The organism is Harryflintia acetispora, from assembly GCA_004340125.1.
Taxonomy (GTDB): Bacteria; Bacillota; Clostridia; order Oscillospirales; family Ruminococcaceae; genus Harryflintia; species Harryflintia acetispora.
On the sequence record SLUK01000003.1, the window covers coordinates 167387 to 224680 of the forward strand.

The 57294-nt window shown below is 60.5% G+C and carries 54 protein-coding genes (2 of these 54 only partly in view); 31 read left to right on the top strand and 23 right to left on the bottom strand.

Going from position 1 to position 57294, the window contains the following annotated elements:
- Together EDD78_RS05460 and EDD78_RS05465 are read right to left on the bottom strand one after the other, a co-directional pair.
- Positions 1-1196, bottom strand: partial view of a putative DNA modification/repair radical SAM protein gene (locus tag EDD78_RS05460; RefSeq protein WP_079698989.1) — the 5' portion only. It extends 121 nt beyond the left edge of the window; 1196 of the gene's 1317 nt are visible here — the first part of the coding sequence; its start codon is at positions 1194-1196; the stop codon falls past the left edge of the window.
- A gap of 95 nt (positions 1197-1291) precedes the next feature.
- Positions 1292-2527, bottom strand: coding sequence for an HD-GYP domain-containing protein (locus tag EDD78_RS05465; RefSeq protein WP_132084236.1), 1236 nt, complete (start codon positions 2525-2527; stop codon positions 1292-1294).
- 225 nt (positions 2528-2752) lie between these two features.
- Here EDD78_RS05465 and EDD78_RS05470 point away from each other — a divergent pair, with 225 nt between their 5' ends.
- From EDD78_RS05470 to EDD78_RS05510, 9 genes are all read left to right on the top strand, one after another.
- A complete protein-coding gene (locus EDD78_RS05470; RefSeq protein ID WP_132084237.1) occupies positions 2753-3502 on the top strand; it encodes a nucleoside phosphorylase in 750 nt (249 codons plus the stop codon).
- A 1-nt stretch (position 3503) separates the two neighbouring features.
- Complete coding sequence (locus tag EDD78_RS05475; protein WP_079698992.1) at positions 3504-4112, top strand: ECF transporter S component; 609 nt, start codon at positions 3504-3506, stop codon at positions 4110-4112.
- Between the two features lie 171 nt (positions 4113-4283).
- Entirely contained in the window at positions 4284-5060 is a 777-nt protein-coding gene (locus EDD78_RS05480) for an energy-coupling factor transporter transmembrane component T family protein (protein WP_132084238.1), read from the top strand.
- Positions 5048-5908 carry an energy-coupling factor ABC transporter ATP-binding protein gene (locus EDD78_RS05485; RefSeq protein WP_132084239.1) on the top strand — a complete coding sequence of 287 codons (861 nt, stop codon included), beginning with the start codon at positions 5048-5050 and terminating at the stop codon, positions 5906-5908. Before EDD78_RS05480 ends, EDD78_RS05485 begins: the two co-directional genes overlap by 13 nt.
- On the top strand, positions 5901-6713 hold the full coding sequence (locus EDD78_RS05490) for an energy-coupling factor ABC transporter ATP-binding protein (RefSeq protein WP_132084240.1): 813 nt from the start codon (positions 5901-5903) through the stop codon (positions 6711-6713). The genes EDD78_RS05485 and EDD78_RS05490 overlap by 8 nt, the downstream gene beginning before the upstream one ends.
- A 219-nt stretch (positions 6714-6932) precedes the next feature.
- Positions 6933-8213: a DUF6273 domain-containing protein gene (locus EDD78_RS05495; RefSeq protein WP_132084241.1), complete on the top strand. Its 1281-nt coding sequence runs from the start codon at positions 6933-6935 to the stop codon at positions 8211-8213.
- A 124-nt stretch (positions 8214-8337) separates the two neighbouring features.
- Positions 8338-9402: an ABC transporter substrate-binding protein gene (locus EDD78_RS05500; RefSeq protein WP_132084242.1), complete on the top strand. Its 1065-nt coding sequence runs from the start codon at positions 8338-8340 to the stop codon at positions 9400-9402.
- Entirely contained in the window at positions 9377-10144 is a 768-nt protein-coding gene (locus tag EDD78_RS05505) for an ABC transporter permease (RefSeq protein ID WP_341455986.1), read from the top strand. The genes EDD78_RS05500 and EDD78_RS05505 overlap by 26 nt, the downstream gene beginning before the upstream one ends.
- A 4-nt stretch (positions 10145-10148) precedes the next feature.
- A complete protein-coding gene (locus EDD78_RS05510; RefSeq protein ID WP_132084243.1) occupies positions 10149-10730 on the top strand; it encodes an ATP-binding cassette domain-containing protein in 582 nt (193 codons plus the stop codon).
- Between the two features lie 143 nt (positions 10731-10873).
- On the opposite strand, the gene EDD78_RS05515 is transcribed toward EDD78_RS05510, so the two are convergent.
- Positions 10874-11632 (bottom strand): GntR family transcriptional regulator, encoded by a 759-nt coding sequence (locus EDD78_RS05515; RefSeq protein WP_079698999.1) that lies wholly within the window; start codon positions 11630-11632, stop codon positions 10874-10876.
- A 238-nt stretch (positions 11633-11870) separates the two neighbouring features.
- On the opposite strand from EDD78_RS05515, the gene EDD78_RS05520 reads away from it, so the two are divergent.
- Positions 11871-12833: an SIS domain-containing protein gene (locus EDD78_RS05520; protein ID WP_079699000.1), complete on the top strand. Its 963-nt coding sequence runs from the start codon at positions 11871-11873 to the stop codon at positions 12831-12833.
- Positions 12834-12899: 66 nt separating this feature from the next.
- Here the strand turns inward: EDD78_RS05520 and EDD78_RS13940 are convergent, their stop codons facing one another.
- The 7 genes from EDD78_RS13940 to EDD78_RS05555 all read right to left on the bottom strand — a co-directional run bounded on the left by EDD78_RS13940 (position 12900) and on the right by EDD78_RS05555 (position 19861).
- On the bottom strand, positions 12900-13565 hold the full coding sequence (locus EDD78_RS13940) for a DUF6320 domain-containing protein (protein ID WP_079699001.1): 666 nt from the start codon (positions 13563-13565) through the stop codon (positions 12900-12902).
- Positions 13566-13576: 11 nt separating this feature from the next.
- Positions 13577-14848, bottom strand: a complete 1272-nt coding sequence (locus EDD78_RS05530; RefSeq protein ID WP_132084244.1) for a hypothetical protein — start codon at positions 14846-14848, stop codon at positions 13577-13579.
- On the bottom strand, positions 14845-15783 hold the full coding sequence (locus tag EDD78_RS05535) for an alpha/beta hydrolase (RefSeq protein ID WP_079699003.1): 939 nt from the start codon (positions 15781-15783) through the stop codon (positions 14845-14847). Before EDD78_RS05535 ends, EDD78_RS05530 begins: the two co-directional genes overlap by 4 nt.
- A 182-nt stretch (positions 15784-15965) precedes the next feature.
- On the bottom strand, positions 15966-16481 hold the full coding sequence (locus EDD78_RS05540; protein WP_132084245.1) for a GNAT family N-acetyltransferase: 516 nt from the start codon (positions 16479-16481) through the stop codon (positions 15966-15968).
- 50 nt (positions 16482-16531) lie between these two features.
- Positions 16532-17503, bottom strand: coding sequence for a PHP domain-containing protein (locus tag EDD78_RS05545; protein WP_132084246.1), 972 nt, complete (start codon positions 17501-17503; stop codon positions 16532-16534).
- Between the two features lie 30 nt (positions 17504-17533).
- Positions 17534-18688: an aldo/keto reductase gene (locus tag EDD78_RS05550; protein WP_132084247.1), complete on the bottom strand. Its 1155-nt coding sequence runs from the start codon at positions 18686-18688 to the stop codon at positions 17534-17536.
- Between the two features lie 84 nt (positions 18689-18772).
- Positions 18773-19861 carry a putative NPN-dependent ornithine cyclodeaminase gene (locus tag EDD78_RS05555; protein ID WP_079699007.1) on the bottom strand — a complete coding sequence of 363 codons (1089 nt, stop codon included), beginning with the start codon at positions 19859-19861 and terminating at the stop codon, positions 18773-18775.
- 364 nt (positions 19862-20225) lie between these two features.
- Here EDD78_RS05555 and EDD78_RS05560 point away from each other — a divergent pair, with 364 nt between their 5' ends.
- Entirely contained in the window at positions 20226-21152 is a 927-nt protein-coding gene (locus EDD78_RS05560; RefSeq protein WP_132084248.1) for a hypothetical protein, read from the top strand.
- Between the two features lie 76 nt (positions 21153-21228).
- Here the strand turns inward: EDD78_RS05560 and EDD78_RS13945 are convergent, their stop codons facing one another.
- Positions 21229-21402 (bottom strand): hypothetical protein, encoded by a 174-nt coding sequence (locus EDD78_RS13945; protein WP_159448957.1) that lies wholly within the window; start codon positions 21400-21402, stop codon positions 21229-21231.
- Positions 21403-21621: 219 nt separating this feature from the next.
- On the opposite strand from EDD78_RS13945, the gene EDD78_RS05565 reads away from it, so the two are divergent.
- Complete coding sequence (locus EDD78_RS05565; protein WP_132084249.1) at positions 21622-22941, top strand: transglutaminase-like domain-containing protein; 1320 nt, start codon at positions 21622-21624, stop codon at positions 22939-22941.
- Positions 22942-23027: 86 nt separating this feature from the next.
- On the opposite strand, the gene EDD78_RS05570 is transcribed toward EDD78_RS05565, so the two are convergent.
- On the bottom strand, positions 23028-24263 hold the full coding sequence (locus EDD78_RS05570; protein WP_132084250.1) for a S1C family serine protease: 1236 nt from the start codon (positions 24261-24263) through the stop codon (positions 23028-23030).
- 282 nt (positions 24264-24545) lie between these two features.
- Between EDD78_RS05570 and EDD78_RS05575 the strand changes: the two genes are divergently transcribed.
- Both EDD78_RS05575 and EDD78_RS05580 read left to right on the top strand, forming a co-directional pair.
- Entirely contained in the window at positions 24546-25406 is an 861-nt protein-coding gene (locus EDD78_RS05575) for a transglutaminase domain-containing protein (protein ID WP_286170750.1), read from the top strand.
- Between the two features lie 81 nt (positions 25407-25487).
- A complete protein-coding gene (locus EDD78_RS05580) occupies positions 25488-25925 on the top strand; it encodes a bactofilin family protein (protein WP_079699012.1) in 438 nt (145 codons plus the stop codon).
- Between the two features lie 61 nt (positions 25926-25986).
- Here EDD78_RS05580 and EDD78_RS05585 read toward each other — a convergent pair whose 3' ends face one another.
- The 7 genes from EDD78_RS05585 to EDD78_RS05615 form a co-directional block, all read right to left on the bottom strand.
- Entirely contained in the window at positions 25987-26421 is a 435-nt protein-coding gene (locus EDD78_RS05585) for an RrF2 family transcriptional regulator (protein ID WP_132084252.1), read from the bottom strand.
- Positions 26418-26735, bottom strand: a complete 318-nt coding sequence (locus tag EDD78_RS05590) for a hypothetical protein (RefSeq protein ID WP_132084253.1) — start codon at positions 26733-26735, stop codon at positions 26418-26420. Before EDD78_RS05590 ends, EDD78_RS05585 begins: the two co-directional genes overlap by 4 nt.
- Positions 26736-27020: 285 nt before the next feature.
- A complete protein-coding gene (locus EDD78_RS05595) occupies positions 27021-29294 on the bottom strand; it encodes a sensor histidine kinase (protein ID WP_132084254.1) in 2274 nt (757 codons plus the stop codon).
- Complete coding sequence (locus EDD78_RS05600) at positions 29257-29967, bottom strand: response regulator transcription factor (protein WP_079699016.1); 711 nt, start codon at positions 29965-29967, stop codon at positions 29257-29259. The genes EDD78_RS05595 and EDD78_RS05600 overlap by 38 nt, the downstream gene beginning before the upstream one ends.
- Before the next feature lie 175 nt (positions 29968-30142).
- Positions 30143-31606 (bottom strand): ATP-binding cassette domain-containing protein, encoded by a 1464-nt coding sequence (locus EDD78_RS05605; protein ID WP_079699017.1) that lies wholly within the window; start codon positions 31604-31606, stop codon positions 30143-30145.
- Positions 31596-32630: a sensor histidine kinase gene (locus EDD78_RS05610; protein ID WP_132084255.1), complete on the bottom strand. Its 1035-nt coding sequence runs from the start codon at positions 32628-32630 to the stop codon at positions 31596-31598. Before EDD78_RS05610 ends, EDD78_RS05605 begins: the two co-directional genes overlap by 11 nt.
- 13 nt (positions 32631-32643) lie before the next feature.
- The gene (locus EDD78_RS05615) at positions 32644-34218 is read right to left on the bottom strand and encodes a response regulator (RefSeq protein ID WP_165873119.1); all 1575 of its coding nucleotides are present in this window, start codon (positions 34216-34218) and stop codon (positions 32644-32646) included.
- Positions 34219-34447: 229 nt separating this feature from the next.
- Between EDD78_RS05615 and EDD78_RS05620 the strand changes: the two genes are divergently transcribed.
- The 4 genes from EDD78_RS05620 to EDD78_RS05635 are packed head-to-tail and all read left to right on the top strand — an operon-like array spanning position 34448 to position 39153.
- Positions 34448-35557 carry a sugar ABC transporter substrate-binding protein gene (locus EDD78_RS05620; protein ID WP_132084257.1) on the top strand — a complete coding sequence of 370 codons (1110 nt, stop codon included), beginning with the start codon at positions 34448-34450 and terminating at the stop codon, positions 35555-35557.
- 23 nt (positions 35558-35580) lie between these two features.
- Positions 35581-37086, top strand: a complete 1506-nt coding sequence (locus EDD78_RS05625) for a sugar ABC transporter ATP-binding protein (protein WP_132084258.1) — start codon at positions 35581-35583, stop codon at positions 37084-37086.
- A 3-nt stretch (positions 37087-37089) separates the two neighbouring features.
- Positions 37090-38250 (top strand): sugar ABC transporter permease, encoded by a 1161-nt coding sequence (locus tag EDD78_RS05630; RefSeq protein ID WP_132084259.1) that lies wholly within the window; start codon positions 37090-37092, stop codon positions 38248-38250.
- Positions 38251-38268: 18 nt separating this feature from the next.
- A complete protein-coding gene (locus EDD78_RS05635) occupies positions 38269-39153 on the top strand; it encodes a flavin reductase family protein (protein WP_132084260.1) in 885 nt (294 codons plus the stop codon).
- Between the two features lie 79 nt (positions 39154-39232).
- Here EDD78_RS05635 and mscL read toward each other — a convergent pair whose 3' ends face one another.
- On the bottom strand, positions 39233-39643 hold the full coding sequence (mscL, locus tag EDD78_RS05640) for a large conductance mechanosensitive channel protein MscL (protein ID WP_132084261.1): 411 nt from the start codon (positions 39641-39643) through the stop codon (positions 39233-39235).
- 22 nt (positions 39644-39665) lie between these two features.
- The gene (locus tag EDD78_RS05645) at positions 39666-40787 is read right to left on the bottom strand and encodes a M20 metallopeptidase family protein (RefSeq protein ID WP_132084262.1); all 1122 of its coding nucleotides are present in this window, start codon (positions 40785-40787) and stop codon (positions 39666-39668) included.
- A gap of 132 nt (positions 40788-40919) precedes the next feature.
- Between EDD78_RS05645 and EDD78_RS05650 the strand changes: the two genes are divergently transcribed.
- The 7 genes from EDD78_RS05650 (at position 40920) to EDD78_RS05680 (ending at position 48977) form a co-directional block, all read left to right on the top strand.
- Positions 40920-41510: an MBL fold metallo-hydrolase gene (locus EDD78_RS05650; RefSeq protein WP_132084263.1), complete on the top strand. Its 591-nt coding sequence runs from the start codon at positions 40920-40922 to the stop codon at positions 41508-41510.
- A gap of 415 nt (positions 41511-41925) precedes the next feature.
- A complete protein-coding gene (locus tag EDD78_RS05655; protein ID WP_079699026.1) occupies positions 41926-43272 on the top strand; it encodes an ABC transporter substrate-binding protein in 1347 nt (448 codons plus the stop codon).
- 86 nt (positions 43273-43358) lie between these two features.
- Positions 43359-44249 carry a carbohydrate ABC transporter permease gene (locus tag EDD78_RS05660; RefSeq protein WP_079699027.1) on the top strand — a complete coding sequence of 297 codons (891 nt, stop codon included), beginning with the start codon at positions 43359-43361 and terminating at the stop codon, positions 44247-44249.
- 5 nt (positions 44250-44254) lie between these two features.
- Positions 44255-45103 (top strand): carbohydrate ABC transporter permease, encoded by an 849-nt coding sequence (locus EDD78_RS05665; protein WP_132084265.1) that lies wholly within the window; start codon positions 44255-44257, stop codon positions 45101-45103.
- A gap of 103 nt (positions 45104-45206) precedes the next feature.
- A complete protein-coding gene (locus tag EDD78_RS05670; protein WP_165873120.1) occupies positions 45207-46433 on the top strand; it encodes a metal-dependent hydrolase family protein in 1227 nt (408 codons plus the stop codon).
- A 74-nt stretch (positions 46434-46507) separates the two neighbouring features.
- Entirely contained in the window at positions 46508-47734 is a 1227-nt protein-coding gene (locus EDD78_RS05675; protein WP_132084267.1) for a metal-dependent hydrolase family protein, read from the top strand.
- 16 nt (positions 47735-47750) lie between these two features.
- Entirely contained in the window at positions 47751-48977 is a 1227-nt protein-coding gene (locus EDD78_RS05680) for a metal-dependent hydrolase family protein (protein ID WP_079699031.1), read from the top strand.
- An 89-nt stretch (positions 48978-49066) separates the two neighbouring features.
- Here the strand turns inward: EDD78_RS05680 and EDD78_RS05685 are convergent, their stop codons facing one another.
- Entirely contained in the window at positions 49067-49468 is a 402-nt protein-coding gene (locus EDD78_RS05685; RefSeq protein ID WP_132084268.1) for a helix-turn-helix domain-containing protein, read from the bottom strand.
- Positions 49465-50319 carry an AraC family transcriptional regulator gene (locus EDD78_RS05690; protein ID WP_165873121.1) on the bottom strand — a complete coding sequence of 285 codons (855 nt, stop codon included), beginning with the start codon at positions 50317-50319 and terminating at the stop codon, positions 49465-49467. The genes EDD78_RS05685 and EDD78_RS05690 overlap by 4 nt, the downstream gene beginning before the upstream one ends.
- Positions 50320-50608: 289 nt before the next feature.
- Between EDD78_RS05690 and EDD78_RS05695 the strand changes: the two genes are divergently transcribed.
- From EDD78_RS05695 to EDD78_RS05720, 6 genes are all read left to right on the top strand, one after another.
- A complete protein-coding gene (locus tag EDD78_RS05695; RefSeq protein WP_165873122.1) occupies positions 50609-51511 on the top strand; it encodes a carbohydrate ABC transporter permease in 903 nt (300 codons plus the stop codon).
- Positions 51512-51526: 15 nt separating this feature from the next.
- Positions 51527-52381, top strand: a complete 855-nt coding sequence (locus tag EDD78_RS05700; protein WP_132084271.1) for a carbohydrate ABC transporter permease — start codon at positions 51527-51529, stop codon at positions 52379-52381.
- A 15-nt stretch (positions 52382-52396) separates the two neighbouring features.
- Positions 52397-53518 carry a Gfo/Idh/MocA family protein gene (locus tag EDD78_RS05705; protein WP_132084272.1) on the top strand — a complete coding sequence of 374 codons (1122 nt, stop codon included), beginning with the start codon at positions 52397-52399 and terminating at the stop codon, positions 53516-53518.
- 25 nt (positions 53519-53543) lie between these two features.
- Positions 53544-54968 (top strand): ABC transporter substrate-binding protein, encoded by a 1425-nt coding sequence (locus tag EDD78_RS05710; protein WP_132084273.1) that lies wholly within the window; start codon positions 53544-53546, stop codon positions 54966-54968.
- Positions 54969-55052: 84 nt separating this feature from the next.
- Positions 55053-56843 (top strand): cache domain-containing sensor histidine kinase, encoded by a 1791-nt coding sequence (locus EDD78_RS05715; protein WP_132084274.1) that lies wholly within the window; start codon positions 55053-55055, stop codon positions 56841-56843.
- On the top strand, positions 56844-57294 hold the beginning of the coding sequence (locus EDD78_RS05720) for a response regulator transcription factor (RefSeq protein ID WP_132084275.1). 635 nt of this gene lie beyond the right edge of the window; 451 of the gene's 1086 nt are visible here — the first part of the coding sequence; the start codon lies at positions 56844-56846; its stop codon lies beyond the right edge, outside the window.

Sequence of the window (57294 nt, forward strand, 5' to 3'; positions counted from 1 at the left end):
TCGGACATCATCGCACGCAGCGCGCCGCTGGGGGTGAAGCGCAGCCCCTCCCGCCGCCGGCCCGAGCAGAGGAGGAAGTACTGCGCCCTTTTGAGCACCACCCCGATCTTCTTGAGCGCGTCGAAGTCCAGCCGCCCGGTGCGGCGCGCGGCGACGATCTTCTGCGCGCTCTTCACCCCGACCCCCGGCACCCGCAGCAGCATTTCATAGGGGGCCGAGTTGACCTCGAGCGGGAAAAATTCCATGTGGGCAAGCGCCCAGCTGCACTTGGGGTCGAGCAGCAGGCTCAGGTTCTGCCCTTCCTCGTCCAGCAGCTCGTGCGCGCGGAAGCCGTAAAAGCGCAGCAGCCAGTCCGCCTGGTAGAGCCGGTGCTCCCGCAGCAGGGGCGGGCGGGTGTCCAGCGCCGGGAGCAGCGCCCCCTCATTGATCGGCAGATAGGCCGAGTAGAAGACCCGTTTGAGCCGGTACTTGCGGTAAAGCCCCTCGGTGAGGGAGAGGATCTGATAGTCGCTGTCCGGGGTGGCGCCGATGATCATCTGGGTGCTCTGCCCGGCCGGGACGAAGCTGGGCGCGTGCCGGTAGCGCACAAGGTCCGCGCGCTCCTCGATCCCCGCTTTGATCAGTCCCATCGGGCCGAGGATGGCTTCCTTCTTCTTGTCCGGCGCCAGCAGCTGTAAGCTCTGCTGGGAGGGCAGCTCGATGTTGACGCTCATCCGGTCCACCAGCAGCCCCAGCCGCCGGATGAGCGCCTCGTCCGCGCCCGGGATGGCCTTGGCGTGGATGTAGCCGTAGAAGCGGTATTCCTCCCGCAGCAGGCGCACCGTTTCGATCATCCGCTCGCAGGTGTAGTCCGGGCTTTTGATGACCCCAGAGCTTAGAAACAGCCCCTCGATGTAGTTGCGCCGGTAGAACTGGATGGTAAGCTCCGCCAGCTCCCGCGGGGTGAAGGCGGCGCGGGGGGAGTCGTTCGAGCGGCGGTTGACGCAATACTGGCAGTCGTAAATGCAGCTGTTGGTCATCAGCACCTTGAGCAGCGAGATGCAGCGCCCGTCGGCCGAGAAGCTGTGGCAGATTCCGCAGCTGACCGCGCTGCCTAAGGCTCCCTTGACCCCGTCGCGCTGTACCCCGCTCGAGGTGCAGGCCACGTCGTATTTCGCCGCGTCCGATAGGATTTCCAGCTTTTGAAGGAGGTCCATGATTCGCATCTCCTGTAAACGTTTGTTCTTGATATAAGTCTATCACAAAACGTTTGTTCGTGTCAACAGGAAAATATAGACTGCACGCTTCTTTATCAGCCGTGCAGCCTCTGGTATTCGTCCTTCATCCGCTGATAGGCTTCGATGACCGGCCGGCAGTATTCGTCGGCCGCGCGCAAAATGTCGTCGTACTGGGAAAGCACCAGTCCGGTGACCTGCCCGTCGAGCTTGCCGTTTTCGCTCATCCCCCGCAGCAGGTGGCGCACCTTCTCTTCGCTGAAGGACTCCTTGTAGCTGCGCCGCCCGATCAGGGCGCTGAGGATGTCCGCCACCGCCACCAGCCGTTCGCTGAGGGTGAGGTCTCCGGCCCTGAGCCCGCGCGGGTAGCCGCTGCCGTCGAGCTTTTCGTGGTGCCGCACGGCGATCCGGCAAACCTCGGGGTCGACGAAATCCTTGATGATCTCCTCGCTTACACTGACATGGGTGCGCATGAGGGCCATCTGCGGGGCGGTCAGCGTCCCGGGAAATTCCAAAATTTCGGTCGGGATGGCGATCTTTCCGAGGTCGTGGAGCATGGCGCCGTAATAGATTTTGCGGCACTGCCCGAGGGGGAGCCCCAGCCGCCAGGCGAGCTGGACGCTCAGCGCCGTCATCATAAAGGTGTGGGCCACGGTGGTCTCGCTGCGGAAGTCGACCGAGTAGACCAGCATGCGCAGGTACTGGTGCGCCTCGGACGGGGTGATGTCGAGGCCTTCGAGCAGCGTGTGCAGTTCGCTTTGGTACTGCCCGCTCTGGAGGTTTTGCAGCAGGCGGTCCTGCTCCTGGATCTGTAAGAACAGCTCGACCTGGCGCGGGTCGAACCGCTTTCCGGCGTTCTCGCGCAGGAAGCCTGGCAGGGATTCGGGCGGGTGGCCGCGCAGCCAGGTGTCGACCCCGTCGGCGAGGTGGAGCAGCAGGGCGGTCTCCCGGCTTTCGGTCTTTCCCACCGGAAAGCGCTCGTAGTCGAGATGATGGTAGAGCACCGCCTGCGCTTGGTCGCGCAGGGGGGAGAATTCCCGGATAAAGAGATAGCCGTAGATCGAGTGGTTCCAGACCCTTCGGGTCTCGAAGAGGATCATGTCGTCCACCTCGTCGGTCTTGTAGGCGCCGATGTCGTGCAGCACCGCCAGGATACACAGATCCAGCATCCGGCGGGCCGGGCAGCCCATCTGGCGCAGCATGTGGCAGACGAGATACGCCACCCGTTCGCCGTGGTCGACGAGCCGCCCGTCGAGCCGATTCAGGGTGCTTCGCAGGATGGGGAAGATGTTTTTTCCGAGAATGGGCTTCAACACGTCATCTCCTTTTTCTGGATATTCCACGTTCCATTATAACATACTGCAAAAAGTTTTTGACAAGCGGGGAAAAGATTTTTCTGCGCTAAATCGTTACAAAAGATTTTCAACCCCGCCAAAGAGTGCTATAATAACGGTGAATCGGCTGTAATACAGCCTAACGGCCGCAGCTGACCTTTTTGATTCACCGGCGGCCGCAGGGAAAAGAGAAGGAGGGAAACGATGTCCGAAGAGCTTGGGGCCCATATCCGCTGCGGCAGGCGGGATGCGGCGCCCTATGCCATCCTGCCGGGGGACCCGGGGCGGATCGATCATATTGCGCGGCATCTTAACGACGTGCGCGAGATCGCCTATAACCGGGAGTTTCGCAGCATACGCGGCACCTACCAGGGGATCGAGGTGATGGCCGTCTCCACCGGGATCGGGGGCGCGTCCACCGTGATCGCGGTCGAGGAGCTACATAAGATCGGGGTAAAGGCGATGATAAGGGTCGGCAGCTGCGGCGCACTGCAAAGCGATATCCGGCTGGGTGAGCTGATCCTGGTCAGCGGCGCGGTGCGCGACGACGGGGCCTCGAAAACATATGTCGAGGGAATCTATCCGGCCATTCCGGATACCGGGCTGCTCTTTTGCGCGCGCGAGGCGGCAAAGGAGCGGGGATACCGCCACCGGATCGGGCCGGCGCGCAGCCATGACAGCTTCTACACCGACCGGGAGAATGAGATCGACCACTACTGGTCCGGGCGCGGCGTGCTCGGCTCGGATATGGAGACGGCGGCGCTCTTCGTGGTGGGCGCGCTGCGCGGGGTTATGACGGCCTCGATCCTCAACACGGTGGTGACCTACGAGGGCGATTTGGAGGAAGGCATCAACGAATACGTCGGGGGCGAGCAGGAGGCGGCGCTCGGCGAGGAGCGGGAAATCCTGGTTGCCCTGGACGCACTGAAAAAGTTTGACAAGGGAGTGTTTTGAAATGAATGAAAAGAAGAATTTGTGGTCCTTTCAGCTGAACACCGCTTCGCTGGTGCTGATCCCCGCGGCGGTGGGGATCAACTACATCGGCAAGCTGTTCGCGGGGCTTTTAAAGCTGCCGCTCTGGCTGGATTCCATCGGCACCATGCTGGCGGCCTTTCTGGCGGGCCCGGTGGTGGGCGCGCTCAGCGGGCTGATCAACAACGTGATCTATGGGTTGACCATGGACCCGATCTCCTTTGTGTATGCGCTGACCAACGTCGGGATCGGCATCGCGGTCGGCCTGCTCGCGCGCAGCGGCAAAATCCGCGGCGTCAAGAGCGCCATCCTCGGCGGCGTGGTCGTGGCGCTGGTCGCGGTGGTCATCTCCACCCCGCTCAACATGATCTTCTGGGGCGGCCAGACCGGGAACGTCTGGGGCGACGCGGTCTATGCCTGGTGCGTGGCGCAGGGCATGCCTGCGCTGGTCGGCTCGGCGCTCGACGAGGTCGTGGTGGACCTGCCGGACAAGATTGCGACCATCCTGATCGCCTATGGGATCTTCAGGGGCCTGCCCAAGAAGCTCACCCTGCTCTACCAAAGCGGCGAAAAGGTCGAGTCCCTCGACTAGCTTTAAAAACAATCCAAGACCCGGGGACGGCTTTCCGTCTCCGGGTCCCTTATAGACAGGACGGATAGTTTGAAAGGAACCTTTCAAATACTGAGTTTTGCACCTTTGCCGTCGTGGGCGGTAATTTCGCGCAGCGAAACCGGTAACGTCCAGAAAGGAATGGTTATTTTCATGAAGGAGATCAGCCTGTATGAGGAGAAGGACACCCCCATACATGCGCTCGACCCGCTGACCAAGATTCTCTACATCCTCGCGGCGATCCTGGTGCCCGCGCTTTACGGCGGCAGGACCGCCATGGCGGCCTTTATTGCCGCGAGCATTGCGGTCCTGCTCGCCGGGCGGGTCCTGCGGCGCACCCTGCCGATCCTCAGCTTTTCCTTCATCGTGCTGATCACGGTGGTGATCATCCAGGGGTTGTTCCGTGCGGGGAACACGACGGTGGCCTTTGCACTGGGCCCGGTGGTATTCTACCGCGAAGGGCTCAGCTTCGCGCTGGGGATCGGGCTCAACGTCGTCAATATCCTGCTGAGCTTCTCCATCCTGGTGCTCACCACCCGCCCGAGCGACCTGGTGGAGGCGATGGTGCGCCTGGGCCTCTCGCCAAAGCTCGGCTACGTGCTCGCCTCGGTCTTCCAGATCATCCCCCAGATGACCGCGACCATGGGCACCATCACCGACGCCCAGCGCTCGCGCGGGATGGAGACCGAGGGCAGCCTGCTCGTGCGGATTAAGGCCTTCCTGCCGCTGATCGCCCCGGTGGTGATGAACTCGCTGATCACCACCAAGGAGCGGGCCATCGCGCTGGAGGTGCGGGGCTTCGACAGCAGGCGGGAAAAGACATTTTTGCGCGAGAGAAAAGCGCGCGGGCGTGACAAGGCGGTAAACGCCCTGCTGGCGGTACTGATCGTCCTCGCGCTGATCGGGAGGGTAACGATATGGCTCACATAGCGGTGCAGCATCTCAAATACCGGTACCCCCTCACCGACGAGCTGGCGCTGCGGGATATTTCCTTCACCGTCGGGGAGGGGGAGTTCATCGGGATCATCGGCCAAAACGGCGCGGGGAAGAGCACCCTTTGCCAGGCGCTGTGCGGGATCATCCCCAGCTTTTATAAGGGCGCCTACGGCGGAAAGGTGCTCATCGACGGCGAAGAGGCCGCCAAAACCCCGGTAGCCGAGCTCTGCCGCAAGGTGGGGATCGTTTTCCAGAACCCCTTCTCCCAGGTGACCGGCTCCAAGCTGACCGTCTATGAGGAGATCGCCTTCGGGCTGGAAAACCTCGGGCTGCCGCGGGAGGAGATGGTCCGGCGGATTGACCATGCGCTCGAGCTTTTGGACATCCAGGCGCTGCGGGAGCAGAATCCCTTCGACCTCTCGGGTGGGCAGATGCAGCGCATGGCGATCGCCGGGATCATCGCCATGGAGCCGCAGGTCATCATCCTCGACGAGCCCACCTCCCAGCTCGACCCGCAGGGCAGCGAGGAGGTGTTCAGGGCGGTGCAGAAGCTCTGCTTGCAGGGTATCACCATCCTGATGGTGGAGCACAAGATGGAAAAGATCGCCGCCTACAGCGACCGGGTCATGCTGATGGACAAGGGGGAGATCGTGGACTTCGACACTCCGCAGAAAATTTTCTCTCTCGATTGTCTCGAGGCATGCGGGGTCCAGCCGCCCGCCTTCACCCAAATCTGCCGCGGGCTCGGGCTGCGAAATGGAGATACCGGGCTCTATCCGGTCACGCTGGAGGAGGCGCATAAGGCGCTGGATCAAATCAAGGGAGGTGCGGCCCATGGCTGACATCCAGGTGAAGGAGCTCACCTTCGGCTATGCAGAAAGCAAGCCGGTTTTGCAGGGGATCAGCCTCTCGTTTGATGGGCGCAGTACGGCCATCATCGGCCAGAACGGGGCGGGGAAGACCACCTTCGTCAAGCTCCTCAAGGGACTCTTAAAGCCTACCGCCGGTGACGTGCTGATCGACGGGCAGAACACCAGGGAGGCCACCGTCGCCTCGCTGGCGGGCAGGATCGGAATGGTCTTTCAAAACCCCAACGACCAGATCTTTAAAAATAAGGTGCTCGACGAGGTGATGTTCGGGCCGCTGAACATCGGGATGAGCGAGGGGGAAGCCAAGGAGCACGCCGAGGCGGCGCTCGCGCTGGTGGGCCTTTGTGGGCTCGAACAGGAGAACCCCTACGATTTGAGCCTCAGCGAGCGCAAGATGGTGGCGATCGCCTCGATTTTAGCGATGGATACCGGCGTCGTCATCTTTGACGAGCCCACCATCGCCCAGGACTGGCGTGGCCGCCGGACGATCGGGTCGATCATCCGGGGGCTGCGGGAGCGGGGTAAGCTGGTGATCGCCATCCTGCACGACATGGACTTTGTGGCGGAATATTTCGAGCGCACCGTCGTCTTTGCGAAGGGGCGGGTGCTCCTCGACGGCGGCACGCGGGAGGTGTTCGCCAAGGAGGAGTGCCTGCGCGCGGCCTATCTCGAGCCGCCCCACGTCACCCAGCTGTGTAAGAGCCTGGGCTATAATGAGGTGTTCTTGACGGCGGAGGATTTTGTCAGCCATGTAAAGGGAAACGGGTTTACAGTTTAAGAGGTAAGAAAAAGACCTATAGCATAGCATGCTATAGGTCTTAATTTTATCCGTTTTTTTCGTTTGACTCGAATAATTAACATAATTTTTCTAATAATATCCTAATTATATCCTGTTTTGGGCCTTTTTGCAAGCAAATCGGGTGATTTTGGACGTGGCCCGTTCCTCCGATGGCCGCAAGCATGCTATGCTGTCGGTCATTTTGAGGAGGAAAGAACTGTGAAAAAATGGGGGATGGCGCTGCTCTGCGCGCTCAGCCTCGCGCTGCCGGCGGCCGCCCAGGAGCAGGGCGCGCAGTGGGGGTTCACCATACCGGTGACCATTCGGGACACGAGGATCGGCGGCTGCCGCATCTGGGCGGCCCCTTACCGGGAAGGGGGCGAGCCCGCCGACCCGGGCTTTGAAGACGCGCCGGTTGCGCTGGAGGTACCGGTGGAGCGTTACGGCGCGGTACAGGAGGTCTTTCTCCCCGGCGGCACGCCCCCGTCGGCGGACGCCACCTATAAAATCTGGATCCAGCCGGTGCCGAAGCCCGCTTATCTCGGGCTGAACCTGCCCGGGACGGCGACGGCGGTCTATCAATATTACTGCGTACAGCAGCTGCAGCTGCCCGAGGTGCTCTATGTCCCGCAGGGGAAAGAGCTCGTCCTCACGGCGGCGGCGCTGCCCGCCTACACCACAGCGCCCATCACCTGGGCGGTGAACGATCCACAGGGAAATATCACGGCTGTAGAGCAGCCGCAGCAGGGGAATACCAGCTCCATGTCCGTCACCGGGAACGCGGCGGGGGGCGAGGCGACGGTTACCGCCTCGGCCGGGAGCGAGAGCGCTGCCTGCACGGTCAAGGTGATCCACTCCAGCGAGCAGGTGAAGGCGGGAGACGGGGAGCGGCCCCTGACCTACCCGGATACGGTCGGCGGCTATAGCTGGTACATCGTGGACGTGGATGAGGAGATGGGCTACTACACCCTGCTGTGCAAGAGTGAGCTTTTTAGCGGGGTAAACTTCGGCGGCTCCTCCGACTGGTTCACCTCCACCGCGCGCAGCAGTTTTCACGGGATCTATCAGAAAATGAGCGCGGAGGAGAAGGCGCACGTCGTCCCGGTCAACTGCGATGGCGAGGCGGGCTATACCCCTTCGGCGGGCGCGGTCGGCTCCTTGCAGGATTATGTCTGGCTGCCCACCGCCGCGCAGGTCGCGGGCTGCCCTTCCCAAATCCCGATTGCCAATCAAAGCTATTCATCCTACGCGGCGGCCGGGCATACGGTCGGGGAGCGGGCTTACCGGGAGAGGCTGCTGTGGTTTACGGGGAAAACGACGCAGGCACAGATGAAGGAGGTCTATGGCAACAGCAAGCTGAACAGCTGGCTACGCTCTCCGTTTACCAGCTCCAAGGCCACGTTGACTTGCATCAATGCCCTGGGAATGCTTTCATACCGTGACTATGATAAGGCCCGGACCGATATGTCCGTGCGTCCCGCCATGGTCTGGCGGCCCTGAGCGGCAAGCGCCCCGGAAAATCCGGGGCGTTTTTACTGCGCTGGTTTGCAGTCGGCAACCGAATGTGATATAATACCATATTGGTGTATAAAGTAAGCTAAAATCTATTTTCGAGGTGTTATCCATGAAAAAACTGACTTGCGCGCTGCTTGCGGCGGCGCTCACCTTGCTGGCCGGCTGCTCGTCCGGCGGTACGTCCTCGTCCGAAGCCTCATCCGGCGCCCCGGCTGAAAGCGCGCCGTCTTCCTCGCAAGACAGCGAGCCGGAGAGCTCCGCCTCCCAGGAAGCGCCGGCGGAGAAGATCGACGTCAACATCGCTTCCCTCAAGGGGCCGACCTCGATGGGCCTGGTCCAGGTGATGGAGCAGAGCGAAGCGGGCGGTACGGCCAACAACTACCACTTTACCATGGCGGGCACCGCCGACGAGATCGTGGCGCAGATTGCCAAGGGTGAATTGGACATTGCGGCCGTCCCCTGCAACCTGGCCTCGGTGCTCTATAACAACACCGAGGGCAAGATCTCCATCGCGGCGATCAACACCCTGGGCGTGCTCTATGTGGTGGACACCGACGGCAGCGTGCAGTCCATCGGGGATCTGCGGGGCAAGACCGTCTACTCCACCGGCAAGAACACCACCCCCGAGGCGGCGCTCAACTTCGTGCTTTCCCAGAACGGGATCGACCCGGCAAGCGACCTGACCATCGAGTATAAGTCCGAGGCCACCGAGGTCGCGGCCTTGATGTCCGAGGGCGGGGCGACCGTCGCCATGCTGCCAGAGCCGTTCGTGACCACCGCCATGCAGAAGAACGACAAGCTGCGCGTGGCGCTGGACCTGACCGAGGAATGGGATAAGGTCGGGGACGGCAGCTCGCTGGTCACCGGCGTGGTGATCGTGCGCAATGAATTCCTGCAGGAGCATGGGGAGGCTTTTGAGCGCTTCCTCGACGAGTACAAGGCCTCCACCGAGTGGGTCAATTCCAGTGTGGAAGAGGCGGCGGCCCTCGTCGAAAAGTACGGGATCGCCCCCGCGGCGGTGGCGGGGAAGGCCATCCCCAAGTGCAGCATCACCTTTATCGACGGGGCGGACATGAAGACCAAGGTTTCCGGCTATTTACAGGTGCTCTTCGAGCAAAACCCGAAGCTGGTGGGAGGCAAGCTGCCGGATGATGCGTTCTACTACCAGAGGTAAAACCCTTCTCGTCCGCGCCGGGGCGGTGGCCTTTTGGCTGCTTCTCTGGCAGCTTATGAGCATGCTGATCGGCCAGGACATCCTCCTGGTCTCGCCGCTGCGCACCCTTGCGGTGCTCGGGCAGCTGGCAGGGAGCGGGGAATTCTGGCAGAGCGTGCTGCATTCCTTTGTGAAAATCGCGTTTGGGTTCCTGCTCGCCATTGCGGGCGGGAGCCTGTTTGCGCTGCTTTCCTATAAAAACCGGGTGGTGCGGGAGCTGCTCTATCCCCTGGTGACGGTTATCAAGGCCACGCCGGTGGCTTCCTTCGTCATCCTGGCGCTGATCTGGATCAAGTCGCAGAACCTTTCGGTCTTCACCTCGTTTTTGATGGCCTTTCCCATCGCCTACACCAACCTCCTGAGCGGCCTTCAGGAGACCGACCCGAAGCTGCTGGAGATGGCGCAGGTCTTCGGGGTGAGCTTTGGTAAGCGGCTGCTCTATATCCATCTCCCGGCGGTCAGCCCCTATTTCGTCTCGGCCTGTTCGCTGTCGGTGGGGCTCTGCTGGAAGGCGGGGATCGCGGCCGAGGTGATCGGCCTGCCCGCGCGCTCGGTGGGCAGCGCCCTCTACCAGGCGAAGATCTACCTGCAAACCGGGGAGATGTTCGCCTGGACGCTGGTGATCATCCTGGTCAGCCTCCTCTTCGAGCGGGCGGTGCTTTACGTGATCCGCCTGCTGCAAAACCGGATTGAAAGGATGTGAGCGTATGGCCATTACCGTCACCGGACTTTCCAAATCCTTCGGCGGAAGGCCGGTGCTCCGGGACTTCTCCGCCCGCTTTGAGGAGGGGAGTGTCAGCTGCATCTTCGGCCCGTCGGGGCAGGGGAAGACCACCCTTCTCCACCTGCTGATGGAGCTGCTGGCCCCCGACGGCGGAGCGATCGAGGGGATAGGGGATCAGCGCATAGGGGCCGTCTTCCAGGAGGACCGGCTTTGCGAGACGCTATCGGTGCTGCGCAACATCCGCCTGGTCTGCCGGAAGGGAGTGCCCGATGAAGAAATCCTGACCCATCTTCAGGAGGTGGGGCTGCGGGACTCGGCATATAAGTCCGCCGGAGAGCTCAGCGGCGGGATGAAGCGCCGGGTGGCGCTGGTGCGTGCGGTTATTGTGCGCCCCGACGTCCTGCTGCTGGACGAACCCTTCAAGGGGATGGACGCCGCCACCAAGGCGGACGCCATCGGCTATCTTCGGCGCCGCGCGCCGAAGGCCACCGTCCTGCTGGTTACCCACGACCGGGAGGACGCGGGGCAGCTCGGGGCGGCGCAGATCATTGAGTTGGACGCATAAAAAAGGGCGACAGGTAAAGGGCCGCGGACTCAGTCCGCGGCCCTTTACCTGCTGCAAAACTCCTGCACAACAAAGCCTTTGTAAGAAAATTGGGTTTTTAAAGGGTACAAGTACCCTTTGGTGGGAGTTTGAGGGTGAAACCCTCAAGGCCTATTCGGCACCGCCCGCCAGTCCCGGTCGCTGTCCGAGAGATAGAAGCGGTAGCGCTCGGCGAGCATGTACTGCCGGCCGATGTGGACGATTCTGTGCTGCTCATCGTAAATCTGGGTGTACATATAGAAGAGGGGCTCCCCGCTCTGCACCTGTAAATCCTTTGCCAGCTCGCCCGAGGCCTTGAGCGCCTCGATCCAGCTCTCGGCCGAGACCGAGGCCTCGATCCCATGCTTGTCTTTCAGCAGCTCGTAGAGCGAGCCTTCGAGGTTTTCCTCCATCAAAAAGGAGAAGCGCTCATAGGGGTAATAGTTGTTCTCGCACATGATGGGCACGCCGTCCCCGCAGCGGATGCGCCGGATGTGGAGCATCTGCTCCCCGATCCCGATCCCCAGGATGGCGGCCTCCTCCTCGTTTGCGGGCAGGATTTCCCGGGAAAGGACCCGGCTGGAGGGAACCATCCCGCAGGCCCGGCAGCTCTCGGAAAAGCTGAGCAGATAGTCGATCTTGCGCTGAATCCGGGGCATGCACACGAAGGTGCCTTTGCCCTGGCGCTTGATGAGAAAGCCCTGCTCCACCAGCTCCTCGATGGCCTTGCGCACCGTGATCCGGCTGACGTGGTAGCTGTCGCTGAGCTCGGTCTCGGTGGGCACCTTGGCCCCGTAGGGGAGCGCCCCGGTCTCGATGGAAAGGCGGATATCGTCCCGCAGCTGCTGGTACAGCGGCACGGGAATATTCTGATCGAGTTTCATCCTGACCCCCGGTTTCTGTCCGGACAGGGCCCGGACATATCATTATATATCCTTATCATAAAGCAAAGCGGGAATTTTGGCAAGTCTCTGAGGAAAATGCCTGAAAGATTCCGGATAAAAATATAAAAAATTGGTCGTTTTTTCGTTTGTATATAACGTTATATTATGATATGATTGTCTCGTAGAGAACCGGAGCGCAGCTCTGGAAAAATATGATTTGATTAGGAGGCTACATAGCATGGACGCGAAGAAAGTTATCAGCGACATCCTGGCCGAGAAAAAAGAAATCAAGGACGTGTACTTCGTTGCCTGCGGCGGTTCGCTCGTCGACCTGTACGGCGCGGACTACTTCATCAAGGCGGAGTCTTCCACCATCCACTCCTCGTTTTATACCAGCAAGGAGTTTGTCTTAAATCCCCCCAAGCAGCTCGGAGAGAAGAGCCTGGCCATCGTCTGCTCGCACAGCGGCAACACCCCCGAGACCGTCGAGGCGGCCCACATGGCCAAGGACCGCGGCGCCGCGGTCATCACCCTGACCCATGCGGCCGGCTCCGGCTGCGACAACGACCGCTTCATCGTCTGGGTCTATCCCTGGGACGACGACGAGCTAGTCCTCTCCCCGATGGGCATCACCCTCGATCTGATGACCGAGCTGGTCCAGCAGCAGGAAGGCTTTGCGGGCTATGAGCACGTCAAGGAGGGCCTCGGCAAGATTTCCGCCATCGTGAAGGCCGCCCGCGAGACGGTGCATGAGCGCACCATCGCCTTTGCGGATAAGTACGATCACGCCTCGATCATCTACACCGTCGGTTCGGGCGCCAACTGGTTCCAGGCTTACGGCCTCGCCATCTGCTCGCTGATGGAGATGCAGTGGATGCATGCCAGCTACATCCATTCCGGCGAATACTTCCACGGCCCGTTCGAGGTCACCGAGAAGGGCGTCGTCTATTATCAGATGATGAGCGCCGGCAAGAACCGCCCGATGGACGAGCGTTCGCTCAAGTTCATCAAGGAGCATACCGACGACTACGTGGTGGTGGACGCCGTGGAGCTTGGCCTTGGCGCCATCAGCGAGGATGTCGTCGACTACTTCAACCCCATCCTCTTCTACGCCATGAGCTGCGAGTACCGCGCCGCCCTGGCCCACAACCGCAACCATCCGCTGGAGACCCGCCGCTACATGGGCAAGGTCGCCTACTGATCGGAGCACGCAATAAAAAAATAAGCGGGCGGCAGATTTTATCTGCCGCCCGCTTGATGATTGGCGCTATAAATGCAGCCGTTTTTTGACCTCCATGCGCATGCGCTCGCCCTCAAAGAGCAGCAGGGCGCACAGGGAAAGAAGGCTCACCGCCACGCAGATCACCGAAGGGTAGAATACCCGCAGCCAGCCCAGCAGCAGAAAGAGCAGCGGCACGATCCCGAACAGGGCGTCGATCACCAGATAGATCATATAGTCCTCCACCCGCAGGTGCAAAAGTTTTGCGAGCAGGGCCATCGCCAGCATGGCGAAGACGCACAGGGTGGGCACCACATAGTCGAGCGACCAGCCGTGCCAGCCGGTGCACAGGTCCCACAGCGCCGCCAGGGAAGAGAGGATGGCCACCTGCCAGAGGAGCCCCTTGGTCGGGCTGCCGCGCTTGTTGAGCGCGATCCCCAGGCTCAGCCACATCGACCCGAGCCCCGCCAGCACATAGAGCGACCAGGGCCCGCCCTGCCAAAGCAGCACGTTGATCGCCCCGCAGATCACCGCGGCCGCCGCCGACAGGAAGAGCAGCAGCCGCCAGAAAAGGTGATAAGGCCGCGGTGGCATGGCGAGCAAAGGGAAGGGCTCCTCCCGCTCGTCCCCGCCGCCGGAGAGCGGCCCCTGGCAGAGCGGGCAATGGCGGCGTTCGCCGCGGATATAAACCTTGCAGGCTTCACAGTATTGCATAACATTCCCTCCTACTGCCCGTCGAGCTGGTTGGTGGTGATTTCAATGTCGATCCCAAGCTGCGCCAGCCGGCGGAAGAAGCGCCGCTGCACGTCCACGCCGGCAAAGGTGCTGCTGAAGCTGAGCACCAGCCTATCCCCGAAGGAGCACAGGCAGAGCTGCAGGCGGTTGGTGCTGGTGAACACGTCGAAGAGCCGGATATACTCCTCCATCCCCGCGGGCATGGAGATGCGTCCCACGTTTGAGAGCGCGGCGGTGATCCCCCGCTCGCTCAGGCGGTTGGCGATGCGCAGGCTCACATCCTTGAAGGCGAGGGGCACCGCCCGGGCAATCAGATTGTGCTCGAGCGCGGCCAGCTCATTCATCCGTAGCGCCAGCCGCTCGGCGGTCAGCTCCCGCTTAAAGTAGCCGCCCACATGGGAGAGGATGTCCTCGAAGGTTCCCGGCTGCTTTTTGAAGTTGTAGCCGACGTTGAAGATGCCGAAGAAATTGCGCGCCGAGGCGGAGGGGAAGTAGCTGCGCAGGTTGACCGGCACGGTGAGCACCACCGGGCGGCCCTCCTCGCGCAGGGGCATCTCCCCATGGATCGCTTCGATCAGCACGGCGGCGAGCAGCACCGTCAGGGTGGCGCCGCAGCTGTGCGCCACCTTGAGCACCGAGGAAGCGCTCATTACGCCCGAGACCACCTTCAGGCGGTAGTCCTCGGTCTTCTCGCCGCGCAGGCGGAAGGCGTGAGGTGCCGGGTCCTTGCGGTAACGCTTGGCGCCGCCGTAATATTTTTGGAAGCTGTCGTCCATCTTCTGGGTGCCCGAGGCGTCGTAATCGAGCGGCGGCATCCCCTCGGGGAAGCGCTCGGGGTGCCGCAGCACGAGGTAGCGGGCCACCAGGGTGCGCAAAAATTGCAGCGCGCCGGTCCCATCCGAGAGGGCGTGGTAGACCTCCAGGCTGATCCGGCGCTTGTAGCAGGTCACCTCGAAGAGCAGCCCCTTGCGGTTCCCGTCGTAGAGCGGGCTGCAGGGGGGCTTACATTCCAGATGGACGGTCGGGCGCAGGTTGCTGCGCTCGAAGTAGTACCAGAACATCCCCTTTTTGATCACCGACAGGTAGAGGGGGAAGTCCTCCACCGTCCGGTCCAGCGCCTGCTGCAGCAGGGCGGGATCCACCTCTTCCGAGAGCTCGCACGCGAAGCGGAAGACCTTGGTGTCCTCCCGGTCCGAGGTGGGCGGGAATATTTTGGCGGCGTTGTCGAGCCTGCTCCAGGGCGCGGGCTGATGGCTCTTCACTCGCACAGCGCCTCCCCATTGAGAAAATGATTGACCATCACGTAGCTGCGCCTGACCTGTACGAAGGTGGGCGGCAGCGAAAGAAAGCCGTGCAGCGCGTCGGGCATGCGGTGGATCAGGGCCTCGTTGCCCGCCTCGCGCAGCCGCCTGCCATAGGCCTCGCCCTCGTCGCGCAGCGGGTCGTATTCGGCGGTGATGATCAGGGTGTCCGGCTGATGGGAGAGGTCCTTTGCCATCAGCGGCGCGAAATAAGGGTTGCACAAATCCTTTGGATCGGACATATATAAGTCGATGAAGTCGCAGACCCGCTTGGAGGTCAGCAAATAATCCGTCCCGTTCTCACGCACCGAGGGGAAGGGGGAGGTCTCGCTATGGTCGTAATAGGTGGCGGGATAAAAAAGGATCTGCCGCTTTGGGCTAAATTCGCCGCTTGCGCGCGCCATCAGGGAGACGACGGCCGAAAGGTTGCCCCCCGCGCTGTCCCCGATCAGGGTGATGTCCTGAGGCTGCACGCCCAGCAGAGAGGGATCTGAAAACACTTCCCGCGCCACGGCGTAGCAGTCCTCGGGCGCCGCGGGGAACTTATACTCGGGCGCCAGGCGGTAGTCCACCGATACGACGATGTGGGAGGTGAGGCGCGCCATGGTGGCGCAGACCCGGTCGTAGCTGTCGATGTTCCCGGTCACCCATCCGCCGCCGTGGAAAAAGAGGAGCATGCGCCGCCGGGGCGGATCGTTGGGAGGATTGAAGATCCGAACAGGCACCTCGTGGTCGCCGCAGGGGACCTTGTGATCCCAAATGCGGTAGGAGAGCTTGCTCACTCTCAGCGAGGTGGCGCTAATCACCTGCCGCTCGAGCTTATAATTTTTCTTGACGTCCAGGTCCGGGTAGGAAAGCGCCTTGAGCGCGGCGCGCATAGCTTTGTTGATTGCCATTTTTTCTTTCCGCCTCTCGGTTGATTCGGATTGGGGATGTTATGATTGGCCATCGCCTCAGGCGTGCCATGAAAATGATATATAATTATTATAGCATAACCCGTATCCAAATAGAAACCCCCGGCACGCCGGAGGTTCCCCTTATAAGAAAGCCGCCGGACCATACCGGCCCGGCAGAAAAGCTACCGGGACTGCGAAAGCCCGGATTCATATCCATATTCGCGCAATACTACATCGTCGAAGCTCTCTTCATAGATTCCGCCGGCCCGGCAAAATCCGTTTTTTTCGTATAGGCGGATCGCCGGCAGGTTGACGTCCACGACCAGGAGCCTTAAAAAATCAGCATCCATTTCCCTGGCCAGCGCCATGGCGTACCGCAGCGCCGCGCTGCCGACGCCTTGCCTCATGCAGTCCACGTTGACGCCGAAACGGTCGAGATAGAGCGCCTTGCCCCGCGGGTCTTCCCATTTCAAATGGGCTCCGCCGCTGTTTGACGGGCACAGGGCAAACGAGGCCATGATGTCCCGGCCCCGCGTCAAAAGATACAGGCGGCCTTTTTTGATGTCCTCCTCAAAGAACGCACAGGGGTAGACCTCGTCCCATATTTGTATATGCTCCCGGTTCATCTTGCCGATAATTTTTTTGTATACTGTTTTGAGCTGTGTTAGGTCATCCATCCCGGCCAAACGTAGATGCATAATGTTCTCCTTATTCTTCACTGGGAAGGTGTGTTGCAAGCCTCCTGGCCTCAAACCCCGAGCTCATCGGCAAAATAGGCGCGGCTGCAGGCGTGCAGGCCCCTGCCGTCCCGGCAGTCCACCCGGATATATGCATCCCGGCCGCTGAGCTCAAAGCAGGCCCCGGTGATGGTCTCGTCGGGCCGGGCAAGCGCCTTGTAGGTATTTCGGCCGTCGGTGACAACGAATATTTTTTCGATGGGCGAGCAGGAGATGTGCAGACGGCTTCCTTCGAGCCAGAGCGCATTGATCTCGGGCCCCATCGAGGAATAATAGTCCCCCGCCTTCAGCGCCTCGATGATGGCGCGGTAGCTGAGACAAGGGGCCTTGATCATGGTGAATCCCCCGAAGGAGTCGCACAGCGGGTCGCCGAAGGGGAAGGCGTTGTGATTGTCGTCGGTCATCAGGCAGCCGATGTGCTGGCCCGCGCGCAGCAGCTCGTCATAGGCCTGCGGGTTGTAGCCGTAGAGCCCGTCGTGCTCGCAGCCGTGGTTGTAGATTTCCATCGCGAACAGGCCGCGCAGGTTTTTATAGTCCTCCACCGTCTGCAGCGACCAGTAGGGATGGTTGTAGCAACAGAGGAATCCCAGCTCGTTCATCCTGGCGATAAAATCGTTGATGTAACCGACATCCTGATAGCGGTGCCCGGGCAGCAGGTTCTTCTGTTTCTCCCCGGTGTTTTGATCCGGGTCGGTGTCGTAAAAGTTGAGATGGTAGGTCTTGCAGTGGTCATGATCGCTCATCCAGTCGTATTCGTCGATGTTGATCTCATACGCGGCCAGTGCCAGAAAATCCTCGTCGCTCAGCGCGCGGTGGTCCTCGTACCGCCGGTGGTCGGTATAGGCGAGCACCGAATATCCCCGGCTTTTATAGGCCTCCTTGAGCTCCCCGATTGTGAGCGCGCCGTCGGAGAGGGTGGAGTGGCAATGCAGGTTGGCCTTATAGAACCGCCCACCCTCGGGCAGCAGAAAACGTTTTTCCATGATAGATCGTTCCTTTCCCGGAAATTCAGCCTAGAAGCCGAAAATTTCCTTTGCCTGTTCCATGCGCTCGATGACCGGCACCGAGAAGGGGCAGTTGCCCTCGCAGCTGCCACAGGCGATACAGTCCTGGGCGTGCCGTTCCAGCGCCCCGTAATGCGCGCGCACCGTGTCCGGCACCTCTTTTGCGCTCTGCGCCAGGTCGAGGAACTTTTGCACCTGGGCGATGTCGATATGCGACGGGCAGGGCAGACAGTGATTGCAGTACATGCACCGGCCCTTCATCGAATATTTCGGGGTGGAGGAGAGGATGAGGGAATAGTCCCGCTCCCGCTCGCCCGCCGTCTCGTAGGCGGCGCTGCTCTTGACCTCCTGCGCGGTCTTGGCCCCGGCTAAGACACTGCAGACCGCCGGACGGGTGAGCGCGTAATGGATGCACTGCGCCGGGGTGAGCGCGACCCCGAAGGGGGACATTTCGGCGCTGAGCAGCGAGCCGGCCGCCATGCCCTTCATCACGGTGATGGCGGTTCCATGCCGCTCACAGGTGCGGTAGAGCTCCTCGCGCACCGGGTTGATCCCGCACAGCCCCTCCTTTTGATACGAGGCGGGGACGAAGAGGTCGTCGATCAGAGTGTCCTCGGGCAGCAGGTCATAAGCGGGGTTGAGGCTGAACATCAGCACGTCCAGCCATCCGGTCTCCACCGCGCGCGTGGCGCTCTGCGGGTCGTGCGAGCTCATCCCGATCGCGCGGATCACCCCCTTGGCCTTGAGCTGTTGGGCATAGTCCATCAGCCCGCCCGGGGCGAAGACCCGCTCGAAGTCCTCGGCGGTGTCCACAAAGTGGAGCATCCCGATGTCTATGTAGTCGGTCCCCAGCCGCTCGAGCAGATCGAAGAAGAACCGCTCACAGAGCGCGAGGTCCCGGGTGCGCTCGTATTGCCCGTTTATCCAGGCGGCTCCGATGTGTCCCTGGATCAGCACCTGTTCCCGCCGCCCCTTGAGAGCGCGCCCCAGGTTCAGGCGCACCTGCGGCTCGGACATGAAGACGTCAAAAATGTTGATCCCACATTCCAGCGCGGCGTCCACAACCTCCTTGACCTGGCTGTAGGGCAGGCCCTGCAAATGCTCGCACCCCAGCCCGACCTCGCTCGCTTGCATGCCGGTTCGGCCAAGTGTCCGGTAATTCATATGCTCTCCTCCTCGTTGTCTTTTTGCTTTCATTCTAGCACAAAGCCGCCGCCTTTCAAGCGAAAAGTTCTGCGGTGCATAGGCCTATTTTGCGGTTCCCCGCCAGAGGTGGACCAGGAAATCCTGTACGTTGGTCACGATCGAGGTGACCGCCAAACTTCCGCGGTCGCGCAGCTTGTTGGTGACGAATTCCGAAATGTCCACGCAATAGAGGAAGACCGGGCGCACCTGCCCGTCGATCACCCGGAAGGAGGGGGTCATGTTTCCGGTGGCGATGGTGTGCAGCTGGGTGGCCAGGCAGATGACGGTGGTCGCCTGCCGGATGTAGGAGCGCATGCGGTCCTGCGCGTCGTAGACGTTGCCGATCACCTCGGGCAGCGGCCCGTCGTCCCGGATGGAGCCGGCCAATACGAGGGGCACCTCGTTCCTGACGCAGGAATTTACGATCCCGTCCTTGACGCCATAGGTTTCGATGAACCGCGGGATCGAGCCGCAGCCGCGCACCTTGTTGATCACGTCGATGTGGTTGTAATGGCCGTTCGGCATAGGCTGCTGGGTGTAAACGTCCTGCCCCAGCGCGGTGCGCAGGAGTGCTGCCTCCAGGTCGTGGGTGGCCAGCGCGTTGCCCGCCATCACGACGTTCGCAAAGCCGTTTTCAATCAGCCCGGACATCGCCGCGCGCGCGTCGGCGTCGAAGGAGCAGGCCGGGCCGAGCACCCAGGCGATGAAGCCGTGTTCCCGCTCGTATTTCAGCAGCTCATAAAGCGAGTCGTAATCCTTGGAGAAGGCCGTTTCGCGCGAGCGCCCGGTGCGGAAGGCGAAGGAGCCGTCCGACGCTCCCGCTTTCGAGAAGCCGTCGTAATGGACGTAGATTCCTTCCGAGCCGTCCTCGGTGCGCCCGAGGATGACCTCGTCCCCGCCCCTAAGATTGCGGAATTCCTTGGTGGCGATCCCGCCGCCCGGCTCCAGTACGGCGACGCAATCCATCCGGCTCTCCCCGGCGAGCATCCATGTCCCGCCGAGCTTAAAATACTCGGGATAGATACTCGTCGCGTGGTAATTCTCCGGCGCCACCCCGTCCCGGGGCGCCGGAGCGCTTTTGGCGCAGGGGGCGCCGGTAAAGGCCGGCTTGGAAAAGTCGGGCGCTTGATAGGTTGGCATTTGAAAGCTCATGGATAAGTCCTCCTGTCTTGATGGCGTCTCGATATCTACTGGAAATATTATAGCATACTTGTCTTGCCGGTGCATCCCAGCCTTCCGGCGGAACAGCAAAAAGTGTATGAATTTTCTGTGAAATGCATCCAGAGGACTTGTATTCTTACCATACATGGATTAGAATGGAAGAGCATATAGAGAATATCAGCGGTGGATCAGAACACCGGCAGGTTTTGATTTCAAGGTTGCCGTGCGCTGGAAGGATCGAAGCCTTATGGGTACCTTGGTCTTTGGCTTCCTTTAAGGTTTTTTAGAGAATTCTATGCTAGGATGATTTTGGAATCAGGCAAACAATCATTTTACTAAGAGGAAGGAAAGAAAAATGAAAAGTCTCAGTAGCAAACTCATGGCTTTGGTTCTCGCTCTCTCCATGCTGATGGGAACCGTAGTGGTGGCGTCTGCGGCCAGCTCCACCGATTACAGCGTCAAGGTTGAGGACAACAAGGTGTCGTTCATTCAGAACGGTAAGACGATCGGCACCTACAACTCGAAGGACGCAAAGCTCAAGCTCGTCACCGATAAGGACGGCGACCTTCTGGTCTGCTTCTATGATGCAAACAACAACTATAAGAGAATCACCCTCGGCAAGCAGACCTCCCTCTCGCTGAGCGGCTCGATGACCTCCCTGACGCTGGACAAGTCGCTCAACGATAGCCTGAGCTTCTCCGTCTCGGCGTCGGTCGGCACCATGTCCGTGGCCTCTAAAAACAGTGTGAAGATCAGCGGCAAGGTTGATAAGCTGACCATCACCGGCGCGGCCAAGGTCACCGTCACCAAGGACGGCAAGGTTACCTCCGCCTCGGTCGCGAAGAGCGCCACCCTCACCAACGAGTCCTCGACCAAGATCGGCTCGGCCAATGTGAAGAGCTCCTCGAGCAAGAGCGACACCCCGACCCTCAGACTGGTCGGCAACGCCGGTAAGTACGATTCCAACAGGGACGATGACGATGATGATGACGATGACGACGACGATTACGTCGCCCGCCGCAAGCCGGATCTCGACATCGGCCGCCTCGAGGCTTCTGTCGGCGATGAGCTGCGTGATCTGATTGACGATTTGAACAATGAAGTCGATGCGTACTGGGAAGACGATGATCACGATGAAGTTGAGGTCAAGGGTGAGTGCAAGTGGAAGAAAAAGAACAGCACAGAGCTCGAGAAGAGCGGTGAGTACAGCTTTGTCTTCACCCCGCGCGATACCAAAAAATACCGCGAGGTCAGCGGTTCTATCTACATCCGTGTCGACTAATCGGGAAACTTTCACAGCATAAAAGAAACGCCCGGCATGCCCGTTGGCATGCCGGGCCTTTTCCTGGAACAAGGCCTTAGTCGCTGTAGTGCATGATGTTGGAAACATATTCCTGCATCTCGCTGAGAGAGCGGAAGTCGCATTCCATTACCTTGCGCTTGATGTCGGACGGCAGCGCCTGGAAGTACTCGTAGCTCGACAGGTCCTGGTCCAGCAGGTCCGACAGGCACAGGTGTTCTCCTTTGAGCATAGCTTTGCCTTTCCGCTTTGGCGTTTGTTTGCCAAAGCCGTTTAATTGGGCGAAATCGCCCATTCCTAGTTTTTCTGCCATGGCCACATTTAAAACAAGGAAAATCGATGAAACAAGCGGACGGCCGAATTATTCGTCCGTCACATGCGACGCCTGTATTGAGGCGAGCCATTTTGGCACAATAGTAAGAATCACGGTAAGAACAGGAGTTAGACAGGAATGAAACCCTTCTCGAAATTTTTCACCGTCCTTTTGACAGCCTGTATGCTCTTCGCAGCGGCCAGTCCCGTCTTTGGCGCGAACGTCAATTCACAAAAGAGCGAGGAGCCCGCAAAAAAGGAGGAGAGCTTCCTGAAATATTCGCAGGAGGAGATGCTCTCCCATCTCGGCGGCGTATGGAAGGGAAGTTTCCATACCCGCACCGCGCCCGGCAAATATGCCGAGGATGAAGCGCAGATGAGCTTCATCGCTTCGTCCGGGAACCCCAGGCTCTTCCTGGTAATCGATTCCTACGAAGCGAACTACCTCACGCCCGCCTGGCGGATCGAGGACAGCGAGCTTGTATTTTCCTTCAACGACTCCTATTGGAGCGCGATGGCCACCCTGCACTTTTCGGATGAAAACACCCTCGCCGGGACCTACGCGCAGTACGGCGAGGAGTTCGAGCTACAGTTTGAAAAGCTTTCCTCGAAACCGACGGACTACTCCTCCCAGCCGCAGTTCATTTTCGAGGATGAAGAGTATTCCGTCTGGCGCGAGCGTCTCACGAAGTATCCCGACTTCGACCCCGGCAGCGAAAAAGACTTTGGGACCATCCCGTTTACCTACGAGCTGTGGAGATGGGATAAATCCTTTCCGCTGGTGCGTGACTACGGTATGGCCGACGCGATCCGGGGAAAGAGCGACGTGGACCAGATGATCGCGCTGCTGAACCTGGTATGCGACAACTTTAGGCACGACGGCTCCTACGGCATCCCGGAAGGGGAGGACGCGGCGGGACTGAGCGCCCAGACGGTCATAAACCTCTGCCGGCAAAACGGCGGGATCGAGTGCCGGGGGCTCTCGATCATCCTCAGCGAGATGCTGCGCACCAGCGGGATTCCGGCAAAGCCGATCATGTGCATCCCCTCCACCGATCCCTGCGAGGAGTGTCATGTGGTGGTGCACGCCTATTCGGAGAGCCTCGGCCAGTGGATCATGCTGGACCCGACCTACCGCCTGGTGCTCAAGGACGAGACCGGCCGGTATGTCGATCTGCCCACCCTGCGCCGGAGCCTGATCAGCGGCGCCAAGCTGGTGGCCAACTCCAACGCCGGCCACAACCGCATGCCCTTTTATATGGATTTCTACCGCGCCTATATGACCAAGAACACCTTCCGCTTCTCCTGCCTGACTGATTTTTCCTACGGCTCGGAGGGAAGCGAAAATAACCAGGCGCAGATGCTCGTCCCCAAGGGCTACCCGGTTCCCTATGCGGGGTCGCGTCCCGAACGGGTGACCACCAACGCGGCGGCCTTCTGGGCCCCGCCACAAAACTAGAAAAAAGGAGCGGAATCCCATGATTCCGCTCCTTTTTTTATATGGGCCGCGGTGGGGGCCGCGGCCGCTAAACCGGCATGGCCGGATTAGGCATCTTCGGTCTGCTGCACACTTTCCGGCACGTTCTCCTGCAGCGTCACGCTGATGGGAAGGGTTTCTCCGTCGCGCAGGACGCGCAGCTTGATGGTTTCACCGGCCGAGTATTTCTCCAGCTCGGTTTTCAGCTCCCGGGTGGAAGAGATCTCGGCGTCGCCCACCGCCACGATCCCGTCGCCGACCTTGAGCCCCGCCTTCTGGGCGGCCGAGGATTCGTTCACGCCCGCGATATAGACCCCAAGCTGCGGCACACGGTACATAAAGGCCGAGCGCTCGTCCTGGATGTCGATCACCGAGACGCCCAAAGCCCCGCGGCCGGTCACATAGCCGTTTTGGATCAGGTCCTCGATTACCGTCTTGGCCTTGTCGACCGGGATGGCGAAGCCGAGCCCCTCGATCCCGGAACCGGAGGATTTGGCCACCACGATGCCGATCAGCTCACCCTTGTCGTTAAAGAGGCCGCCGCCCGAGTTGCCGGGGTTGATGGCCGCGTTGGTCTGGATGAGGGTGTGGGTCTCGCCGTCGATGGTGACCTCGCGGTTCAAGGCGCTGACGATGCCGTTGGTCACGGTGCCGCCCAGCTCGCCGAGCGGATTGCCGATGGCAACCGTCTCATCGCCGACCTGCAGGGAATCCGAGCTGCCCATCACGGCGGCGCTGAGGTTTTCGGCCTCGATCTTGATGACGGCCAGATCGGTCTGTGGATCGGTCCCCACCAAAGTCGCGTCATAGGTTTCCTCTCCGTCCTTGAGGCGCACGGTGATCTTCTGCGCGCCGTCAATGACATGGTTGTTGGTGACGATGTAGCCGTCCTGCGAGATGATCACGCCGCTGCCCGCCGCCTGCGCGGTGACCGGCTGCATGAAAAAGTTCTGTTGGGGCACCTCGGTGCGGATCTCGACCACCGAGTCGGAAACCGAGCTGACGATCTGCGAGACGCTCATCACGCCGCCCGTGGAGGACGGGGCGCTCGAGACGGTGGAGCCGGTGGGGGTATTGTCCGCCGGTTGTGAAGCCGCGCTCTGGTTTCCCGCAAGGTTGGCGGCGAGATAGCCGCCGCCGAAGCCCATCGCCGAGGAGGAGACCACACAGGCGAGGGCGACCGCCACTGCGAAGCCCCGGTTATGCCGTTTCTTCGGTCCTTCCTGCGGCGCCCCGCCGTACTGCGGATTGCTGGAGTAGCTGTTTTCCAGTTGACTGCCTTTAAAATCATCATAGTAATTCATATATATGCCTCCTTACAGGTGGTTGTTTTTTGAACTGTCTATAGAATACCCGCCAGATGTGTGATCCGTTTTAAGACTTTGAAACCTTGATTTTAATTTTTTACGAAGAGATTTTGTACTTTGTAAAGAAAAATCGATGGAATCTTGAAGAATTTGCTACCTTTGGCTTTTTTGGAAGAATTGCCCTTATTTGTAACAAAAATGGGAAAAAAGCTCGACATTTTTTGTCTCTCACGCTATAATAAGAAAAGTAGTATTTGAGGAGTGTATATAGTGTTTAAAATGAAAAAGATCGTTTCGGCATTATTGGCGGCGGCTATGCTGTTTGGCGCGGCGCTTTCGGCTTCGGCGGCGGCCAAAACGCAGGACAAGGATTGGACCCAGGCCGACCTGAGCAAGCTGGGACAGGGGATCTACCAGGATTTTGTCAAGGGCCTGCACAACATGCAGGGCACGGTGACCTCCGAATTCAGCGGCACCAGCCAGCAGGCGTTCGACCAGTTTGGCAAGATTTTGCAGGTGCTCAAAAAACAGAACCCTGAAATTTTCTGGCTGAGCTACGACTACCAGTCCTGCAAGGTGACGGGCGGGGATACCCTTTCCTGGAGCCCGGACTATTTCTCCGAATTCAAGAGCGGCGGCAAGCTGGACAAGGAGAAGATCAAATCGGTCCAGCAAAGCCTCGAGGCGGTGGTCAACTCGGTGGGCACCGGCAAGACGACCTATGAAACGGTCACGAAGTTCAATTCCTGGCTGACCCAGAATGTCGCCTACACCTTCGACTACTCCAACAGCCATGTCTACGAGCTGACCGGCGCGCTGGTGGATCGCAAATGTGCCTGTGAGGGCTATGCCAAGGCGTTTAAATTCCTTTGTGACAACGCCGGGATCGAGTGCGTGGTCGTTTCGGGCAAGGGCACCACGGGGGGCACGACCTACGACCACGAGTGGAATTATGTCAAAATGGACGACGGCAAGTGGTATCTGATGGACTGCACCTGGAACGCGCTCGGCGCCAACAAGCAGAAGTGGTTCCTGCTTGGCACCGACTCCGCGGTGGAGGGGATGGCGCTGCTCACCTCTCACAAGGAGGACGGCTCGAAGTATCCCGAGCTTTCCAAGGCAAACTACAGCGCGCAGTAGCAGCTATAATTTAACGGGTCGCCCGTTCCTTTTTGGGCCGCCTGATGACAGCAACAAAGCGTAAATTGGGGGGCAAACAAAATGTTCGATTATGACAATCCGTCCGGAATCAACTATACGGTGATTTCCAAGAGCACCACGGTGCGCGGAAACATCAAAACGGCCGACCCGATCAAGGTCAGCGGCCGGGTGATCGGCGACATCGACTGCGAGAAGCGCGCCGCCGTCACCGGCAAGGTGGAGGGGAACATCGGCAGCGAGAACTTTGTGGCCAGCAACGCGGCCGTCAAGGGGAACATCGACTGCCATGACCAGTTCTCGGCGGACGAGGACAGCGCCATCATCGGGGACGTTACGGCCGGAGCCGCGACGGTTGAGGGCCGGGTCAAAGGCAATATGAAGATTGCCAACGAGGTCGAGGTGGGCTCCACCGCGGTCATTGTGGGGGACATTTCCGCGAGCAACATCGAGGTCAAAAAGGGCGCGCGGGTCAGCGGTACGCTGCAGATCGACCACTGATTCACGATTCGACAGATAAAAAACCGGAGGCGCATTTATGCGCCTCCGGTTTTTTGCGTGTTTATCGCTCTTGCGCAGTCCTTTTGCCGCTGAATATCACCCGGTCGATATCTTTTACCGTGATACCCTCGAGCCGCCGCTTACACAGCTCGTCGAGCTCGCCGTAGATGCCGTCCATGATCCGTCCCATCCCCGAGGCGACCAGGCATTTTTTGTCCACGTTTCCCGAGCGCCAGGAGGCGCTCACCAGCGGCACGCCCACCGCCTCGTCGATCCGGCGCAGGGTCACTTCCCCCGGGTCGAGGCAGAAGCGGTAGCCGCCCTCGGCTCCCTCCTTGGTTTCGATCAGCCCGCCCTTCTTGAGCATGGCCATCACCTTGCGCACCCGGGCGGGATTGGTGCAGACATTCTGCGAGAGCTCCTCGCTTGAGAGGGTGGTGCCCTTGTGGTTGAGGTAGACCAGCGCGTGGACCGCGATGGTAAATTCTCCGGTCATCGTGACGCCCCTTTCCCGGATTTAAACGATGCCTTGGCCCTTTTCAGCAGATCGAACAGGAAGAGAAGATGCAGGACGAGCAGCGCGCCGTATAAGGCGAGCTGCCCGCCGCTTGCCTGCGCACAGGCGACCCCGGTGCCCTGGCGGGCCAGGGCATAGACCAGCGACGCACTGTAGAAGAGGGAGAGGGCCAGGTAGAGCAGTGGGAAGAGGCTCCGCGCGCTTCGCACGACCAGCACCAAGCTGACCGCCAGCACCGAAAGCGCGGCGGCCAGCCCGCAAAAGAAAAGCAGGGTCGATAGGATAAAATGCAAAGCGTCCCCCTCCTTAAACGCAGAAGCCGATCCCGGTGTGCAGCAGCACAGCCACCAGTACAGCGGCCAAAACTACTCCGGCGAAACGTAAAACCTGATCCATGGCTCCTCCTGAATGTATCGTTTGATGTTACAGCTTATACTGTAATTATAATATTTACAGAATCTGTTGTCAAGTCCCGGGATGATATTTTGGGGGAGGGGCGCGCGGCTTTTTTCAGGATAGAGGTTGAAGCCGCCCAGCAGACAGGCCCCGCCGGATCGGCGGAGCCTGTCTGCTGGATATTATTCGGGGAGCCTTGCAAACTCAACAGTCACCACGAACAGGTCGGCGATGGTCTCCACCGAAAAGCGTCCGCCGCAGGCCTCGGTAAAGCTGCGGGCGATCGAGAGGCCAAGCCCGCTGCCGCCGTCGGTACGGCTTTGATCCCCCCGCACGAAGCGCTCGGTGAAATCCACGCCCGGGGCGATTTCGGTTTTCGAGGTGTTCTTCACGCTGGCCACCGCCATGCTGCCGTCGGCGTGCAGCGAGACGTGGATCCGCGAGCCCTCGAGGGAATACTGCAAGGCGTTTTGCAGCAGGTTCTGGAAGACCCGGTAGAGCCGCTGCCCGTCGGCCTGGATCATCACCGGCTCCTCGGGTATCTCGCTCCTGAGCTGCACCGGGCTTCCGGCGATCTGCTCCTGCATGTCGGCCAGGGTCTGGCGCAGCAGCTTCCCGAGGTCCAGCTCCTCCTGGTCCACCGGCAGCTGTCCCGAGGTCGCCTTGCTCACCTCGAACACGTCCTGCACCATCGTCTTGAGGCGCTGGGACTTGCCCTTAAGAATCTCTATATAGTCCCGCACATGCTCGGGCAGGTCCTCCTCCTCGTCCAGCAGCTCGACGTAGCTGATGATCGAGGTCAGCGGGGTTTTGATGTCATGAGAAACGTTTGCGATCAGCTCGACCTTCATGCGCTCGCTGCGGATCTGCTCCTCGAGCGCGGCGTTCATCCCGCGCTGGATGTCGCCGAGGTCCTGCGCCGCCTGGCAGAGGTCCGCGTCTTCGGGGAGGGTCAGCGGCATGCTCAGATTGCCCGCGCGCACCGTCCCGATCTGGTCGATCAGCGCGCCGACATCCCCGCTCATACTCCGGCAGTCCCTGTTAAAGCCGTGCAGCGCCCAAAGTCCAAGCGCCAGCAGCAGGAGCAGGGGAATGGCAATGACGAGGGCTCCGGGGGAATTATAGATCATGAAGAAGAACAGGGGCACCGCCGCCGCGGCGCTGAGGATCACCTGAAAGGCCGTGATCCGGCGCAGGCGGCGCTCCATGCGCTGCTGGAAGGGCAGACGCAGCTCGGCTCTCCGGTGGGAAGCGCGCAGCCTTGAGAGAAGGCTGTGCTTTAGGGGGTGCACTCCATAGCGCAGGTCGTTGACCAGCAGGTAGCCCATCCAGAACAGGAACAGCACGGCGCCGGTGTTCTGGGCGACGTCCTGGAGGTAGGAGGAGAGCATCCAGAAGTCGAGATAGCCTTCGTTATAGACATAATAGGCCAGCTCGCGCATATTGTAGCTCGAAGCGAGCAGGGCGAAGAGAAGGGCCAGCAGCAGGATCAGGACCTTGAACTCGATGTAGACGCGTCCCGTGATCCTGGCCAGGAAGCGGTCTGCGCGCGCCTTTTGCCGCCGCGAAAAGAGATAGAACAGGAAGAAGACGGCGCCGGCGGTCAGGGCAAAGGCACAGACGATATAGCGCTGCCGGTTCTGGCTGAGATTGCGCGCCAGGTAGTACAGGTCGTTGCTGCGGTACGCCGAATTGGAGTTGTCCGTCGAAACGTAGAGCATGGGCACCTTGGCGGCGGCGATGGTGACGGTGGCGTGAGAGGTCTTTTCATCCACCGTGAAGTTATTGTAGCCGGGGAGGTACCAGTCGTTCTCCTCCCGGTAATACCCGTCGCCGTACGGGTCGATCTTCTTGCCGTCCTTTATGATGGTGGCCTTCTTGCCGTCGAAATAGAGCAGGAAGTTGTACCCCTCGGGCTGGGCGAGGGAGGGGCCGTCGAGCCCGGTGCCCTCGGCGTTGGTGTACTTTTCCTTGCCGTCGTAGGAGATGGTATAAAGTATGTTTTTGTCCTTGGCGAAGCGCTCGTGCGCGCGCTTTGCGGCCGCCTCGATCTCCTCGTCGCTGGGGTAGCTTGGCCCGGAGGAAGAATCCTCGGACACGCCGTAGCTCGTTTCGGTTTGCCAGCCCCATTGCAGGCCGAGGCCCTCCATGGCCGCCTCGGCGGATTCCTGGGCGTAGCTATAGGTGTATTCCCCGTCGTAGGGGTAGCCGTACCAGTCCAGCGGGCTGCCGCTGGCCATCGCGAGGAAATCCTCGAGGTAGCCCGAGATGTTCCGGCGAAACTGGGTGGTATTCTGATAGTCGGTCTCAAAGCTCTCCCGCAGCTCCTGCACGCCCTGGGAGCCGCGCAGCGCCAGCGAGAGGAAGGGAGCGGCCCCGCCCAGGAGGAGGCTCACCCCGAGAGAAAAGCAAAGAAAACTAAGTATGGCTTTCCATTTTTTCGATTTTGTATCCAATTCCCCACACCACCTTTAAATATTCGGGTTCCTTCGGGTTGAGTTCGATTTTTTCGCGAATGCGTCGGATGTGGACCATCACCGTGTTTTCCGGGGCGAAGGCCTCCTCCTCCCAGACCCTGCGGTAGATCTCCTCGGCGGGGAAGATCCGCCCGAGGTTGCGCATGAGCAGGTCGACGATCTTGGTCTCGGTCGCGGTCAGCTTGACGGGGTCGCCGTCGGCGCGCAGGAGGCGCTCCTCGGTGTTGTAGCTCAGCCGCCCGTTGTGGATCTCGCCGCTGCTGAGTGCCGTGTTGATGTCTCCGAGGCTGGTGTAGCGCCGCAGCTGGCTGCGCACCCGCGCCACCAGCTCCTGGGGGCTGAAGGGCTTGGTCACGTAGTCGTCGGCCCCCATTGAGAGGCCGAGGATCTTGTCGGTTTCCTCGCTCTTGGCGCTGAGCACGATGATGGGCAGGTTGCGCCGCTCGCGGATTTTCATGACGGCGGACAGCCCGTCGAGCTTCGGCATCATCACGTCGATGAGGATCAGCTGGACCGACTGCTCGGCGGCAAGCTCGAGCGCCTTGAGGCCGTCGTAGGCCTCCAGCACCCGGTACCCCTCCTTGCGCAGCAGGATCGCGATGGCTTTTACAATTTCCCGGTCGTCGTCGACCACAAGCACACATTCGTTCATGGGAACTCCTCCTTCAGGCTTGTCTCTATCTTAAGGGAAGGTTCTTACAAAATCACAAGGGAAATCCTTACAGATTCCTTACGAACCATAAGCTCGAAAGAAAAGACGTGTCAGAGAGACTGACACGTCTTTTCTATCATTCAGTATAGCATAGTTTCATCCGGCGGGGAAGGGCTCAGTCCCTGGCGCAGAGCTCTTCCTCCACCTCGATGATCCGGGAACACAGGCGCCGCAGCTGCGAGCGGCTGCGGGAAAGGAGAAGGATGGAAATCCCCCTCTGCCTCAGACGGCGCAGAACTTCCCCGAACTCGTGCAGCGAAAGGTCGTTATAACCGATATGGGGATTGCGAAAGATCATCACCGCCGGCCCGGTACAGAGCCAGCGCGCAATGACCAGGCTTTGCTGTAAGCTGCCGCCGAGCTGCGGCAGCCGCTCGCAGCGCCCATATTCCTGCGCCAGGTCCAGAAGGTCCAGTGCCGCCAGCGCTTGTAAAACCGTATAATAGGTCACCCGGCTGTTTTCGATCCCGAAGGGCCGCCCGAGATCGAGTAGCAGCCCGACGTTGTCGACGAGGCCCAGGTTGTGAAAAATCCCTTGCGTGCCGCTGGATTCGTCCAGCAGCGCGATCCCCTTTATGCTCGGGCGGGAGCCCTGCCTCGAGGGGAGGGGACGGCCGTCCAGCGCGGCGAAGCCGGTGTAGGGCAGCTGCCCGGTCAGCATATGGGAGAGCTCTTCGCAGACCGTCCAGTCCGGATCGTAGATTCCCAGCGCTTCCCCCGAGGCGAGGGAAAGGGAAAAGCCCCGCAGATGCTCCCCCGCACAGACGCTTTGCAGCTCGAGCCGGACAGACCGGCCGGCGGCCGGGACACCTTCCCCTGCCAAGGGGGAGTCCTCCCGCGGCGGGGCGCTGCCATCCCCCCGGAACAGGGAGAGCAGTTCGCCGCCCTGAAGGTGCTGCGGCTCGCTGACCGAGACGATGGTGCCGTGACGCAGGACGGACAGCCGGTCGCATTCGAGGATCAGCTCACTGAAGCGGTCGGTGATGAACAGTACAGAAACCCCCGCCTGCCGCAGGTAGCGCAATACATTTTTATAAAGGACAGCCTGCGCGCGGGTATAGCCGCCGGCGCTGTCCTCCAGGACCAGGATTTTGCTCTGGCGCGCGCACACGCGCAGCAGGGCGACGAGTTGGCGCTGCCAGGGAGGAATTTCCTCCAGCCGCTGATCCGCCCGGACGAAGGGGAGCCCCGCCTCCCCCAGCAGCCTCTGCGCCTCGGCGTACATGGCGGGCAGGTCGAGGCGGCGATAAGAGAAGAAGCGCTCCTGCAGGCCGCAGATGTTTTCCGCCACCGTCAGCTGCAAAAAGAGCTGGTCGTCCTGCCGGCAGCAGAGCATCCCTCCGGCGGCCTGCCGCCAAGCAGCGGGGGAAGAAACCTCCCTGCCAAAGAGGAACAGCTTGCCGCCCTCGGGAAAGGCGCGCGCGCCCAACAGCTCGAAGAGCGCGCCGCGGCAGCGGTCGGAGCGGCAGAAAAGGCCGTGCAGCTCCCCTTGCAACAGGGTGAGGTTGAGATTTTCGAGCAGCGGCCTCCCCTGCGATGAGAGGCTCAGGCGACATAGGCGCAGCAGTTCAGCTTTCATGGGCGTTCTCCGTCAGGGGGAGGGAGAGCTCCACCCTCGTCTGATAGCCCAGGATGCTGTACACATTCAGCCCGTAGTCCTCGCCGTACATCAGCCGCAGGCGCGCGTTGACGTTCTGCAGCGCGATCCCGGAGCCGGGGGAGGCCGGCGGCTCCGCCCGCCCGGAGCCGCTGCACAGCGCGAGGTTGAGGCGCAGCAGCTCCTCGTCCGCGATCCCGCGCCCGTTGTCCTCCACGGCCAGGATCAGCCTTCCCCCGGCCGTGCGCAGGTGGATGCGGATCACCCCGCCCGAGGGCATGTCCCGCAGCCCGTGCTGGATGGCATTTTCCACCAGCGGCTGAAGCGAGAGCTTGGGCAGGCGGTAGGAGAGGTAATCCCGGTTTCCGGCGGACAGCTCCCGCACGAGGGTGAAACGGTCCGGGAAGCGGTAATTCTGAATTTTTACGAAGTTGTCAACATTGCGCAATTCCTGCTCCAACGTGACCGTTTCGGACGAGCTGCTGATGGTATAGCGGAAAAACGCCGAGAGCGCGCCGATCATGTCGGCGGTCTCGCGGCAGTTTTCGTCGAGCGCCTTGCCGCGGATGCAGTCGAGGGTGTTGTAGAGAAAATGCGGATTGATCTGGCTTTGCAGCGAGTGCAGCAGCGCCTGCTTTTGCAGGATCTGCCGGGTGTACTCTCGCTCCATCGACTCGCCGAAATAGGCGATCGAGCGCTGCAGCGTCCGGCCGAAGGAGGCGGGGTCAACCGCCTTTTGCACGCTTGGGATGTCGCGCCCGAGGCGTGAGAGCTGCCGGTCGGTCAATACGATGTCGTGATAGAAGTGATAGAGCATGACGGCGGTCCCATAGAAAAACGCGGCGAGCAGGAGCAACCGCAGCATCGCCATGCCGCCCCTTTCAAGGGGCAGGAAGGGGAGGAGAAAAAGCCCCGGCCCGGAGAGGAGCAGCAGCATAAGGCAGGGCAGCCAATGGCGCCAGTAACGGAATTGACGCAGGTTTCGCAGGACGGTACGCTCCTTCATTGGCCTTCCCCCCTCATACGATCCGATGGATTTTGCGGTATTCCATCGGGCTGACGCCGATATGCCGCCGGAAGAGGCGGCTGAAGTATTTATCGTCCCGGTAGCCGACCAAGGCGGCGACCTGGGAGACGTTGTAGTGCAGATCCCCCAGCAGTTCCTTGGCTTTTTCCAGCCGTACCTGCAACAGGTAGTCGCTCAGGTTGACGCCGGTCTCGCGCTTGAAGAGCTGGCCCAGATAGAGCGGCGCCAGGAAGACCTGCTGCGCGAGGATCTCCAGGCCCAGATGCTCGGCGTAGTGCATCCGGATATATTCTTTGACCACCTGTACGGCCTTGCGCTCGGTGTTGGCGTGCTCGGCTTCATACGCCGCCAGCAGCTGGGAGCATAATTCCGTTATCTTTATAGAGAGCCGCTCAAAGGAGAAAAGCTCCACCAAGGACAGGGCGGGCGGCTCCTTGCAAAGCCGCGCGGCGAGCCCGCCGAGCAGCTCGGTGCAAAACGGGCCGAGGGAGGCGGGATGCCGCTCCAGGACAGGGTGTGATTGCTCCAGAAAGCGCCGGATCGCCCCGCCTGCTTCATCGATTTTCATCAAAGAAAGCAGGTGCTCGATCTGCTCCCAGAGGGACTGGAAGAGGAAGCACTCCAGGCTTGCCCCCTCCTTTATGGGGAGGGCCTCTTTGTCCTGCGGGAGGATCATCCGGTCCACCCCGCGCACAGAGCGCTGTGCGAGCAGGCTGTGCGCCTGCGAAAAGGCGGCTCCCAATTGGCCGGGCTGGCGCACCGGGGCGGCGAGGGCGAGCGTGATGTGCCGGCGCTCTCCCAAGAAAAAATCCTGGCAGTTGTCCAGCAAAAAACACTCCAACTTGCCGAGCAGCGCGGGACAGTCCGGTTCGGCGCCGTTCATGAGCAGCAGCAGGGTGTGCTCGCAAAGCTCGGCAAGCTCGAGCTCGGCGCACAGCGGTGCGGCGGCGCGGCAAAAGCGCCTTGCGATCTGTTCGAGCGCCAGCGGGTCGGGCGGCAGCCCGTCCTCCTGGTCCAGCCGCAGCACCCCCGCAAGGAAGAAGCCGGGGACGAACTGGTAATGGAATTCGGCGTTTACCTCCCCGGGCGTGAGCCCGCGCCGCCCCAGTATGTCGGGCTGGTAGAGCAGGAGACGCCGCAGGGAGCGCGCGTCCCGCCCCGCCTGCAGCAAGCCCCGTTTTTGTTCGTCCTCGGCCCCCAGCTTTTTGAGCGCCTTGCGCAGCGCATCGTTGAGCTCGTCGTGGTCGATCGGCTTTAACAGGAAGCTGTCCACCCCGTAGCGCACCGCCTGCCGCGCGTATTCAAAGTAGGAATAGCCGCTGATGATGATGAACTTGGCCGGCAGCTCCTGGAGCTGCGCCTGGCGGATCAGCTCCAGCCCGTCCAGGACGGGCATCTGGATGTCGGTGATCACGATGTCCGGGCGCTGCCGGCGGATCATCTCTAGCGCCTGGCGGCTGTCGCTGCACACCCCGCACAGCGTAAGCCGGAGGGCTTCCCACTCGATTTCATGCCGGATCAGCGAGCAGATGTTGATTTCGTCGTCCACAATCAGTACCGATCTCATGTTCGCTCCCATCCTTCCTAAAGGGCAAAAACGACAGAATATCCCTTAATTCTATCATACCGAAAGAGGGGCGCCAAAACAAGGTGGACAGTCCTTAGAAAAGGGGGGACGGATTCAAGAAGATGGCCGCCAATGATTGACGGCGGCGCTCCCCCGCTCTTATACTGTGGGTGCAAAGCACGATTTCAGGCGGTTTTGAACGAAACGATCAAATGAGGAGGAGACGAAAATGAAACGAAGCAAAATAAGGATTTCCATAATTTGCATGTGCGCAGCACTCATACTGGGTGTGTGCGGCTGCTCGCAAAAGGCACAAAACGAGGCCCCCGGCACGAACGAGCCTTCGGGCGCCGCGGTGCAGCAGGAACAGGAGGAGCAGGAAGCGCTGCCGGAAGAAGAGGGCATCACCGTCGGCGTGGCGCAGTGCACCACCCAGGAGGAGCGCTGGCGCAATGACGCCAACGCCCTGCAAAAAAAGGCGGACGAGCTGGGGCTGAGTCTCCAGATGGTGGACGCGGCCAACGACACGGCCACCCAGGCGACCCAGATCGAGAATCTCGTCTCCAGCGGGGTGGACGTGATCCTCGTCTCGCCCACCGATTCGGACGCGATCACTCCGGCGCTCGCCCAGGCCAAGGCCGCCGGGATCCCGGTGGTGGTCTGGGGACGGCAGGCGAACACGGCGGACCAGGATTTCTTCATCATCAACGACTTTGTCGAGACCGGAAAAAAGATGGCCCAGACCGCTTTGGAGGCCTGCAGCGCGGGCAATGTGGTGCTCATCGGCGGGGATAAGAGCTCCACCGTGCCCACCGAGATGACCGAAGGGATGATGTCGGTGCTGCAGCCCCGTCTGGACGACGGCAGCATGAAGCTGGTCTTCGAGCAGTATATCACCAACTGGATGCCCGACGGGGCGATGAGCGCAATGGAGAACGCCCTCACCCAGCTCGGAAACGGCGTGGACCTGGTGCTCTGCCACAACGACGGCATGGCCGGCGGTGCGATCCAGGCGCTGGAGGGCCAGGGTCTGGCCGGAACGGTGCCGGTCGTCGGGATGGACGCCGAGATCGCGGCGCTGCAGCGGATCGTGGAGGGCAAGCAGTATTCCACCGTCATCTTCGACCATGAGGGCACGGCGGACATCTGCCTGCGCGCCGCGCAGGCCCTGGCGAAGGGGGAGCCGCTCGATTCCCTGGCGGTCAAAAAGACCGCGATCGAAGGGGCCGAAATCCCGACCGGCGAGATCCCGACCATCATGATCACCAATGAGAACATCATGGAGGTCTGCGTGGATTCGGGGATCCATACGAAAGAGGAAATTTACCTGAACGCCTGAGGGCAGCATGGGAAGGTGAGGATATGTCCGCCGAGGTTATCTTAAAACTTTGCGGGATCAAAAAGGAATTTTCCGGCGTTCGGGTGCTGCACGGGATCGACCTTGCGGTGCGCTCCGGCGAGATACACGCGCTGGTGGGGGAGAACGGGGCCGGGAAGAGCACCCTGATGAAAATCCTCAGCGGGGTCTACCCCGCTGGGGAATACGGCGGGGAATTCTTCCTAAAGGGCGCCAAGGCCCGCTTCCACGGTATTAAAGCGGCGCAGCGCGCGGGGATCGAGATCATCGCCCAGGAGCTGGAGTTGGTTCTGCAGATGCGCGTCTATGAAAACGTCTTCCTGGGCAGCGGGCAAAAGCTCCCGGAGAGCGAGATGATCGACAGGACCATGAAGGTGTTCCGGCGGCTCGGCATCCCGCTCGACCCGCTGGCGCCGGTCGGGGGGCTGGGCGTCGGTCAGCGGCAGATGGTGGCGATCGCCAAGGCGCTCGTCAAGGAGGCGGACGTCCTGATCTTTGACGAGCCCACCGCGGCACTCAGCGAGGCGGAGTCGCAGAAGCTCTTTTTTATCCTGCGGGAGCTGCGTGAGAAGGGGATCACCATCCTCTATATCTCCCACCGCCTCGGCGAGGTGCTCGCGCTCAGCGACACCATCACGGTACTGCGCGACGGGCGTCTGGTGGAAACCCGCCTGGCGGACCGGTTCGACGAGGGCGGCCTGATCGCCTGCATGATCGGGCGGGAGCTCTGCGGGCGCTTCCCGCCGGCGCTCTGCGAGCCCGGGGAGGAGGTGCTGTCGGTGCGCGGCATGAGCGCCCAAGACAGCGCCGGGCGCAGGCTGGTGGACGGTGTGTCCCTCTCGGTGCGCGCCGGCGAGATCGTGGGGATCGCGGGGCTGATGGGCGCGGGGCGCACCGAGCTGGTGCGCTGCATCTTCGGCGCACAGCCGGGACGCATAAGCGGCGAGATCATGCTCTGCGGCAGGCCGGCGGCCGTCTCCTCCCCACGCGAGGCCATCCGCAGCGGGATCGGCCTGGTGTCCGAGGACCGCAAGCTTGAGGGCCTCGTCGGCATGCTGGACGTCATGCAGAATATCACCATGGCGGGACTTGGGCCGCTCAGCTTGCACGGCGTCATGCTCGACGGGGAGGCGCGCCGGCAGGCCGGGTACTACGTCGAAAAGCTGGGGATCCGCTGCACGGGGCTTTACCAGCGCGTAGAGGGCCTCAGCGGGGGAAACCAGCAAAAGGTGTGTATCGCCAAGTTCCTCCTCCCAAAGCCCCGGGTGCTGATTCTGGACGAGCCGACCCGCGGGGTGGACGTGGGGGCGAAATATGAAATCTACGAGCTTTTGCGGCGCTTGGCCCTGGAAGGGGTCGCCGTGCTGATCGTTTCCTCCGATCTGCCCGAGGTGTTGGGGCTGTCCGACCGGATATTGGTGATGAAGGATGGGCGGATCACGGGGGAGCTCTCCCGCCAGGAGGCCACCCAGGAGCGGGTCATGTATTACGCCACGATGGAAGGGAATTAGGATATGGAAAGCAGAGAGACCGGCCTTTGCGGCCGGCTGAAACTAAAGAAGTATGTGCGCTCCTACGCCATGATCCTGGCGCTGGCCTCTATCTGGATCATCTTCCAGGCCGTGACGCAGGGGACCTTTTTGAGCATACGCAACATCTCGAACCTGTTTCGACAGATGTCGGTGGTCGGGGTGCTGGCCATCGGGATGACGGTCTGCCTGATCGCGGGGAATTTCGACCTTTCGGTCGGCAGCGTGACGGGCTTTCTGGGCGCGGTGGCGGCCTGGTCGATCTCCGGGCTTTCGCAAAGCCCGATGGCCGCCGTGCTGCTGGCGGTCGTGATCGGTTGCCTGATCGGCTGCTGGAACGGCTTTTGGATCGCCTACGCCGGTGTCCCGGCCTTCATCGCGACGCTGGGCAGCTCGCTGATCTTCAAGGGCGGGCTCTATATCGTCACCCAAGGGACCACCATCCCGGTGCGCGACCCGTTCTTTCTGACACTGGGCCAGAAGTACCTGCCTCCGGCGCTGGGGTACCTGCTGGCGGGCGGGACGCTGATCGCTTTTGTCTTTTTCGACGTACGGCATCAATCCAGCCTGAGCCGGGTGCTGGGGGAGCAGGTCTCCTATTTTAAGAGGTTCGGCCGGTACGCCGGGTATCTGCTGGTGGGCGCGGCCTTCGTCGTGGTGATGAATTCCTATGAAGGGATTCCGATCGCGGTGTTCGTATTGCTCGGGCTTTCGGGGGCGCTCACCTTCGTTCTGGCCAAGACCCGGTTCGGGCGCAAGGTCTACGCGGTGGGCGGGAATCCCCGGGCGGCGCGCATGTCGGGGATCAACAACGCCGCGGTCTGCATGACCACCTTCATCATCATGGGGGGCCTGGCCGGGATGGCGGGCGTTTTGCAGACCGCGCGGCTGGCCGCGGCCACCCCCGGCGCCGCCATGGGAATGGAGCTGGACGCGGTGGCCTCCAGCGTGATCGGCGGGGTAAGCCTGGCGGGCGGCAGCGGCAAGGTGATCAATTCGGTCATCGGCGCGCTGGTGATGGCCAGCCTGACCAACGGGATGAGCCTGCTCAACGTCAATTCGGACGTGCAGTATATCGTCAAGGGGCTGATCCTGATCGTCGCCGTCTGGTTCGATGTGCGCATGCGCCGCGCGCAAAACGGATAGAAAGGAAGGGTTACAAGGATGGAACGGAAATATTTCGACGTCGAGGAGATCATCTCCCAGGTGGAGCAGAAGACCCGCAGCCAAGGCGGGGACCTGCTGATCGACTACGACAGCTGCGACTTTTCGCACCGGCTCGTGCAGCCGCCGATCGTCTGCTATCTCGTCACCACAAAAGACGAGCGGGGCAACCTCAACTGCGCGCCCATTTCGATGGGCAGCGCGGTCTGGGGCGGCGCGCCAGACGCCGCCTGGTACTTCGTCATGGGGGTGCTGGGCAGCCGGCAGACGGAAAAGAATCTGCGGGCCAGCGGGGAGTGCGTCATCAGCTATTATCCCTATTCGCTGCTGAAAGAAAGCCACATCGCCGGCCTGCCGCTGCCGCCGGGGATCAGCGAGCTGGAGGTGGCCCGCCTGACGCCGGTCCCCTCCAGCAAGGTTTCTCCCTGCGGGATCGCCGAGTGCCCGAACAACATGGAGTGCAGGGTGATCCACCGGTACGAGGCCTCCGGTACGACGATCTTCATCCTGAAGATCGTAGCGGTCAACGTCTCGCAGGAGATCTATGAGCAGGACCGGGCCCACCCGTACCAGCCTGGGATGGTGCTGGCCGACCTGATGTACGAGGTGTCCTTAAACGGGAAGCCGGAGCGGATCAACTATATGCGCATGGATCTTAAGCAGGTGTACCGCACCGGCGACGAGCTGGGGGACGACTCTGCCTGGACCGGGAGCTTCTGCTCCTGGATGGAGAGCGAGGAGCGCCGGGGCAGAATCAGCGCGAAGGAGCATGAGGACATCCTGCGCCTCTATGAACGCTGGATGGAGAACCCGGACCCCGTGGGGAATGAGGGGACCAAGGCGGCGTTGAGCGCCAGGCTGACCGAGCTGGTCTGGAAAGAATGATAAAAGGGACGGCCCGCCGGCAAATCCGGCAGGCCGTCCCTTCTCTCGCGCTTTATTACTGAGCGCGGGTCCGAAATTTTCATTCCAGCGCCGAGGTGCAGTGCGGGCAGCGCGTGGCGGCCTCGTTTACCTCGCAGCGGCAGTAGGGGCACAGGCGCGCCGGAGGCGCTTCGGGGGCGAATACGGGCTTTTGGCCGAGCGCGGCCAGCCGGTTCATCCCCTTGACGAGCAGGAAGATCAGCAGGGCCATGATCAGGAAATTGATGATGGCGGTCAGGAAAGCGCCGTAGCGGATGTCCACGCCGCGCACCACAAGGACGAGATCGGAGAAATCCGTTTTTGCGAACAACCCGATAATGGGCGAAAGGATGTCATCGGTCAACGACTTGACGATCGCTTGGAACGCGGCACCGATGATGACGCCGACGGCCAGGTCGGCGACGTTGCCCCGCAGCGCGAAATCCTTGAATTCCTGTAAAAACTTCTTCATTTTTATCATTCCCCCTGTCATTTTACGCCAATTCGATGATCTTTTTGAACAGCTCCACCGCACGCTCCAAAATCCGGTCGTTGAAGTCGTAGCCGCTGGTGTGCAGCTGCGCGTAGGATTCCCCATTGCCGAGGTAGAACATCGCTCCCGGGCAGCGCTTAAGGTAATGGCCGAAGTCCTCCGAGGCGCGAAACGGTTTCTTCATCGCCACGACGGGGTACCCGCACGCCTGCGCCGCCTCGCGCACCAGCCGCGCGCAGGCGGGATCGTTGACCGTTTCTGGAAAGACGTCGCTCTCGCCGAACGAGACGCTGAGCCCCTCGTTTTCGGCCAGATGCCCGGCATAGCGGCGGATCGTCTCCTCCAGCCGTTCCAGGTCCCGCTCGTAATCCGCCCGCAGGGTCATCGAGACCTCCCCGCGATGGGCGGCGATCCCGAAGTTTTTGTTCCCCACTGCCACCTGCACGACGGTGGCCATCACCATCCCTGAAAAGCCGTCGGCGGCAGCCGCTTCCTGGGATTTGAGCACCAGCCGCGCGGCGGCCCCGGCCGGGTTCCTTCCGTCCTCCGGCTGGCTGGCATGGGCGGGCGTTCCCAAAAAGCGGACGGTCAGCCCCTTGGAGGCGCACTGGGTGACTCCGTCGCGTACCATCACGCTCCCCAGCGGGTAGCCGCTCATGTTATGGAAGGCGTACACCTGCGCGATCCCCTTCTCCGTAATCAGCCCGGCACATTCCTCGCCCCCGCCGCCAATCTCCTCGGCGTGCTGGAAGATGAAGTAAAGGTCCCGCCCGGCACCCAGCTTATCGGCCTCCAGCGCCAGCCCGGCCAGCGCGGCGCTGTGCCCGTCGTGCCCGCACCTGTGGGAAATGCCGGCGTTGCGCGAGCGGTAGGGGAGGCCCGGCCCCTCGTCGATGGCGAGCGCGTCGAAGTCCGAGCGGAAGGCGAGTGCCGGGGCCGCCCGGTTGCCGCTGCGGTAATGGGCGTAAAACCAGCGCCCCCGGTCTTCGACTTCGAGAGCGGTGCGCTCTTTTAGAAAGCGGATCAGCGTTTCCTTGGTCTGCCGCTCCTCCATCGCGAGCTCCGCTCGCTCGTGCAGGCGGTGCCGCAGCGCGGTGATCTCCTCAAGATGCTCCCTTTGCATATTCCCTGCCTCCTGTCCAATCCGGGATCATATGGCTATTATATCGTCTATGGCGCATGAATTCCAGAGTTAAATTGCTTCGGAGGGCGCGAGGTGCTATAATCAGAAAAAGGACGTGAAAGGAGCAGCGCTATGCCGAGGCTATATTATCAGGGCCATGGAAGCTACCGGATCACCTCCAACCATGGAATGGTGATCTATGTCGATCCGTTTGTCGGAGGCGGGTACGAGAAGCCCGCCGATCTGATCCTGGTGACCCATCAGCACAGCGACCACAACCGGGTCGAGCTGGTCAGGAGGGCCCCGGGATGCCAAATGATCACCGAGCGGGAGGCGCTCGCGGGCGGGGTCTATCACACCTTCACCGTGGGCGTGGCGCAGATTGAGGCGGTGCGCGCCGAGAACATCAATCACGACCCGCGCGAATGCGTGGGATATCTTTTGACGCTCGACGGGATCGGCATCTACGCGGCGGGGGACACCTCCACCACCGACCAGATGCACTCGTTTTCACAGCGCAGGCTGGACTATGCCCTGCTGCCCATCGACGGGGTTTACAACATGGGCCCCGGGGAAGCGTCCGCCTGTGCGAGGCTCATCGGGGCGCGGCACAGCATACCGGTCCATATGAAGCCGGGCGCGCTCTTCGAGCGCGCCTGCGCCGAACGCTTTTCAGCGCCCGGCCGGATCATCCTCGAGCCGGGGGAGGAGATCGAGCTCTGACAAGCCCTTAGGGGCCCGCACGGGAAAGTGCGGGCCCCTTTTTGTTGCCAAGCGCGTAAGAGCCTGTATTTATGCGCGCCGAACGGATCGCAGGGAACCGCTTTTCCAACTGTACAGCCACCCCTCAGGGCGCGGCTGCTTTTGTATTTTAACGAGAAGGAAATGCCGCGCCCGGTTCATTTTTTTGCCGTGAAACCGGGAAAAAACCGGGAGAAAAAACAGGGCAATATACAAACGCCGAAGAAAAAAATGTCCTTCAAAAAGAGGGACATCGCGGTAGACTAAAAATGAATTCTGGTCAATTTTCACAAAATGTCCTGGCGTAGGGAAACCACTACGGTTATTTTACAGCAAGATGACCACGGATTGGAGAAAATGATTGGAAACAAAAGAGGGTTTGAAAGGAAGGGTCAAAATGAAAAAAGCAGGTAGTATCGTTCTCGCCACTTTGCTGTCCTTGAGCGTGTTTGCCGGCTGCAGCTCCAGCACGCAGTCCGATTCCGGCAGCGGCGCGCCCGCTTCCGGCTCCGAGGCCGGGAGCACCCCGGCGGCCTCCACCGCCGAAGGGGACCAGGTGACCTTCAAGTTTATGCATCAGTGGGCGGAGGAGGACCGGCTGCCCTACTGGGACAACCTGGTCAACAGCTACATGGAGAAGAACCCCAATGTAAAGATCGAGACCGAGGTCGTGCCCAACGAGCCTTATAAGGAAAAGATCCGCGTCATGCTCGGCGGCAACGACGTGCCGGACCTCTTTTTCACCTGGGACGGCGAATGGGTCTCCCGTTTTGCGAAGAACGGGGCGATCCTGGAGCTGGATTCCCTGATGAGCGACGAGTTCAAGGGCTCCTTCAACCAGGGAATCCTGACCACCGGGCAGGTGGACGGCAAGCAGTACAGCCTCCCGATCCGCACCTGCGTCAACTTCGTGCTCTACAACACCAAGATTTTCGAGGAAAACTCGATCACGATCCCCAAGACCTGGAATGAATTCATGGACGTCTGTGAAACGCTCAAGTCCGCCGGGGTCACCCCGATCGCGCTGGGCAACGGCGAGGGCTGGGCCGCGGCGCACTACATCTCGGCGCTCAATGTGCAGCTGGTGCCCTGGGACACCCTCAACGACGACTACTATCTGACCACCGGCGCGTTCGACGACCCCGGATATGTCGAGGCGCTGAACCTGCTTAAGGGGATGAACGACAAGGGCTACTTCATGGACGGCATGCCCTCCACCTCGCAGAACATCGCGCGCGAGATGTTCAACGCCGGCCAGACCGCGATGATCTACGACCAGTGCGCCAGCTTCAAGAGCTACTACCTCGACAAGATGGAAGAGGGCAGCTGGGACGTCTTCGCCCTGCCGGTCGTCGAGGGTGCGAAGGGCGACCTCGACATGATGGTCGCCTGGGTGGACCAGTTCGCGGTCTCTTCGACTTGCAAGAGCCCCGAGACGGTCATCGACTTCCTGGAATACTTCTACAACGAGGAGAACCAGCTCCAGATGCAGAAGGACCTCGGCTTCGTCTCCACCATCTCCGCGGTCGCGACCAGCCCGGAGGATTCCTTCCCGCAGCTGATCAAGGCGATGGACATCATCAACCAGTGCAAGGGCTTCATCGCGGTCATCGACCTGGAGATGGACGGCTCGGTCGCCAGCGTCTACCAGTCCGACATCCAGGAGCTGTTCACCACCAAGTCGCCCGAGCAGATCATGTCCGAGGTGCAGGCCGAGGCGGCCCGCGTGAAGGCGGAGCAATAAACACCAGAGCTTAAACGGGGCCGCCCGCAGGCAGCGTTGCCCGGCGGGCGGCCCAAGGGCTCATATTCAGATGAGGGGGGACCCCGATGTATAAGAATTCCCGCGGCGCATTTTTGTACCTGCTGCCCGCAATCGTTTTGGTATCGGTCTTTATCTACATAGCTGTGGGGCTCAATTTTTACTACAGCCTGTTCCGCTGGAACACCTATTCGGCCAAGGTGTGGGTGGGGCTGGCCAACTATACCCGCCTGCTGCAGGACAGCAGCTTCTGGATCGCGCTGAAAAACAACATCCTGTTTGCGGTGATCTCGGTCACCTTCCAGGTCGGGATCGCCCTGGCGCTGGCCGCCATGCTCGAGCAGAAGTGGATCCGCCGCCTGGGCGGGTTCTGCCGCACCGTGTTCTTCGTGCCGTCCCTGCTCTCGATGACGGTGGTGGCGCTCATGTGGCAACTGATGCTCAATCCCAACATGGGCTTTGTCAACAAGGCGCTGCAGCAGATCGGCCTTGGGGCCATCGCCATCGACTGGCTGGGCAACGCCTCGACCGCGATCTTCTGCGTGATCGCCTCCTCCCAGTGGCAGTTCGTCGGCTATACCACCATGCTGTTCGTGGTAGCGATCCAGAAGATTCCCGACGACTTTTACGAGGCCGCCGAGATCGACGGGGCCAACCCGATCCAGAGCTTTTTCTATGTGACGGTGCCGAACGTCAAGGAGATGCTCCTGCTCAACCTGACCACCACCCTGATCGGCGCGTTCAAGGTGTTCGACGAGGTGTACGTCATGACCAACGGCGGCCCCGGCCGCGCGTCGGAGGTGCTGGGCACCCTGCTGTTCCGCTCGGGCTTCCGCGAGGACGCCATGGGCTACGCCTCGGCGGTTGGGGCGGTTGTTTTCGTCATTACCTTCGTGCTGTCCATCGCACAGATCCGCATGTTTGGGATCGACAGCGCGAGCCAGCCTTCCGGGAGGTGACAGGGATGAAAAGTTCAGGAATCAAGCTGACGGCCGGCCAGATCGTGCTGCGGTTTTTAGTGATCCTTCTCTTTGTCGTCATGCTCGTCGGCGCGCTCTATCCCATGCTGTGGGTGGCCGTCAGCGGCTTCAAGAGCACGACCGAGCTGCTGATCAGCCCCTTCAAGCTCCCGGCCGAGTGGAGCCTCAAAAACTATCTCGGCGTCTGGAAGATCGGCATCAGCCGCTTCTTCCTCAACAGCGTTTTCATCACCGTGGCCTCGTCGCTGCTGGTGGCGGCGGTGTCCGCACTGGCGGCCTTCCCGTTGAGCCGCTACCGCTTCCGCTCGCGGCGGTTCTGGTTTTTGTTCTTGCTCTGCGGGCTGATGCTCGCCCCCCAGGTCAGCCTGATCTCCAACTACAAGATTTTGCAGGCGCTGCACCTCTATGACAGCTATCTCGGGCTGATCCTGGTCTATACGGCGTTCCGCGTGCCGTACACCATGTTTTTGATGTGGTCGTATTTCATGACCGTGCCCAAGGACATCGAGGAGGCGGCCTGTATCGACGGCTGCACCAGCTTCATGATCTTCTGGCGAATCCTCGTCCCGATCAGCAAGCCGATCATGGCGACCGGGATATTGCTGACGGCGCGCTACGTCTGGAACGACTTCTTGTTTTCCCTCATTTACACCGAATCTGCGGCGCTCAAGACCATCCCCTATGGGCTCAACTCCCTCAAGGGGGAGAGCGGCACCGACTGGGGCCAGCTGATGGCGGGCATGGCGATCTCGTCCATCCCGATCATCATCCTCTTCATCTGCACCCAGAAGTATTTTGTCCGCGGGCTGACCGTCGGTGCGGTGAAGGGATAAGCCTTCCAAATGCGCCCTGCCCCTGCCGGCGGCGGCTATGCCCTGGGGGCAGGGTAATTTTGCGCCCAAAAACACCGAGACAACGATCTTTAGGAGGATTCTTATGCTCATTTTAAAGGGCCGGGTCATCGACGGAAACGGAGGCGAGCCCATCGAGCGGGGGCTCGTCGCCATCGAGGGGGAGCGGATCACGGCGGTCTGTAACGACTGGGAATACCCGATCCCCCAGAACGCCGAGGTGATCGAAATCGAGGACGGGACCATCCTGCCCGGCTTCATCGACCAGCATGTACATATGGGGGTCGGGGACGACTTCTACCGGATCTACCAGCGCCACGCCTACCATGGGGTCTGCGAGTGCGTGCGGGATATGAGACAGATCCTGGACGCGGGCTTCACCTCGATAAGGGAGTGCGGGGGGATCTCCAACTACCTCAAAGCCCCCTGGGAGGAAGGGCTGATCGACGGGCCGCGTATTTTCTCCTCCGGTAAATGCATCGCCCAGAGCGGCGGGCACTTCGACTTTATCAAGGACTATCCCATCGAGTTTACCAAGCACCCCGACCGCAACATCACCACCGAAATCTGCGACGGGGTGGACAACGTGCGCCGCACGGCCCGCATGCATTTCCGGGAAAAATGCGATTTTCTGAAGGTGATGGGCGGGGCGGGCACCTCCTGCCAGGGCAACAAGCTGATGACCCGGGAGTTTTCCGACGAGGAGCTGCGCGCCTTCGTGCAGGAGGCTCAAAACTACGGCACCTATGTCGCCATCCACGCGCACGGCACCGAGGCCATCAAGGCGGGGCTGCGCGCGGGGGTGCGCTCGGTCGAGCACGGCACCTTCATCGACGAGGAGGGGATCGAAATGATGGTCCGCCAGGGCGCCTGGCTGATCCCGACCCTGGCGACGGGCTATCTCTCCTGGCAGCACATCGACGAGCGCGCGCCCTGGGTCAAGGAGAAGGAGCGTCTGGCCGACGAATGCCAGGAGCGCACCCTGCGCATGGCCTATGAGGCGGGGGTCACCATCTGCTGCGGTGCGGACCTGGGCGGGGGCACCATCACGGTGCACGGCAACAACGGCCTGGAGTTCCCGCTGCTGGTGGAGAAGACCGGCATGAGCCCGATGGAAGCGATCGTCGCCGGGACCAAGACCGGCTCCAAGCTGCTGCTGATGGAGGACGAAATCGGCACCCTCACCCCGGGCAAGCTGGCGGATGTGGTGGTCTGCCAGGGCGACCCGCTCGCTGACATCTGGAAGCTGAGCAGACCTGAGAACATCAAGGTGGTCGTGCAGGGCGGCAGGATCAAGAAGCATATTTCGTAAGGCGGCGCGCACCGATGGCCAAACACACCTGGAAAAAGCAAGATCAATAACTATTTGGGAAAGGCGATGGTATTATGCTGATTTTAAAGGGCCGCGTCATCGACGGGAGAGGCGGCGAACCCATCGAGCGGGGGATCGTCGCGGTGGATGGGAACAGGATCACGGCGGTCTGTAACGAGTGGGAATACCCGGTCCCCGAAAACGCCGAGGTGATCGAGGTCGGGGACGGGACCATCCTGCCCGGCTTTATCGACACCCACGTCCATATGGGGGTGGGGGACGACTATTACCGCATTTACCAGCGGCACGCCTACCATGGGGTCTGTGAGTGCATCCGGGATATGAAGCAGATTCTGGACGCGGGCTTCACCTCGATCCGCGAGGTGGGGGGGATCTCCAACTATCTCAAAGCCCCCTGGGAGGAGGGGCTGATCGAGGGGCCGCGCATCTGCTCGGCCGGCAAGTCGATCGCCCAGAGCGGCGGGCACTGGGATTTCATTAAGGACTATCCCATCGAGTTCACCATGCACCCCGACCGCAACATCACCTCGGAAATCTGCGACGGGGTGGACAACGTGCGCCGCACGGTGCGCATGCATTTTCGTGAGAAATGCGACGTCATCAAGGTGATGGGGGGCCCTGGAATCTCCTGCCAGGGCAACAAGCTCTTCACCCGCGAGTTTTCGGACGAGGAGCTGCGCGCCTTCGCCGCCGAGGCGGACAACTACGGCAGCTATGTGTGCATCCACGCGCACGCGCCGGTGGCGATCAACGCGGCGCTCCACAACGGGATCAAGTGCATCGAACACGGCACCCTGATCGACGAAGAGGGGATCGAGCTCATGCTCAAAAAGGACGCCTGGCTGGTGCCCACCCTGGCGACGAGCTACCTCTCCTGGCAGCACATCGACGAGCGCGCGCCCTGGGTCAAGGAGAAGATGACCAAGATCAAGGCGATGAAGGGGGAGAACCTCAAGAGAGCGCACAAGGCGGGGGTCACCATCGCCTGCGGGTGCGACTTCGGCGGGGGCACCATCACGGTGCACGGCAACAACGGCCTGGAGTTCCCGCTGCTGGTGGAGGAGGCCGGCATGACGCCGATGGAGGCGATCGTTGCCGGTACCAGGACCAGCTCGCGCCTGCTCATGCGCGAGGACGAGCTCGGTACGCTGGAGCGCGGGAAGCTCGCCGACGTCGTCGTCTGCAAGGGCAACCCGCTCGAGGACATCGCCCTGCTCGGGAAGGCCCAGAACATCAAGGTGGTAATCCAGGACGGCAAGATCAAGAAGCAGATTTCATAAGAGGGAGAATCGTGCCATGTATGTACTGAAAGGCCGGGTTATCGACGGCAACGGCGGCGCGCCCATCGAGCGGGGCGCGGTGGCGGTGGAGGGCAACAGGATCATAGCGGTCTGTAACGAGTGGGAATACCCGGTCCCCGAAAACGCCGAGGTGATCGAGGTCGGGGACGGGACCATCCTGCCCGGCTTCATCGAGGGGCACTGCCACTTGGGGCTGGGCGACGACTATTTTCGCATCTACCGCGAGCATGCCTACCACGCGGTCTGCCGGGTGGTGAGCGAGATGAAGGTCCTGCTCGACGGGGGCTTCACCACGTTGCGGGAGTGCGGCGGGATGACCAACTATCTGAAAGGCGCCTGGGAGGAGGGGCTGATCGACGGGCCGCGCATCTGCTCATCGGGCAGATGCGTGATCCAGACCGGCGGGCACCTCGATTACATCAAGGACTTCCCGATCGAGTTCACCAAGCATCACGACCGCAACTTCGCCTCCGAAATTGCCGACGGGGTCACCGAGGTGCGCCGCACGGTGCGCATGCACTTCCGGGAGAAGTGCGACTTCATCAAGGTGATGGGGACCGCGGGCGTAGCCTGCCAGGGCAATAAGCTCTTCACCCGGGAGTATTCGGACGAGGAGCTGCGCGCCTTCGTGCAGGAGGCGGAGAACTACGGCAGCTATGTGGCGATCCACGCGCACGGGATCGACGGAATCCGTGCGGCGATCAGGGCCGGGGTGCGTTCGATCGAGCACGCCTCCTACATCGATGAGCGCGCCTGCGAGGATTTGATGAAGATCGGCGGCTGGATCGTTCCGACCCTGGCCACCGGCCATATCTCGCTGCAAAACCTCGACAAGCGCGCCCCCTGGGTTGGGCCCAAGCTCAAGGCGGCCTGCGCCAAGAAGGGGGAGACCCTGCGCCTGGCGCATGAGATGGGGGTCACCATCGGTTTCGGCGCGGACTACGGCGGGGGCGAGGTGACGGATTTTCGTCTGGATGGGCTGGAATTCCCGCTGCTGGTCAGCGAAGGGGGGCTCAGTCCCATGGAGGCGATCGTGGCGGCCACCAAGACCGGGGCGCATATCGTCATGCGCGAGCAGGAGCTCGGCACCCTGGAGTGCGGGAAGCTGGCCGACATCGTCGTCTGCAAGGGGAACCCGCTGCAGGACATTGCGCTGCTGGCAGACCAGGAGAACATCAAGGTGGTGCTCCAGGACGGCAAGGTAAAAAAACGGATTGACTGAGCCAATATTTAAATAAGCCTCTGTGGAAAGGGCAGACACCCTTTCCACAGAGGCTTATTTTATCTTGATTCAGTCCGGTCGGCGCGGATTCATTTTTTTCCCTCTCCGGGCCGCCTCACGGTCGAGCGGTACTTGCTGGGGGTCATGCCCTGGAAGCGGTAGAAATTGCGCTGGAAGGTCTTGACCGTGTTATAGCCCACCTCCACGGCGATGTCCACCTGGGGATGGTCGGTCTCCACGAGGAGCTGGCAGGACTTGTTGATCCGCAGGTAGTTGACGAAATCCCCGAAGTTCTTTTCCACATACTGCAAAAGGATCCGGTTGATCTCGACGGCGCCCATCCCGAAGTTTTCGATCAGATCCTTCATACGCACGTCCTCCTGGTAGCGGCGGTAGAGGTAGGCCACGATCTCATAGCTCTTGCGGGTCTCCTTGATCTTGCAGATGTCGCTCACCCGCTGGTAGGCCTTGCGGTATTCGGTGATTTTCATGTTGACCTTGGCGAAGAGAGCTTGGACATGTGCGCGGGGTCCACATAGCCCAGGATTTCGGCGAGCTCCTCCAGCGTCAGGTCGGTGTAGAGCAGGAAGTTGCTCGCGCGCCCGATGCGCATTTCGTCGATCAGGTCGTAAAAGGAATGCCCCATGGTGTTGCGGATGTAGGTGCTGATGGTGGATTCGCTCAGATAAAAGCTCTGGGCGAGCTTTTTGAGCGTCAGGTTTTCGTTGAGGTGCGCGTACATGTACTGGAAGAGCACGACCTTCTGCGCATCGCTGCCCTGGCGTGCGGGCAGCTCCTTCGCGGGGGTGACCATGCGGCAGAACAGGACGATCAGCTCCAGAATCTTGTTGACGGTATAGATCCCGGCGAGCTCGAGGGTGTTTTCCGACACCAGCAGAGATTCCCGGCCGGTCTCCTGCTCGATGGTGCCAAAGATGGCCCGGATCGTCTCCTGCTGCTCCTTGTCGCAGTAGACGATAGGCTGCGCGGACATCCTTTCGATGATCTGAAGCGGCTTGTTTTCGGTATTGTAGTAGCTGCGCAGGAGCATATTCAGCGTATCGAAGCAGTAGTCGATCACCTTGCATTGCAGGTGCTTTTCGACCTGGCTTATGCGCAGGACCTGCCAGGGATGGAGCGCGACCAGCATGCCGGGCAGGACGTCGTATTCGACGTCCTGAATTTGCAGCTTCCCCTTGCCGGAGGTGAAAAAGAAAAAGCGGGAGCGCTGAAAGACAACCGGACGGGTGGGCGTCTCGATGATCTGTACATCAAAGCTGTAGAGCTTGCGCTTGTCGAGGCTGGAACAAAACGGGGGAAGGATGGATATAAATTCAGACATCATATACTCCAAGGTGAAATTTTATCGTTTGTTCTGCCCGTGGGCAGACAAACCATACGCCATGTTTTAATTATAGCACCCGCCCATCCAAATCGCAATGGAGGGCGAATCGGATCGAATCCCATCGGATGTTCGGTTATTGGGTGACGGCAAGCATTCTACCGGCGGGGATGGAAACCGGATAATATCCAGTAAAGCCAAAATTTTTCCATTGAATCCAGTACAAAAAAGCCCGTATAATGGTGTTGGGAATTAGAAAATGTTAACAAAAACAAGAGGGGAGGTCCATATGAAAAGGTCGAAAATATCAGAAAAATGGCGAGGAAATAATATCTATCCAAACCGGTATGCCGTTTTGTACATCCTGCCTGCGGTACTGTTCATGATCTGCCTGTGCTTGTTCCCGGTTCTGGTTTTGATCGCCAATTCCTTCACGGATCTGACTATGGTGGGGAAGGAGGTACATTTTGTCGGGCTGCAAAATTTTAAAGAGATTCTTTCCTCGCAGGATTTCTACCGGCAGTTCGGGTTGACGCTCCTCTACGTCGCGGCATCGGTCCTGGCGGAGATGGTGCTCGGATTCTTCCTGGCCCTGTTCTTCCAGGTGTCCGTTCCATTCAAAAGGCTGGCACGTACCCTGATGATCCTGCCGATGGTGGCGACTCCGGTGGCCATGTGTTTTTTATGGAGCATCATGTATAACCCCAAAATGGGAATTCTTAATTACCTGCTCTCCCTATTCGGGATTGGGCCGCAGCCTTGGGTTTCTTCACCCGCAACCGCCATCTGGTCGATTATCCTGGTGGACATATGGATGAATACACCCTTTGTATTCTTGATCTTCTCTTCCGGGATGACGGCGTTGCCCCAGGATCCGTTTGAGGCGGCGATTGTCGATGGCGCGGGGTTCTGGACGTTGATTCGCAGTATACTGCTCCCTACGATCAAGCCGGTTTTTACAGTCGTGCTGATGTTCAGAGTGATCGATGCCTTCAAGGTGTTCGACCTGATCTACGTGCTGACCGGCGGCGGCCCCGGAAACGCGACCGAGACGGTCAACATCGCGGTATATTTCAGCGCGTTCCGTTATTACAAGATGGGGCATGCCAGCGCGATGGCGCTGATCATGTACATATTTGTCTTTCTGCTGAGCGTGGCGGTTGTCAAAAAGGGAAAGCTCAGCCTGGCCTGAGAAAGGAGGTGCAGCATGAAAATGAACGATACGCCGGTATTTGCCGCCGCATTGGGAAAGGGAAAAATAAAATGGCTGACCTGCCTGCTGATCCTGGCCGCGGTGCTGGTGACCTTTTTCCCGATCTTTTGGCTGATTGAAACGGCGTTTAAGCACCAGGTCGACTTCCTGTCGGTCCCGCCCAAAATCATTTTTCTGCCCACATTGAAGAATTTTCGTTCGGTGCTTGCGCAGAGCGACTTCGCGCTCGCCTATCAAAACAGTACCGTTATCTCACTTTTTGCTGTAGTGTTGAGCACGTTGCTGGGGGTCCCGGCAGCCTATGGGCTGAGCCGTTTTCGTTTCCCGGCCCGCGGGCTGCTCTCCTTCTGGATTCTTTCCACCCGGTTTATCCCCCCTGTGGTGGTAGTGATCCCCTTTTTCTTGATTTTCCGGGTGCTCGGCCTTGCAAATACCATCTCGGGAATGGTTCTGATTTATATGGTGGCCTCGCTGCCGCTGGTCATCTGGATTATGGTGGGTTTTTTCGACGACATCCCCTTTGAGCTGGAGGAAGCAGCCTGCGTGGACGGGGCTTCGCCCATCGCCACCTTCACGCGTATCGCCGCCCCGCTGATTGCTCCGGGGGTGATCGCCACGGTGATCCTGGCGCTCATCGGCTCCTGGAACGAGCTGCTGTATGCGACCGTGCTCACCGGGCCGGATACGCGTACGCTGCCGGTGGCAATCTACAATTTTGTGTCCTATCAGGAGATCGCCTGGGGGAACCTTTGCGCCGCGGGGGTGCTGGCCATCGCGCCGATCATGGTTTTTACCGTCGCCATTCAGAAGTATCTGGTCAGCGGGCTGACCTTTGGCGCGGTTAAATAAAAGGAGGAGGACAGAATGAAAAAGTACAGGGTGGCATTTGTTGGGGCGGGTATGATCGCCAATTCCGCGCACCTGCCCGCAATCGGGGAATTGGCGGAACGCATGGAGGTCGTGGGCGTACAGGACGTGCGCCGGGAGGCGGCCGAGTTTATGGCCGCCAAGCTCGGTGCTCCCGCCTTTGAAGACGCCGGCGAGATGTTTGAAAGGGTGAAGCCTGACCTGGCAGTGGTCACCACCCCAAACCTGTCGCATGAACCGCTTTGCAGGCTGGCGCTGAGCCGGGGGATCCACACCGTCTGCGAGAAGCCGGTCGTCCTGACCTACCGGGAAGCCGCGGGACTGTATGAAACGGCCCGGCGATCGGGCAGCCGTTTTTTTGCGGCGCAGACCATGCGCTTCACCCAGGATTTGTCCTCTCTCTATGAAATTTCCCAGATGGGGGTATTGGGGGACATCTACTACTGCGATGCCGAGTTTTTCCGTCGGCGCGGCATCCCAAAGTGGGGAATGTTCCATATGAAGGATCAAAATGGAGGCGGCTGCTTCGCAGACATCGGCGTACATATGATGGATGCCCTGGTCCATCTGACGGGGGCGCAGAAGCTGTTGAGCGTGAGCGGCTGCGCCGGGAGTCGGCTGGGAGCGTCGGACGAGCAGGTCTATCTTTCGATGGAGGAGGCGGGGGCTTTCGCGGGCGGCGTATTCGTGCCGCGGGAGTACCAAAAAGGGGAGTTCTCGGTCGAGGAATTTGCCGCCGGACTCGCGCGCTTTGACAATGGACTGAATATTCAGTTCCGAGTCTCCTGGGCAATCAACCTGCCCAGCAGCGAGGCCATGCAGCTGCGAATCGCGGGTACGAAGGGCGGGTATGCGCTGCCAGGACATCATATTTATACCAAGCTCGGAAATTACCGCGCCGACATTCATCCCACAGTTGTGGATAATACGAGGAACCAGAAGGGCTGGGGCCACTGGGAGATGTACCGTCATATTCTCGACGTGCTGGACGGGCATTGCGAGTATATGGTGACCGAGCGGGAGGTGCTGACCACCGCCTTGATCCTGGAGTGTTTTTACGAGTCGGCCAGACTGGGGAGGGAGGTGCTCGCCAAGGATATTGCCCCCGATTACGAATGAAGAGAAACGATAAGGAGGGAAATTGATGAAAAAGTATTTGGCACTGTTGCTGGCGGGGGTTATGCTCCTGTCCTACGGTTGCGCTTCCGGCAGCGGGGAACCGGCGGCCAGTAGTTCCGTCCCCACTGGGGAGTCGTCGTCCGCTGAGCCCGCGCAGAATGCTCAGAGCGCCCCGCAAGCCGAGACCGATCCCTACGACTTCTCGAGCGCCAAGGTGGACTGGAAGAAATTTGACGGCGGCCAGATCAGGGCCATGCTCTGTAAGCACTGGTTCAGCGATGCGATTGTGGCGAGGCTGGAGGAGTTCCAGGCGCTGACGGGGATCTCGGTCAACTATGAACAGATCCCGGAGAGCGATTATGCGAACAAACTGCTGATCGAATTTAATTCCGGTGCAAACCCGCCGGATGTGTTCATGGAAAATTATGCGTGGCTGCCTGCCCATTTTTCCGGTGGCTGGAACCAGGACTTGAAGGCTTATATTGAAAATGCCGGGCTGACCGATCCGGATTTCTTTAACTTCGACGATTTTATGCCCAGCGCCATCAACTATTGTGAGTACAAGGATACGCTTCCGGGCCTGCCGGTGACCGGGGAATGGCAGATCCTCTACTACCGCAAGGACCTTTTAGAGCAGAAGGGCATAGCGGTACCGAAGACCTTCCAGGAGCTGCATGATGCGGCGGTGAAGCTCAATGATCCGCAGAACAGTATGAGCGGTTTCGTTTCCCGCCTCAAGCGCGGCGTTGGGACGGCGCACGTTTTCGGCGGCTACCTTTACAGCATGGGCGGAGAATGGATCACCGTCCAGGATGACGGCAGCGCCACGGTAAACGTCAACACGCCCGAAGGGGTGAAGGCCGCCGAATACTACACCTCCCTCTTTAAGGATGCCGGTCCGATGGGTGCGGTCAACTACGGCTGGTCGGAGGCGGTGGCGGAGATGCAGTCCGGCAAGGCCGCGATGATGATCGATGCAAACGGTTTCCGCGGCCAGGTGGAGGACCCGGAAACCTCGGCGGTGGCCGGGAAGATCGGCTACGCCCCCTTCCCAAGCGACGGGGTCCATCCCGCGAAGGTGCACCTCAACCACTGGATGCTCGGCCTCTCCTCCCTGGGCAAGAATAAAGACGCCGGCTGGTATTTCCTGCAGTGGGCAACCTCTCTTCCCGTGGCTGAGGCGATTGCGCTGGAGAACGGCAACGGCGCACGCAGCTCAATCTGGGAGAACGAGGACTTCATCGCGCGGTATGGCCAGGATTATATCGAGGCCTGCCAAAAGAGCGCGGACTGCAGCGAACGGTATATTGTCCCGCAGATTGTGGAGCAGCAGGAGGTTATGGACATCATAGAAAGCGGACTCCATGAAATCTATGGCGGTGCGGATGCACAAACGGTCATGGACGAGGTGCAAGCCAAGTCTCAGGCGGTGCTGCAGCAGATGAATTGATATGGAATCTGCCCAATATCCCAGCCCCGGAAGGAGCACCACGCCTTCCGGGGCCGGGCCCTGTCGCAGAAGGGAGTGGAGCATATGCATCTTGTAGCCAGGCTGGCGCATAGGCTTGGAAAATTTTCAGTCCGGCTGTTTCTTTTATATTTGGCCGGCCTGATCCTCACGGTGGCCATCATTCTCGGAACGGTCAGCGTGCAGTACCGCCGCGCCTACGTGCGCATGGCGTCGCAATACGGTGAAGGGGTGCTCACAAGGCTGGGAAGTGATATAGACGGGTATTTGCAGAACCTGGTTAGCACGAGCAACCTTGTGCTCTACTATCCGTCGCTGCTCCGGTATGTCAAAACTTCTTTTCCATCCCCTTATGAGGAACAGCGGCTGCTCAATATGTCCAACCTCCCGGAGCTGGACGGCTTTATTTCGCAGCTGTCCAACCTGTCGGGGGACGTGCAGGGGGTCTACCTGTTCTGTGAAAATGGACGGATGCTCTACTATGCCTCCGAAATTCCCGGCGAGCCGCTCGTGGAGCTGCTTGAGGACAGGGCCTATCAGAGGGCGGACTGGTATGCACAGGCACTGGACGCCGGGGGAAAGAGCGTGGTGATCCGCCAGGCCGACGGTTTTCCCAAGAGGGAGCAGGGCTTTTTTATAGCGAAGCTCATACGGGATATCAGCAGCGGCCGGGCGATCGGCGGCCTGCTGATCGAGGTCAACGCCACACAGCTCGGCAGGCTGTGCAGCGCGTATGCATCCGCCGGGCAGGAGGAATATTTTGCAATCCTGGACGAAGCCGGCATGCTGCGCTACTGTGACGGCGGAAGGCCGCTGGCCAAGCTGCTCGAAAACGGGGAGGCGGAAGCGGCGGGCGTTGGGGATAACGTCTTCCATTGCGGGGGAAGGGAGTACTTCGCCTCTTGGTATCAAACGCCGGGCTACGGCTGGAAAACGATCCGCCTGGTGCCGATGTCGATCGCCGTGCAGGCGCAGAAAAACGCCGTTTTGATCACTTTGGCGGTCGCACTGGGCAGTGTGTTGGTCTCCTTCCTGGCTTTCCTGCTGATCAGCCGCCGTCTGGCCAAGCCGATCGGTGAACTGCAGGAGGGGATGCGCCAGGTGGAACAGGGGGACTTTTCGGTCCGGCTGAATGCCGCCGTTCAGGATGAGATCCACGCACTGTTTCTGAGCTTTAACCGGATGGCGGCCCAGCTGGAGCGGCTGGTACAGGAGGTTTATGTGGAGGAGATGCAAAAGCGGGAGGCACAGCTCTTTGCGCTGCAGCAGCAGATCAATCCGCACTTCCTTTACAATACCCTGGATTCGATCCAGCTGATGGCGGTCATGCAAAAGGATTTCAAGGTCAGCCGGATGATCACCATGCTTGCCAATATGTTCCGTTATACGATTTCCAATCATTTTGAACAGGTCATGTTGAAGGACGAGCTGGAATATATCGAAAGCTATGTGGCGCTCCAGCAAATCCGCTATGAAAATGCCTTTGCCCTGCAAGTGGACGTGCCTGACACGATGCTCCCCCTGACGATCCTCAAGCTCAGCGTGCAGCCGGTGGTGGAAAACTGCATCTATCACGGGCTGCGCGACCAGACCGGCGGCAGGATCACGATTGAGGCGCGCCAATTGGAAAACGGCTTTCTGATCAGCGTGTCGGACAATGGCTGCGGGATGGACAAGGAGACGCAAAAGCTATTGCGGGATTCGATGGAGAGCCCTGGAGAAAAGGGGAGCCTGGGGCTGGGAAACGTACAAAACCGCCTGAAGACGGCCTACGGAGCACAAAGCGGGCTGCTCATCGAAAGCGCGCCGGGGAAGGGAACCAGGGTAACGCTGCGATTCGTCAAGGGAGATGGTTGAATGTCCGAAACAATGAATTTGATCGTTGTCGAGGATGAACCGCAGGTGCGCAAGGGGCTGGTCGAGATGATCGGAACCCATTGCGCACGAATGCGCATCGTCGGCCAGGCGCAAAACGGCCAGAAGGCGCTCGAGCTGCTCCAAAGGCTGCCCTGCGATATCCTTCTCGCTGATATCGCCATGCCCGGTATGGATGGGATCGCACTGGCGGACAGGGTAAAAACTGTATATCCCGAAGTCGTCACCCTCTTTCTTACCGGCTTTGACAGCTTCGGATATGCACAGGCTTCGGTAAAATGCCAGGTCTTTGATTATATCCTTAAGCCAATCGAGCCTTCCCAGCTTGCACAGGCTCTGGAACGGGCTGCCGGGGAATCCCTCCGGCGCAGGACCCAGAAGAGCCGCAGCGACCTTATGCAAATCCATCTCAGCGGCAGGATGTCGCGGCTGT

Coding starts and splice junctions, on each gene's coding strand:
- EDD78_RS05625 (WP_132084258.1), top strand. CDS start 35,581: ATGTCCGCCGAGGTTATCTTAAAACTTTGCGGGATCAAAAAGGAATTT.
- EDD78_RS05695 (WP_165873122.1), top strand. CDS start 50,609: ATGAAAAGGTCGAAAATATCAGAAAAATGGCGAGGAAATAATATCTAT.
- mscL (WP_132084261.1), bottom strand. CDS start 39,643: ATGAAGAAGTTTTTACAGGAATTCAAGGATTTCGCGCTGCGGGGCAAC.
- EDD78_RS05510 (WP_132084243.1), top strand. CDS start 10,149: ATGGCCATTACCGTCACCGGACTTTCCAAATCCTTCGGCGGAAGGCCG.
- EDD78_RS13945 (WP_159448957.1), bottom strand. CDS start 21,402: ATGCTCAAAGGAGAACACCTGTGCCTGTCGGACCTGCTGGACCAGGAC.
- EDD78_RS05505 (WP_341455986.1), top strand. CDS start 9,377: ATGATGCGTTCTACTACCAGAGGTAAAACCCTTCTCGTCCGCGCCGGG.
- EDD78_RS05470 (WP_132084237.1), top strand. CDS start 2,753: ATGTCCGAAGAGCTTGGGGCCCATATCCGCTGCGGCAGGCGGGATGCG.
- EDD78_RS05650 (WP_132084263.1), top strand. CDS start 40,920: ATGCCGAGGCTATATTATCAGGGCCATGGAAGCTACCGGATCACCTCC.
- EDD78_RS05490 (WP_132084240.1), top strand. CDS start 5,901: ATGGCTGACATCCAGGTGAAGGAGCTCACCTTCGGCTATGCAGAAAGC.
- EDD78_RS05600 (WP_079699016.1), bottom strand. CDS start 29,967: ATGAACGAATGTGTGCTTGTGGTCGACGACGACCGGGAAATTGTAAAA.
- EDD78_RS05585 (WP_132084252.1), bottom strand. CDS start 26,421: ATGACCGGAGAATTTACCATCGCGGTCCACGCGCTGGTCTACCTCAAC.
- EDD78_RS05685 (WP_132084268.1), bottom strand. CDS start 49,468: ATGAAAATCACCGAATACCGCAAGGCCTACCAGCGGGTGAGCGACATC.
- EDD78_RS05575 (WP_286170750.1), top strand. CDS start 24,546: ATGAAAAAGATCGTTTCGGCATTATTGGCGGCGGCTATGCTGTTTGGC.
- EDD78_RS05670 (WP_165873120.1), top strand. CDS start 45,207: ATGCTCATTTTAAAGGGCCGGGTCATCGACGGAAACGGAGGCGAGCCC.
- EDD78_RS05655 (WP_079699026.1), top strand. CDS start 41,926: ATGAAAAAAGCAGGTAGTATCGTTCTCGCCACTTTGCTGTCCTTGAGC.
- EDD78_RS05710 (WP_132084273.1), top strand. CDS start 53,544: ATGAAAAAGTATTTGGCACTGTTGCTGGCGGGGGTTATGCTCCTGTCC.
- EDD78_RS05580 (WP_079699012.1), top strand. CDS start 25,488: ATGTTCGATTATGACAATCCGTCCGGAATCAACTATACGGTGATTTCC.
- EDD78_RS05555 (WP_079699007.1), bottom strand. CDS start 19,861: ATGAGCTTTCAAATGCCAACCTATCAAGCGCCCGACTTTTCCAAGCCG.
- EDD78_RS05535 (WP_079699003.1), bottom strand. CDS start 15,783: ATGGCAATCAACAAAGCTATGCGCGCCGCGCTCAAGGCGCTTTCCTAC.
- EDD78_RS05660 (WP_079699027.1), top strand. CDS start 43,359: ATGTATAAGAATTCCCGCGGCGCATTTTTGTACCTGCTGCCCGCAATC.
- EDD78_RS13940 (WP_079699001.1), bottom strand. CDS start 13,565: ATGCAATACTGTGAAGCCTGCAAGGTTTATATCCGCGGCGAACGCCGC.
- EDD78_RS05665 (WP_132084265.1), top strand. CDS start 44,255: ATGAAAAGTTCAGGAATCAAGCTGACGGCCGGCCAGATCGTGCTGCGG.
- EDD78_RS05675 (WP_132084267.1), top strand. CDS start 46,508: ATGCTGATTTTAAAGGGCCGCGTCATCGACGGGAGAGGCGGCGAACCC.
- EDD78_RS05520 (WP_079699000.1), top strand. CDS start 11,871: ATGGACGCGAAGAAAGTTATCAGCGACATCCTGGCCGAGAAAAAAGAA.
- EDD78_RS05500 (WP_132084242.1), top strand. CDS start 8,338: ATGAAAAAACTGACTTGCGCGCTGCTTGCGGCGGCGCTCACCTTGCTG.
- EDD78_RS05515 (WP_079698999.1), bottom strand. CDS start 11,632: ATGAAACTCGATCAGAATATTCCCGTGCCGCTGTACCAGCAGCTGCGG.
- EDD78_RS05690 (WP_165873121.1), bottom strand. CDS start 50,319: ATGTCTGAATTTATATCCATCCTTCCCCCGTTTTGTTCCAGCCTCGAC.
- EDD78_RS05610 (WP_132084255.1), bottom strand. CDS start 32,630: ATGAAGGAGCGTACCGTCCTGCGAAACCTGCGTCAATTCCGTTACTGG.
- EDD78_RS05705 (WP_132084272.1), top strand. CDS start 52,397: ATGAAAAAGTACAGGGTGGCATTTGTTGGGGCGGGTATGATCGCCAAT.
- EDD78_RS05560 (WP_132084248.1), top strand. CDS start 20,226: ATGAAAAGTCTCAGTAGCAAACTCATGGCTTTGGTTCTCGCTCTCTCC.
- EDD78_RS05620 (WP_132084257.1), top strand. CDS start 34,448: ATGAAACGAAGCAAAATAAGGATTTCCATAATTTGCATGTGCGCAGCA.
- EDD78_RS05615 (WP_165873119.1), bottom strand. CDS start 34,218: ATGAGATCGGTACTGATTGTGGACGACGAAATCAACATCTGCTCGCTG.
- EDD78_RS05635 (WP_132084260.1), top strand. CDS start 38,269: ATGGAACGGAAATATTTCGACGTCGAGGAGATCATCTCCCAGGTGGAG.
- EDD78_RS05565 (WP_132084249.1), top strand. CDS start 21,622: ATGAAACCCTTCTCGAAATTTTTCACCGTCCTTTTGACAGCCTGTATG.
- EDD78_RS05605 (WP_079699017.1), bottom strand. CDS start 31,606: ATGAAAGCTGAACTGCTGCGCCTATGTCGCCTGAGCCTCTCATCGCAG.
- EDD78_RS05700 (WP_132084271.1), top strand. CDS start 51,527: ATGAAAATGAACGATACGCCGGTATTTGCCGCCGCATTGGGAAAGGGA.
- EDD78_RS05550 (WP_132084247.1), bottom strand. CDS start 18,688: ATGAATTACCGGACACTTGGCCGAACCGGCATGCAAGCGAGCGAGGTC.
- EDD78_RS05540 (WP_132084245.1), bottom strand. CDS start 16,481: ATGCATCTACGTTTGGCCGGGATGGATGACCTAACACAGCTCAAAACA.
- EDD78_RS05475 (WP_079698992.1), top strand. CDS start 3,504: ATGAATGAAAAGAAGAATTTGTGGTCCTTTCAGCTGAACACCGCTTCG.
- EDD78_RS05480 (WP_132084238.1), top strand. CDS start 4,284: ATGAAGGAGATCAGCCTGTATGAGGAGAAGGACACCCCCATACATGCG.
- EDD78_RS05645 (WP_132084262.1), bottom strand. CDS start 40,787: ATGCAAAGGGAGCATCTTGAGGAGATCACCGCGCTGCGGCACCGCCTG.
- EDD78_RS05715 (WP_132084274.1), top strand. CDS start 55,053: ATGCATCTTGTAGCCAGGCTGGCGCATAGGCTTGGAAAATTTTCAGTC.
- EDD78_RS05570 (WP_132084250.1), bottom strand. CDS start 24,263: ATGAATTACTATGATGATTTTAAAGGCAGTCAACTGGAAAACAGCTAC.
- EDD78_RS05485 (WP_132084239.1), top strand. CDS start 5,048: ATGGCTCACATAGCGGTGCAGCATCTCAAATACCGGTACCCCCTCACC.
- EDD78_RS05545 (WP_132084246.1), bottom strand. CDS start 17,503: ATGGAAAAACGTTTTCTGCTGCCCGAGGGTGGGCGGTTCTATAAGGCC.
- EDD78_RS05680 (WP_079699031.1), top strand. CDS start 47,751: ATGTATGTACTGAAAGGCCGGGTTATCGACGGCAACGGCGGCGCGCCC.
- EDD78_RS05630 (WP_132084259.1), top strand. CDS start 37,090: ATGGAAAGCAGAGAGACCGGCCTTTGCGGCCGGCTGAAACTAAAGAAG.